The sequence below is a fragment of the Halorubrum sp. FL23 genome, from assembly GCF_052439115.2.
Taxonomy (GTDB): Archaea; Halobacteriota; Halobacteria; order Halobacteriales; family Haloferacaceae; genus Halorubrum; species Halorubrum persicum.
This window is the reverse complement of the sequence record NZ_JBQVRO020000018.1, coordinates 1-47,534: the sequence shown is the minus strand read 5'-3', so window position 1 is coordinate 47,534 and position 47,534 is coordinate 1. Positions and strand designations below refer to the sequence as shown.

The window sequence follows — 47,534 nt, the reverse complement described above, 5'->3', positions numbered from 1 at the left end:
ACACTTGGTTCACCATTGAGAGACCATTCATGAGACTGCTACGAAATCGGTCTGGCAGCAAGCCGCTATCCAACTACGAAAATAGAACAGACAAGTTGATCTTGTCTGTTCTTAACGGTTAGAATCCGTTGTCAGACTGAAGGACTTCCCCGCTTCCGTCTGCGTTGCCACGAAGTTCGATGACTGGGTTGTACGTGTTGTTCGGAACCGTGTGCTCAACTTCACCCTGCACGTATGAATCGAAGTACGAGCTGTACGTGTTGAGGTCACTATCCGACACACCGCGCCATTCCCAGAATGGGACATTCGTCCCGCCCGTTGTGCTTGTACTAATTCCACTCACCGTCGTGTAGGGAGCTACAATCTCCCACTCGATCGTGTGAGTCATGTAGTAGATGACTTGACCGAGTACGATATGTTCGACCGTTTGATTGTAGCTTACGGGGATCGCCTGAACTGAAACTGAATCGCTACTAGTCCGTCTGTTTGTCGAGACAGTCTTTGTTCTCGTTTCTCCATACTTGTGGAGAGCCGCGACTACTGCCTGTTCCTGATCATCTGTGAGTCCAGACCATGTAGCCTCAGCCTCTTCAACTGTTTCGAGTTGAAGGTAGCTCTTGAGGAACTCTTTGACACTCTCTTCATCGTCTGGATTAACCGACGCTGGGTCTGGAACGTCTGTCGATTTTGCGGCTACGCTCGTCGTTGCGAGTGACGCTCCAACGAGCGAAGCTCCTGCCAGCTTTACTGCTTTACGCCGACTAAACTCCGGATCTGGTTGGTCGTTTACCATGATGGGTTATTGTCGTGTGTTATCTTCGAACACCGACATGCTACCATTGGCAGCTTTTATCTTTATCTTATCTACCGAACAAATCTGTGCTTACCGTGGAATTCAACGGAGACTGTGTAAATAAACGGCCCCCTTACAGATGAACGAGGGCCGTACAGCATAGAACTGAGTCTTCACTTAGTTACATCCTACTTGAGAGCAAACTATATAGTGTGTTAACACTAATCACGACAATATCCATGAGCGGTTCAATATCCCCGTCTCTCCTCGAAACCGTTGCCCGCCGTGCATACGTTATCGAACACTTGCTGGAGGACCATGCTGATAAACGAGAGCTTGAAGCGGCCCTCGATGTCTCCCGCACGACTGTCGACAGAGGCGTCAGTAGTCTCAGCGACGCAGAGTGCATTATCTGTCGAGACGGCAAATGGAAAGTCACACTACTTGGCCAACTCGCATATGAGGAGTACGAACAACTCACAGCGAGATACGAGAGCCTCACAGCTGCCCAACCTTTACTATTCCATCTTCCACCGGAGACACCGCTTGATGTGCGACTTCTTGTCGATGCGGAGATCAAACTTGCTGAGCCGCCTGCACCGCGTAAACCGACTGCCCAGCTTGAAGACTTGCTTCAACACAGTGGCCAGATCAAGGGGATCTCGTCAATCGTCCTCCCGGAATACGTTCCCCTATTCTATCGCCACATTGTCGAGCGAGAAACGGATACAGACCTCATTCTCGATGCAGAACTCGTCGAGTATCTGTGGGCAAGCTACCCCGATAAAATGAGTGCTGTCCTCGAAACCGACAACGGGATGATGTGGTGGCTCGAACAGCAGCCGCCATTTGGCTTCGTGCTGATCGACGAGGCAGTTGTGTGGTTCGCCGTTTATGCTGATGATGGTGGACTTAAGGGCACAATCGTCAACGATAGCGATGCTGCGGTCGCATGGGCGACCGACATGTTTCATTCATACCGCCAGCAAGCTGAGCAGGTGCTCGTTCGTGGTGGATCGTCTGTATCGATCTCCGGGACCTCCTCAGTATGAGATATCGAAATTACAGTCTTTGATTCTTCTTCGTGGCCGTTTCTCAAGTACAACACAATCTAGGTGCCTACTATACGTCTTTAGCGTCCTGTTGCGTGATCCATCTATACCCTCGAAACGTCTGTTCGAAATACGTCAACATAGACTCCTTCTCAAGAGCAAGGAACTGAGCCGTATTATCCGCGGTGAATTCTCCTATTAAATACCTATCACTGATCCGGTATATTACAACATAATCTTCACTGATAGTCGAACGACACTTGTCTGAGCCCCAGAGTTTAAATTTTCTTGTCCTTAGTATTGGCATGCTTGATGATACCTTCACATACGGCATCAACAGCAAGATTCCGTTCTACCTGCTCTGACAAGTGAATAACCTATTTGGGATTGCTCATGACGAAGGCTATCACGTTCTCTCCTATAATTATTCTTGTTAATAATATGAGCTATCCGACACCCAACAACTAAGGCGGCCAGAAACATCCTCTCGCAAGCAAATCGTTTGTACCCACGCGTTCCCAACTGGGGGAACATTTATACTGGCAGCAGCCCGTACATAGAGATATGAGTCAGGGCTCGTACGACGATACCATCAAATTCCGCGCGGGCGCGCTGAAAGAGGCGGCTGGCGAGCTCGATGCGATCCATCTCGGTGGGATCAATATCAGCGAACTCGCCCGAGCGGGGCTTGCAGATATGCTCCGTCGGACCATGACTGACGAGGACAAAATCACCCTCTATGAACGCTACAAGGCAGGTGAGATCTCCGAGGAGGCTACTCGCCTGCTGCTTGGCGAGGAGTTCGACCTCCTCCAGGAAGATATCGAGGAGTTCGCCGCGGCAGCCGAGGACGATACCAGCCAATATCTTGTTTGAATGGCGACTGATGAACCGCAATATCCGATTCTCGTCGATACTGACGCCCTGATCGCCGTCGGGAACAGCTCACTGTGGGATCGTATTACTGAGAACATCGGACTCACGACCACGAACGTCTGCCAGCAGGAGCTAAAGCGCCATCACGAGCAGAACCGCTCTCACGCTCCAGAAGGAAGTCGCTCGTATCGCCTTCACCACGGTAGTACGCGTGTTCTTGATGCGCTTGAGGATACAGAGACACCGTTGACACGTGTCGTGAGTGTCCCTCGACCGTATGGGGCTGATGCCGGTGAGCAATCGCTGGAACAACATCTCGTGCAGCATCCAAAGGCGGTCGATTACGTGGTGTTGATGGACGCTCACGGTCGCCGTTCGATCCGTCGAGAGATTCAGAACCGCGACCTCGAGGCGCGTGTAGTGCCACCGACTTTTCTCTTCTACATTCTCTACGATAACGATCTCATCTCGCGAACGGCGTTTTGTGAAACGTGTGCTGAACTTCTCAAAAGTGAAGGGTGGACAGGCTATCACGCCGTCGATGCTGCGTGGGAGGGGATTCCAGTCGACTGCTCAGACGTCATTGACTCGGATCTCCTTCCACCTTCATGATTATAATGGAGATTGGAGCTGCGGTCTCTACAACTCCCACCGAGATCCTGCTGAACCGCTTCGAGTAGGTCAAAGACCCGCTCTACGATTACTCCGCACTCACTTCTTTGACCAGCCGCGAACCGTCGCCGAGATCTCCGACCGAAGCGATAACTATCGGAATACGGTCAACCGTGTCCTCAAGCGATTCCGCGATCGTGGTCTTGTCGGGACGGACGCCGGTCGCGACGACGATATCGAGACATGAACATGCTGGTGTAGGCTGGCCTCGACTACGATGTCGTCGAGGCGGAACTCGAAGCCCAGATCGACCGGCTCGGCGACGATCAGTTCGCAACGTTCGCGAACGAAGCCCTGGTCGAACTCGAGGAGCGGTACGGTGACCACGCCCATCGAGGACCAAGTTCAAGAACTGACGGGGCAGTACTACCGTGGGCTCGAAGTCCTCCAAGCACTCGATGAACCGATGACCGTCGATGAGTTGACTGCCGAATTGGAGCTAGACACTGACGAGGTTCGCAACTATGTCGCGTATCTGGCGGAGTTTGATCGGGTAAGCAGAGATAGTGAGACAGTTCGTTCGGCGAAGTAACAATGTCTGTTAAAATTCTCTCAAGTTGATAAACTAGCGTCAGATCCGCAATCCTTGTACGGTGTATCCGCTTGCCCGGATCGGTTGGGATACGAGTAGAACGTGTACCTCAACTAAAACTCGGGTCAGAAACGATCCGCTGAACTATTTATTCGATATTTGACAGATCCTCCGCGCAGCAGGATCGGGTCTGCGTTCTGTTTCACGCGTTCATACTGCTTTTCAGCCCATGAGAGTGCGTCGTCGGTGTCATTAACGATCAGGCCAGCGATGCCTTGCTCAGTGAAGATGGTGATCCCTGCGCGGTCGTGATCGAAAATCGAGAGCCCGTACGAAAACGGGATGGACGCACGCAAGACATCGACATCCGGGTCGTTCAGTACGTCTGTCGATATCGACGGGTATGTTGAATGAAACCACGCATGGACCTCCGGAGGGATGCCCATCTCGAACGCGGCATTTCGTCCCGAAACTCCGCTTTCGTAGAACCGGTCAGCATACCCGGCAACGACGTTTGGCGTCACAACACGCACCTCGGTCGCTCCTTCAACAAAATCTAGGAGTGTAGTCATCACGGCGTCCTGAATACTCGAATGGGTCTCGTAGGTGTCCGCACCTTCGATGAACGCCCAGCTAATCTCCTCATCAGTGTCCATGGAATCCAGCACTGACGAAACATCCCCAAGGCTGTCGAGTTGGTCAAGGTAGTCGCGGTGTGCGCGACAGGCTAATCGGCCTGACTGTGTTGGATACCAGTCCCCATCTCTGTATTCGACGAGGTCAGCCTGTTCGAGTTCACGAACGACATCATCAAGAGTTGAACGAGGCATATCGAGTGTATCAACGAGTTCGGGTTTGGCTTGAGGTTGGTTGACGAGGGTGTTAAGACACTCGTAGCGCTTGAGAAGGATAGTGGCGATATCTTCGGGAGCGGGGATCGACATGACTCTATAGATATTTAATCATCACTTAACTTAATTCTTTCTTATGGAACATTAAAGCTGTAATATATGCCGGGAGAGTGTACTAGCCTTGGTAACAGACACTTAGAGCCGAGACAGTACTTTGGATAAAAAGCGAGAGTATAGTAGGGGGTAGTTACTTCTCGTAAAGGCTCGAGTAGTTCGTAATTTACCGAGTCAATAGCATGAATACAAGAAACGATAGACATGATGTGTGGTTAACTCAATCAACCGCAGAAAATTCGGTCGAATAGTTGGTGCTACCGCAGGGCTCTCCGGTCTGTCCGGTGTCACAACTGCGTCTGAGCAGGAACCAAGCCAAGATCAGCCCCAAGCTGATGTCGAAGTCCGTGTTGATCGCTCGATTGAGGGTGGCAAGGTGTACTCCATTGCAGTAGCCCGCAACACGGAAACAGGAAATACCGACGCTACGGCATTCGTTCGATCAGCTCAATCATCAGATTCGATCCAGCCCAATTCACAACAGTCTGAAGGTGGTGACGTTCTTGCTGTCTCTGAGGACGTAGTTAGTCAGGTAGAAACCACCATCTTCGACAATCAGAACGAGCAGGAAGCGAGTACGCAGGGCGTGAGCGTAAAGTCGGATGAAAGCGAATACACGGATATCTGGGGCCCTATCCGAGAAGCAACGGACCCATCAGGCATCTCCACCCAGCAGAAATCACTTTTACAAGACATTCTTGAAGAGATCGCGGCTGGGACCAAAGACGCGATCAACAGAGTCGGCGCGTACTTCATCGACAGCCCAGACGGAACAGAGTGTGACACCACAGTCACTGATCAAAACCCACATCGTCAACTTGGTGCCTCTGTTGATTACGAGAAGGTTCTCGGTGATCTAACGACTGAGGTTATTACGTCCGCTCTGGGAGCTATTCTCGGAGGACTAGCTGCTTCCCTCCCGGGTGCAGCACTCGGTTCAGTCCTTGGGGGACTCGTGGGGTTCGCGATTGACCAACTCAAAGACACGACAAATATTACGACGGCTTACCGTGATATCGACAAATGTGCCTTTGGAGTGTGTGAGGCTGCGATCCAGCCACTGGTGAGTGGCATCTGGATGGATGAAGATACAGACATGCTCACGTACGGTTCGGACCCGCCCCTTCTTCATCTTGAAGATGCATCCCCGCCGCCGGTCGGGTATGAGGAGATTGTGACGATCAGCTCATAGAGCGCCGCCAGAAGAATTATTATATTTTGCGAGAAAGTTAACTTAATGATTAGAACACTAGTTGAAGACTACAAAAGAGAGTATCGGGAGTCAGGTGGCGATTTTGACAACCGTATCGTAGGATACAGCCTGATTGGACTCGCTATCCTTGCTGTGAACGCGACAGTTGTGACAGTCGGTAGAGATACTCTTGGACTCTCAGACTCGGTAGTGTTTCTCCTAATCCTCATTGTTGGCGTATCACTCCCGTTTATATTGTGGTATCCGCTCCGAAAGGCTGGACTGTAATGAGATCGTGGTGATAGCTTCGACGAACTCCCGTTATCGGGCGGAGACTGGTCTTTTCAGGGGACGTGCCAGCTGTGGTTGTAGGAAAATTGTCTCTGTTGACTCGATGGAAACGCTGCTACGCCATGAGAGCGTGAAACAAGATATGGGGCGCAAGAGACCGACGGATTTCACGTGCCACAGAGCACGTTCTGTTGACTGGTCCGTGTGCGAAAGAAGTCGAGTCATGGGCGCTACAGCCCGGATGCCGCGCCCCGCGGCATCCGGGAAAGCCCGAATAGGTGAATCTCTGCTTCACGCACTGGCGTCCCGGGTGAACGAACCATGTACCTCGGAATCGACATCCACAAACGGTACGCACAGGTGGCAGTGATGGACGAGGCTGGGACGATCGTCGAAGAGGTTCGCGTCGAAAACGCGAACCTCGACGACCTCGCCCAGCGGTACGCCGGCGCACAAGCCGTGCTTGAGGCGACCTCCAACTACTACCACATCCACCGTTTCGGAGGATAGCCAGAAAGTATGTGTTTAGCCCGAGCTGATTTCGCCACCATCTCATAGGAGGCGCACAAATCGGGCTGTATGAGCTGGCAGCGGAGGTTCGTGATGATCCACAGGGATGGGCTCCGTCGCGGAGCCCATCCCGTTGCCTCCGCTGTCTGTACTGGAAGGTGGGATCTGTGAACGGAGATGATCTCACCAAGGACGAGTTGCTCTCCCGGTTTTTGCAACTTGAACAACGAGTCGAAGAGCTTGAACAAGAGAACACACAGCTCCGAGAGAAGTTGCAAGAGAAAGACGAGCGGGTCGAAGAACTCGAAACACGTCTTCGCAAATACGAGAATCCGCACACTCCACCCAGCAAGCGACGGTCGGGGACCGATGAGTCCCCGACCTCGCAGGACGACGAAGACGACGATGTCCGAACTGATGGCGGTACTCCTGGTCGAAAGGACGGTCACGATCCGGAGTGGCGTTCTACAGCTGATCCCGACGAAGAAATCGAAGTCACCTGTGACTGTTGTCCTGAGTGTGGCGACCACTTCGACGAGTCGGTGGGCGTCAGCCCCCGACTCGTCGAGGAGATTCCTGATCCGCAGCCCCCAGAAATCACCCGGTACAACCGCCACTACTACCAGTGCGATTCCTGTGGAACAGAGACAGTTGCGGCTCACCCCGACTGCCCCGATGAGGGGCAGTTCGGGGTGAACGTCATCGCTCAATCAGCTCTGTCACGGTACGATCATCGCCTTCCCTACCGGAAGATCGCTGACCGCTTCGAGCAACTGCATGGACTCGAACTCTCGGGTGCATCCGCGTGGCACGCGACCGAGCGCGCTGCGCGCGCCGGTCGCTGTGAGTACGACCAGATCCGTCAAGAGATCCAAGATGCCGACGTGGTTCATATCGACGAAACAGGTATCAAACGTGAGGGTGAGCAGGCGTGGATCTGGACGTTCAAGACCGCTCAGCATACGTTATACGCGGTCAGAGAGAGTCGTGGAAGTGATGTTCCCGCGGAAGTCCTCGGTGAGGACTTCGCGGGAACGGTCATCTGTGACGGGTGGACGGCGTACCCAGCTTTCAGCAGCAACCTCCAGCGGTGTTGGGCGCACATTCTTCGAGAGGCTGAAGACGCCGCGGAAAAGCAGGCAGAAGGTGAACCGATCTACCACGCTCTCAGACAGGTGTACGTCGCTCTCCAGGCCCGGCTGGAGAGCGACTTGACAGTCCGTGAGCGAGCAGACCTCCAGCGTGTGGCGCGAAGAGAGCTTGAATCGCTGATTGAACGGTCAGTACCCGACGGACCAGTGGCAACACTGCTCGGGAAGATCGAAGGAGGTCTTGACCACTGGCTCACCTTCGTCGGTGAGCCAGCGGTCTCTCCGACGAACAATGCCGCAGAGAACGCGCTTCGTGAACCAGTGGTTCTCCGGAAAATCATCGGAACGCTCCGTAATGACCGAGGAATGTTCGTTCACGAGACGATCTTGTCCCTGCTGGCGACGTGGCGCCAGCAGGGACGCAATCCATACGAAGAGCTTCGTCGAGTCGTCAGCAGCAATGATATGATCTCACGGGCTCACGCTGTGCCGGCTGTCGAGACCTCGGGGTAAACACATACGCCAGAAATAGACTGTTTTCCAGGATTGAAGGACCTGAAGAAATGGACTCAAAGGAATTCACTTGTAACTGTCTGAGACTCGTGTTGAACCGCAAAAAGGTGTAGATCGAGAACAACCATTTACGGAGCGCAATCTTCGAATGAGCGAAGATCGTGCCAGTCTTATCGTTGAACGTGCGGTCGCAATCCTTACAGAGATACCGTTGAAAGTGCCCGTAGCTGCCGTTTCTGACCGTTCGGTCAGAACGGCAGCGCGGACAGGAAACACTGACGCCAGCCAACCTGCTGGAGCGGGTCCGCTGCGACCGATTCCGACCCAACACATCTAGCGGAATTATTCGTGTCGTACACCGCTGACGCGGTGTCCTTGTCCTCTTCGACTCGACAGCCACAGCTCAGCAGTTTCAACAATCTCCTACAGAAGAGCGATTCCCCCTTTCAGAATCAGAGTATACATAGTACCCGATAGTGGGCCTGTAGAAGCTCAAGGAGTCGGGATTGAAGCGCGGCCTCGGCTGTGAACCCGAGCGGTGTCTGTTGAAGCTCCGTATCCAGTCGAATGATTGCCTCTTGTATCGTCATCCGTTACCCCACAGAGGTGCCGGAAGCGCAGCTGTGGCCGAATAGTGGATACGCGGAACCTCTGGTCGTGGGTTTTCAGGAGATCTCCCTGGAATAATCAATCGTCCGGCCGTTAAGCGCGGGGAAACAGGGCCCCGGATGACTCCGTAGATTGCTCGTCATAGGTCTCACTCACGACTGTTCGTACCTCGTTTATTTTGTGCCATTGTGTTGGGTCGTCGGGAGAAGAATGATATTGTAACACTAATTATTATCCCAGTATATTATATTTAATGTAAATATTGTAAAACCAAATAATAACCAAAATAGAAGATTCGGATCTCCAAAAAGATCAAAAGAAAATTCATTCGGTCCCAAAATTGAATACCAAAGAGGGACAGCGAGAACTATTGATAGTGCCCCTACCAGTATTATTTTGTTTTTTTCATTCATAACCTAAACTAGAACATACAACCATATATGCTTTCCTCACACTTAGAAGTGCCCTGATCTTATTTACATATTTCAATAAGATAGTGGTATGTGAAATTAAGTGGGGTAAAGAGGAGTCATACCACCAGGACATTGGTTAGGATTCTCGTTACAGTAGTCCTGTACACACCCCGCAACATCCGCACAAGAGCCGCTTATCGCAGCAACTACAAGTCTACCTCCGCAGAGAGAGGCACCTGCTGCCAAACACGCGACTAATCCTTTAATGCCGAATCCTGCTGATAATTTACATGCCTCAGAAGCAAGATAACAGTAGTAACTCGAGTCAGTAAAATCCAACACACAGCCAGGAATTCTATCCGGATCGCAGTCGATATCCTCGGTTTTCATGCTACTATTATTAACTCTCTCCACAACGATGTCTCCGGTTCGCACTGTCAAGTTAAGCCAGTTTGAGAAGTGAGCAGTTCGTTGGTTTTGGTGTTCATGCTCAACCAAGAACTGCTCACTGAGACGCTTGAGACGGCGAATCTTGAATGTTGGGAGCGTGAGCGGACGGCGACGCCCGTCAGGGCGTTCGCCGTCCGGCTCCACGCGACCGGTTGTTCTCTCAGAGAAACACAAGAGATTCTTCGTCTCTTCGGCGTTGAACGCTCTCATCAGGCGATCTTTCAGTGGGTACATCGAGTTGCTGACAGCAGTGGCGACCCGCCGACGGCGAAGCCGTCAAGGGTCGCTGTTGACGAAACTGCTATCAAAATCAATGGTGAGCTGTCTTGGTTATATACCGCAATAGACCTCGAGACAAAATTGATCCTCGATGTCCAACTGTTTGGACGACATGGCACCGATCCAGCAGCTGCGTTCCTTGCTGGTCTCCGTGAGAAACACGATCTCTCTGACGCCACGTTTCTCGTCGATCAGTTCGGCTATCGGACTGCCCTCTCTCGATTAGACCTGAACGGTCAAGTTGACTATACCGACCGAAACCTGATCGAAAAATGGTTTCACACCCTCAAGATGCGAATTGACCGTTTTCATCACTCGTGGGTGGGCAGTCGGGCAAGCGTCCGCGAATGGCTTGAACAGTTTGTACACTACTATAACTATCAACGACCCCATCAATCACTCAACGATCGAACGCCAGCTGAGGAGGTGCTTAACTAGACAGTGCCCCGTTCAAAAACGATATATTAGTTCATATTATACTAATCGCCGGAATAGAGTACTGGGATTGTGGATAAATTCTCACACATTCAAAGAGAGTTAGTAAAACGCTCCACAGAATACTGTTCTAACAGGAAGTTCAGCTAAAATTAAACGATCGATTAACTATCTGGTCCTATTGTCTGATATGCTTGACTCCCACGAACAATACCCAATATTGCGATGAGAGTATAGAGAATCGTGAGAGCTACTATACCATGATCTAGATAGTGGAGAATAGTGAATAGAAGAGCAATTATTCCGACTATTATCATAATGATAGAATATATTTTCCTCATTTCTAATAGTAAGAACACACCAGCCCCAGCAATTAATGAAAAAAGAGTTCCCAATACATATTCGTTGAGTCCGACGAAGACAAGAACTGATCCAATAAAACCAAAAATAACGAGTCCGAGTCTTGAGAGGTTCATCCGCAATTCCGGGCTAATCATAGCCGGAATATAATGTCTATATACAAAAATATTTTGGTCTTATTCTACTAGGCTTCAAGCAAATATTATCAACTTTTAATTCTGTTAAAACCTACAGTCTATGATAGAGTTCAACAGAATTAACTATTTACTATCAGGGTCGTGATCGTTGTTATACGGTGGTACCGGTCTATTGTCTTGGTCGGGTTCTGGGGGATATTGCATGATACGCCATAACCAGAAGTCCTTATGATCGATCTGTTCGAGTGGCTCAACTGACTGCTGTCGAAGAGCCTCTTTAACCGGTTCTGGATAGCTTGAAAAAGGTAGTATCATATCCTCTCCTCGCGCCTCGAACTTCCTCAGTAAGTTATCCACGCGAACGTCACTCTCAAGTACCCAATCTAACCACTCAGCTTCGTCACCAACCTGTTGAGCGTATTTGTCTGATAAATTGTTGTAGTTCTCAATCGCGTTAACATATTCCGTATATGCGTCATCTAATCCTAATTCTACCATTCCCCAGTAACAGATCTCTCCAGCTGGTGTGAGTTTGTTAGTGAAGCTCGTTCCAATATCTGAAACAGCTTCTGCCTTGATCAATCCCAGATTGCGAGCCTCTTCGACCCGGTTAGACACTGTATCATGGCTTACTGCTACTTGAGATACTATTTTTTTGAATCGGGCATTCTCAGGACCAATTGCGAGAACCAACCCAATTGCGCCATCTCTCTTGAAAAATTCCGCGATTTGATTGGTCATCAGGTAGGTCGTAGAGGGACATCAACTAAGATTTTGAGTCTACTCAGAATCTGAGTGATATCTGGTTTGGAATTGGCTCACCAGCTGAGGGGTATCAGAGATGGAGTCTACTCAGCGAATTCTACTTATTTGGCAGCCAGACCTCGCGTCATACGTGAATTCGTTTCCGGAAACGACACCCATACACTTTACTCAGAATCTGAGCTACTATTCAACAAAATAATATTTTGTCATGAATCCCCCTGATACCCCCTCCTCCCCGGTCACAGGCCTTGGAAAGCAAGCAGATGAGATCATCGACGAAGGGACAGAATGGATAGATCTCGTTGATGAGTTTGACACCGACCGATTTGAACGACGAGACAGATATCCAGATTGGCACACTGCCACACCGTTTCCACGGATGTTTCTCGCATACGTGTGGGCGAAAGCCGAAGATATCTCCTTGACGACGATCCCGGACCAACTTGAAGCAAATCCAGAGTTGGCCACTGCTATGGGTTTTGACCTCGATGATCTTCCCTCAGAAAGCACGTTCAAGCCAACGCGATTAGATGAAGGACGATTCGAGGAACTTCAGTCACCCGTTGAACGGGGAGTGAAAGAGATTCGAGCACTTGCAGCTGAACGGGGCGCACCGATCGGGAATGATCTTCTCAAAACAGCGGACGGCAAGGACAAACAGTCGCTGTCAAATCGAACCGTCCAACGCTTGCTTCGAAAGAAGGGCCACGAGGTGCTTGATGAGTTGAAATCAGTAGCTATCCCTTCAATCTCACTTCCTCGGCCGGATGACGCGATCTACGACGACGATGAGTTACTCGTCTTAGAAGCAGTCGCGTCGATCAAGCAGCAGGCGGCACACGGTTCGGGCCAGAAGCTGGGCGACATGAAAAATCCAGAGCCCGCCGTTGATGACCCGTTCTACGAGGATGGGCCATCTGGTGAGACGCTGTTGGAAGCGCTCAAGCAGATGTCCATTGAGGAGATCGCGACTGTGCTGAATTTCGCTCTCCGGAAGACCTACACACGCGCGAAGCCCCGAATTAGGGAGCTCGAACACGGGAACGGCTCACGGTTTGGGACTCGTGCGAAAGTCGCGCTAGATATGACGTACGTTGCTTACTATGGCGATCGTGACGAGATGGAATGGGTCCAAGGCGCACCAGAGGGAAAGGAGTACAGCTGGTGTCACAAGTTTGCGACGGTCGTGATCGTCGGCGAGAACACTCATTACGTCGTTGGGGTGTGTCCGCTCGGGAGTACGGATTACGCTGCGACAGATGCCTATCCCGGTAAGGATAGTTCCTACTACGTCGGGGATGTTGCACGGCGACTTCTCTCGATCGCCGAAGACTATGTCGACATCAGAATGGTGTATGCCGATCGTGAATTCCACGCTGTAGATGTCCTTCAGACGCTTATTAACAAGCGGTTGGATTACGTAATCCCTGCCAAGAAAGATCAACATCGGATTGGACCGATGTGTGACCAGTTTGACCAACTCAAGCGGGGATATCACGAATCGAACGACACCCCGCTGTATGTCAAGGAGGATTTCGTCATGCACGGTACAGTGAAGGGTGGCGTCTCAAATCACACGGTACATACGAACGTCGTCGTGTTACCCCCCGCAGAAGATGATGACGTCCATGAAGAGGGATCGCCACAGCCCTTCATTACGAGTCTCGACGCGAGTGACGAGGTCGCATTAGACCGGCGCTGGACGAAACAGCAGATCGAACAGTACAGTGACCGCGGAGCGATCGAGAACTCATACTCGTCGATCAAGAACGCAGCAGCGTGGACTACTTCGAAGGAGTTCGGAGTCCGGTGGTTCCATTTCGCCTTTGGGTGTGTGATCTACAATATGTGGCTGTTAGTCGATTTCCTCACACAGGAGCGCATTGGAGTCATCAAAACCCGGAAGAAGCCACGGATAACGCTCAGCCGGTTTCTTGATTGGCTGGACAGGGAGCTGATCACACTCATTTAGAGCTCGGTCTGGGGTAGCCCGTCGCGAGAGGCATCACTGGTTGCTGAGATATATTTCACCAGATAAGTTTAGATATTGTACTAATTCTGTTTGTTTGATGATTGTTAAAGAGTAATTGCGGCTGTTTCTATCGGGTATTGGCCCGAATAGCGTCGATCCCGTGAACGTTTTCACCGCCATTCGCAACTCCACCCTGGAAAAAATATATATCATTTACCAGTTTATCAGATCGCGTTTTGCCCACTCTGACCGGCATACAACCCCTAGGGTTGGCACCTTGAAGACTACCTTCTATAAGCCGAGACCGCCAGACTGTAGCGGGTTTGGAGTGGATCGGTTGTAGAAATGTTCGATTCTACCAATGGAATCGAACATTTTTAGACCGCTCCCAGAGAGGTACAGTCCACAGATGGGTGATGAGAAGCACTGGGTGAAGCCCGAACAAGTCGAGGCGATGCGCGACGCGGCTCGTGAGGGGCGTCACCCCCGGCGTGATGACGCGACTACCACCCTTCTCTACGATACTGGGCTCCGTCGCGACGAGCTCGCCCACGTGGACCGTGAGATGCTTGACCTCGACGATGGTCTGCTTCGGCTCCCGACGTCAGTCCAGAAGGACTACCCCAACGACAGCACCCCGCCGCCCGTGACCTTCGAGCTCGATCGGGACAATTCCCTGAAGACCATCACGACGCTTCGAGAGTTCCTCGAGGCTCGAGTCGACGACGATCCCGCTCTGGTACCCAGTCAGAAGGCCGGCCGGATGACCGGCAAGGGGATCAACGACGTCGTCCAGCGGTCCGCTCGTCGCGCTGGTGTCCGTCCCTACTGCTTCTCGGGGCGAGGCCGACCCGAGGACGTCTCCGCCCACACGCTCCGCCACAGCGTTGCCTGGCGGATGCTACGGATCGAGAATGGGAATACCTTGTACGATGTCCGGAACCGCCTTCGTCACTCGTCGATCCTCACGACCGAGCGCGAGTACGATCACTTCGAGACAGTGTAACCTGTCGGTTTAGATCTCATTTCACTACTGGTTTAGTTCGCCAGCAAAACGAAGACGAAAACTATTTAAGCTTTCAGACACTAATGTCTGTAAGACACTTGGGAGTCCGCTGGTGGATCAGTTGGATTCCTGGGTGTCGAAGCCCGTAGCGACGCACGAACCGTCGCATGGCTCTACGAGCCCAACGGTTGTAAGCCCAGGTATACGAGTGACAACTTTCTCAATTCTAAATTATGTCGTATGACATAGAGAAAGCCCGGAGAACCGAAAGGTCTGACGACCCAGACGTTCTCCGAACTCTCGGTACCCTGTGTCTACTGATGGCGCTGAGCGTCGGCGTCATCTTGATTTCAGGGATAGCACTGACGCTACTCAATGTGGCGTCAGTGTGCGGTGCCATAGGCCTTGTTCTACATGTCTGTGGCGTTCCGCTGACTCCGTAACCGACGGAGAATACTGAGACACAGGGGGCGTGGAGGCTTATCGGCAATTAGGACGGCACCCACGCTCGGTGTATAGAGAAAATGAAGAAGCGGGAGTCCGCTGGTGGATCAGTACAACACCATGTAACCACCCGCTGTATAAAAATTTAGTGTTTTATGCGGTCGACAAACGGAGAAGTAGCTGATTCTACCAAGTCAGTTCATCTACCGGGAGTGTATTATTGGGGACTGCGATCCACTGGTACACACCGTAGAATTCTCCTAGCTAGGTTGTGGCCGTTACCGCAATAGTGGCACTCCTTACGGAGTCGTAGTCTTCATGCGATAAGTAGCGTCAGAACTCTCGCTCGCTCGAAGACTTTCGGGTGCCGATAGGTAGTTTTTCGAGGTGGTCACGTACCGACTGAGCTAGGTTCACTTCGACCTCATCGGCGTTTTGGTGCTCATGAGAGAACGCATGTGTCTCGGTTCACCACAACTCCGACTGTCTTATTTTTTGGTGCGCTGTTGCTGTTGAGCGCATCGAGATACCGGTCAACGTCGAAGTCGTCACCGATGTCGTTCTCGTACGTCTCGGACTATTCGTCTTCCGCTGCGTCAAATTCGTCGGTATTGGGTTTCACTCATAGTTTTAATCTTAAGCTTAATCTTAGGAGTGCGTCTCGATTGTCTCGTTAATGATCTCGACGCCGGCGCCGGCGGTGAACTGTTGGGCGCTAGCGTGGTAGGTGTGGTAGCACTCCTAGCACACCGCGCGTGGGCCTCTTCGGCGTCATCGAGCGCCGCCGTAAACTGATTGGCCATGACAGGTTCGTAGCTAAGGTTAGGACTAATCTTAAGATTAAGTAGATATGTGTCGTACGCTATGAGTGTAGCTAGATTTAGTCACAGCCTTTCTCACCTTTCATCGTCTCTACTCGTTGACAGTTATAACCAACAGGAGGATGCTACGTACCAGTGTGTAGGTTAAGACTCTATCCGCTGGATCTTGTCTTCTTAGTCGCGAATGTTGGTGTTTGACACCAACAGAAAGTTTTATTTTATGTTGACCCATCACACCAACATAGGTAGCATAGATGGGATCAACGATCATCTACGAAGACGAGGATACGTTTGATGACGGCTCCCGGTACGAGATGATCGCGACCGACGTCCCAAAAAGCGACGACTACCCCGAAGGGATCAAATATCGGTTTCAGTACATGGCCGAAGACGGTCGAACCCTCCTGCGGTTCGACAACTTTCCGGACCACCCCAGAGTCGATCGCCACCACTACCACACGCCTGATGGCGTCTACGACGACATTGAGTACACCGGCCTCAAAGCTCACGTTCAGAAGTTCCACACCGAGATGGACGACCGCCGTAAGAGGTGACCCACCATGCCCGACGAACCCAACACTAACACGCCCGACAACACCGACGATGTCAACAGCACCGACTCCAGCGATGAGGAGATCGTGATGGATGATGTCGAAGCCGAAGCGGGCTTCCTCGAGGATCGCGATCCTGAAGATTACCCCTCGGTACTCCGGATCACGTCCGACTCCGAACAAGCACACCGCCAAGACGCGTTTGACCGGCTGGACCGCTGGGAAGCCGGCGAAGAGGTGCCACACGTCATCAACTTCCAAAATCCGAGCGACCTCCGGGCGCTCCTGACCGATCGTCGTGTCGAGCTCCTCCGGAGCATCATGGCCGAACGCCCGGACAGCATCCGCCAACTGGCCGAGCGTCTCGACCGCGACGTCAAGACCGTCCACGACGACCTCCAGGTGCTCGCCGAGTACGATATCGTCCACTTTGAGCAAGCCGGCCGGGCAAAGCGTGCCTTCGTGCCCTACGACACCATCGAGGTCAATCTCGAAATATCGACACCACACCCGGCCGACGACGCTGCCCCTGCCTGACTACACCACTTTTCACTGCTCCCGACGCACTGACTTGTTCTAGCCAAGTCTCAAGGATATACTTTCACCTACCCATCAGGGTCCACCACTCACTACTATACATCGTGCCGATTCCTTTCTTTGGACGATTTCGGAGATTCAACGCTGGTTCGGAGCCAGAGATCCCGAATAGTCTCCTTCAGAATTCTCGTTCGATCTCGAGCTTCCGCATCGCCCGCTCGAAGACCTTCGGGTGGCGGTGAGCCAGCTTCTCCAAATGATCCCGAATTGACTGGGCTGGGTTCACCTCGACTTCATCGGCGTTCTGAAGTTCGTGGTAGAACGCGTGTGTCTCGGTCGTCACCGCGACTCCGACTGTCTTATCCTTCGGAGCACTATCGCTGTTCAGCGCGTCGAAATACTGTTCGACATCAAAGTTGTTCCCAGTGTCGCCCTCGTTCGTCTCGCTCTGTTCGTCTTCCGCTGCGTCGAATGCGTCCGTCATCGGGTTGTCACTCATGGTTTTAATCTTAAGCTTAAGCTTAGGCGTACGTCTCAATTGTCTCGTCAGTGATCTCAACTCCGTCGCCGGCAGCGAACTGCTGGGCACCAGCACGGTAGGCGTGGTAGCACTCCTGGCGAACCGAGCGCGGCGTCCCATCCGAGCGCTCGACGATCGCCCGGATCGCCGAGGCCGTGTACGGATCAGAGAGATACCCCTCAGTGTACTCCTCGTCGCGGGCCCACGCCAGCCACCGAGCGATCAGCTCCTCAGTCTCGGCGAACTCGAAGCGTTCGAGCGACCGGTCCTTGGCGACCAGCCGCGACGACAACGTCTCCCGCAGCTCGTCGAGTCGGTCCCCTGCCTCGGGTGTCCCGAACAGGAAGAGGATAAACGCAGGTCCAGTTTCGCCGAGATCGCCGATACTCTGGAGCCCGGCGAGCAGCTGCTCGAAGGTACGCGTGTTCCGCGCCGCATCCTCGAGCTGGTCCACCTGGACGATACACGTGAGATCGGCCGCCTCCAACTGCTCGGCGACGTCCTCGACGACCTGTCGGACCTCGTCGGTCGCCCGCGGGTAGGTCTCGGGGATGTCCAACGCATCGTACGCATCGAGTTCATCGAGCAGCCGCGTGTAAAGCCGGCGTGTGGTGATGCTCTCGACCTCGCGGATGCGGGCGATAGCGAACTCGTCGCTACGTGGGCCCTCGCTCAGCGCGTCGTACACGAGCTCTCGGAAGTGGGTCTTCCCAGCGCCGCGCTTGTCGGTCACCGAGACGTGTCCCGCGCGGGTGAGGATGTGCGAGGCAACCTCCTGGAGAAGGTCATCGTTGACTCGTACGGCGACCCGCGTATCGGGGAGTGACTCCGCCGCGAACGGTGTGCGACCCTCGACGAGACCAAGTTGCTCGGCATACCGAGTGTGGGCCTCTTCAGCCTCATCGAGTGCCGCCGTGAATTGATCAGCCATGATACGGTTATGGCTAAGGATATCCCTAACCTTAAGATTAAGTCAGACGCTCATTGAGGGAGGCCCAAATTGTCTTTATGTGGAGTACAATCGATAGACTGTCGAGCGTTCAGTTGAGTGGCCTATCAGCACTGCCGGTCGATCCACTGACACCACTTCTCGAAGTCCTCCGCTCCGGGTCTGTAATCGAGATAGATCTAGACAATTTCTTTCAGCTAGGGGTATTTAGGCCTGTCATGATAGTTTCGTTTGGGTTGGGCGTGAGCCAGTTGATACAGTCGGCGTCGCTCTACCATCCTTCACCAACCGCCGCGATAAGATTATCGTAGACACCGAACTTGTAGATGCCTTCGAGGTACGGCTGGCGTACATCCCGTTCGAAATCCTGATACTTATCTTCGATATATATGCGGTCCTCGGTATCTCCTCCTTTATTCGAGTCACCACGAATTGCCTGCTTGCGAACAGCATCCGGGATGGTGCCATCGTGTAGGTCACTGCTACCTGGGTCATGGGCGCTCGAGAACGTGTGGCGGCCCTGATGCCAGACCATCTTCTGTGACATCTCCAAGCCCTTTGCCCAGTGAATCGATCGCCAGTGGACGGCCGAGCAGTTCCGGCAGCGATACCGACGGCCGGTTTCTTCGCCATCTTCCAAGTTCTGTTCGACGATTTTGTCACTGCCACAGGTGGGGCACTCCGACAGTGACTCCTGATCGGACCAACGCTGAATGCTATCGATATGACTATCCTCGTCCCACAGACGTGCCCTGATCGCGTCCTTCTGGATCCGACTTGGGTCTCTAGAACCCGTTGCGAGCAACGGGTGGACGTCGAGCTGATAGGTTGGTGGCCGGACCAACAGCCACTCGATAAGTGCTGTTTTCAACTCCGAATCGACCGGCAACACGGACCCGGTTTTCTGCTTACGCTTGTTACCACATTCTCGCACTTCTCCATCGCCTTCCCAGCCAGCGATGCTCTCGTTCGGCACCTCGGTGCCTTCGTTGAACTTGCCGTATATGAGGATTGTGTCGGTTCGGTCGCGCACCCGTTCGTCAAGAACAATATTATGATTATCAATAATCTCCCAGAAGATGGGATGATCGATGTGTAGACACCGCAGGTCAATGTTGAGTCCCTCTCCTTTCCGCACACCCTCTTTGAACGCCAGCAGCCATGATACTCGGCCGAACGGTGTATCCAGCCAATTAAGGAACTTCTTGAGGCGGTTGAATGGGATGTAGGGACGGCCTGACTCAAGTTCATCTTCGTACTCATCGCGGTAATACGAGAGCGGGTCTTTGACTGGATTCCCAGCGTAGGCTTTCTCCTTGTCCAGCGTCCGATAGAAAGCACTCAAATGCTGTAGATGGTTCTCGATACTCCCCCAGCCGAGCGACGGGTTGGGGATGAGCTCGTCATCTCGATAGAATTCAAAATCCCGCTCGACGGCATCTCTGACACCGCGAACCGGTACATCTGCCTTGGGGGCCAGCTCTTCAAGCAAGTACTCTTCGAACTCTCGCACCGCTCGCACGCGAAATCTGGCGTCTCTCCCTGTCACGTCGTCGTAGACCTTTTCCTCGTATTGTTCGATTGGTTCGCGCCGCCAATCTCGCTGTGGCTCTTTACGCCGTTCTTCGCAGGAACGCGTCTGGACACGGTCGAGGTCGCGGTCTCTGTCGTCAGTCATCGATGTAGGCCTCCGCGTCGGTGGTAATCGTAATATCACCCCGCTCGTTGAGCACATCAAGAGCGTCCTTGATCCGCGCTATCTGTTCTTCTTCGGTCCCGAATACAGCTTCCTTAACGGCCTCTGGGCTCATAGCACGGCGGGAATCTGCTGCGAGTGCGTCGAGGATCTCATCTTCTATGTCGTCGAGGGATGTCGTCATGCCTTTATCCAAATGCTCAGTCCCATCCTCGGCGACAGTCGCAAGGAAGTCTCGGTCGAGTTGCCCTGACGCCTGCATCACTCGCCGCCCAATATGGATGTTTTTTCGCACGTACTCGGCTCGACTCATCCCGAGCTGGTTAGCCTCTTCATCGACCCTGTCGACCTCCTCATCTGGGAGGGGAGATGTAGATAAATCTCTATCTGACATCATCACCGATAATATGGGAGGAATAATAATAGTATTGGTAAAATCAGTTACTCAGTCCGGTCTAAAAAGTATATTTTATACCATTTATATACCTTGAATGACTTAATCAAACCTTTTTCTACGATCTAAAACAGATTTAGTCAATCGAGATATGGGAGAATATGGGTGAAAAACCCTCAAGAAGGTTTTATTACGTTCTAATTGGTTGAATATCACAAGCAGATGAATGTACCTACCCCCGAACGAGAGGTCAACATTGACAATCCTCGCGAACAGGACCACGTCATTCAGATGGATGCTCGAGGTCGCGTGACTATCCCAGCGTCGGTGCGCCATCGCTACGGCATCGACGAGAAAGAGGGTGACTGGTGGGTCGAGCTAACTATCCACAAGCTAGAGAAACGCCAGGAAGACGACGGAGGTGACAGCTAAGCCTGTAGCTTCGTGTGGTAAGTCAGAAGCAAATAATGGGCTGTCTTGGAACAGTACTTTCGCCCCACCCGCCCGAAGTATAACTCATAGAGTCTCTGATTTTGAGGAGAGGGAGCATAGGTGAGTCGGTTTCAACAACCAGACCAGCTCTAAAGCGGTGTCACACGCTCCCTCCCCCCGAAGTGGCCCGTGAACTCGTGAGAATGACACCAGATGACCCAGAGACGGTTCGTGGCAGCTGCTCATTCTGCGGCGAGACAGTTACCGATCGACACGCAATCATCCACTATGAAACGGCTGACGGAGAACCGGACGTGTGGGCCGAATGTCCAAGCTGTGGCGAGATCGTTGACCCCACCAATGCTCAGTAAACAGTTCATCCAGCAGATCGTCAGACTCAGGCCGCTATCGACAACGCACCACGAGTGCCGCCACTGTGGATACAGCGTGGGGGAAGACGTCGAGGAGTGTCCACAGTGTGGCTCTCACGAGATTGCGGCCTACGACCTGGGGTAATTGCTGAAAGGCTCACAGTTGGTGGAGAAACCCAATACCTTATGTATCATCCAAACGCTAATGCGGCTCTAATTGTTACATAAGGTATGGAGCAGCCGTCACCACCCACCTCGCTCCCAAAATATCTCGCGGAGGGACTCCCGAAACAGGATACAGAGACGCTCCAAGAGGCACACAGCTACGTCGAGGCGCTCATTGAGTATCGCGACCAGTCGGTCGATACCAACGAGCTTCCCGAAACCGCCGAGCCCGTCGACGAACCCGACAATGCGGAGAGCGGAACCGTCGTCAAAGAGAAGGTCACCTGTGGCGATGACAGTTGTAAGTGCGCCAGCGGGGATCCCGCAGATATGCACGGCCCGTATCTCTATCGGTACTATCGTGAGAATGGGACGATGAAATCAGAGTACGTCGGGAAACCAGGAAGTGAGTAAGCGTGAATCGAGCAGGTTAGAATCTCAACGACGCCGGCCCTACAGGCGGTCGGTGATAAATCGACGTTAGAGCGCCCGTGAGTCGTGTGCGACGATGCTGGCAAACGCGACGTTCTCTTGGACTTGGTCGATCTCGACCGTCGGCGCATCACCTGGTTGTCCGCCGGGGACGATCACGACGTAGCCGCGTTCAACCTTCGCGATACCGTCGCCTTGATCACCAGTCGTCTCGATCATCACGTCGCGGACCTCATCTTCATCGACAGGCGGACCGTCCGACGTCGGAGTCGTTTCTTGAGCAGCCGATTGGGGTTGCTCTTGCTGGGCCTTCTGGCCTGTCGAAGATTCTGACGCCAGGAGCGCGACGCGGTACGTTTCGTTGGCAGCGAGCGTGTCATGTTCGATTTCACTCGCCGGAATATCGACGACATATGACCCATCACGTTCTTCGAGTTGAGCACTGAATACAGAGCGAAGCGAATCAGGAATCTCGATCATCAACTATCACGAGCATACGCTACCCAAAGCACCTAAATCTCGCGTTTTACGGTCCTCTGAGATGGTAATCTAGTGTGTGCTGAAGAGAACGCGCGTATCTCGAACAGAAGCTCCTCTGAAAACTAGCAGGTCGGATCGGTCAATACAGGTGAACAACTTAGCGCGGGAGATCGTGACTCATCCGCCAACTGGTATGTGGCCCGTGTAACATACAGAGAATTAATATAGCACAGGAACACGCTACAGTGGTACAATAAGGAGCCAGTATCCCGCGTGAGCCATGATCGGCACAACCAGATTTTTCGTCCGTTCGTAGCTAGCAGCCACAAGAAGGCCAAGGATGGTCGTGAGTAACAGCGAAACAAGCCCCCCTGAAAGGAACGAATGCATTCCACCGAACAGGAGTCCGCCGACCAACACCCGGCCAAGTGACCCCATTGTTCGCCCAAGGGTATCGTGGATTACTCCTCTGTACAGGAGTTCCTCCATCGGGGCCATGATAAGAAACATCACCACCAGCCCCGGAATGATAAGTTCCGGCTGCTCTAGAAATGCGCGCCACTTCACTGTCCCACCACTATGCCCGCCGTGGCTCAGACCGATCATCGACAGTAACGGGCTCACCGCCCGCACTGTCAGTTCGTACGCAACCGGTGTGAGGCCGATCCATGCGAGCCCTTCAGTTGAGGGTGTCTGAACCCGATCTAACGGGTTGTAGTCGTCGCGCCACCAGATGTATCCAGCGGCGACAAGCCCGAACCCCGGCTGGATAAGATATGAATTAAGCAATTCTCCGAAGGCGGGCCATACAGCGCCGATGCCAGCATACAGCGGGTTGATAACGAAGAGCGACGCAAACCCGGCAACAACGCCCAGTCCTGCCAGTATCAACGCACCAGCTACGCTTCGAGATAGCTCCCGTATCCCCGAACGAGGGCGGACGACATCCGTTTGAGTTCCCATGGGAATTTGCTGGTGGGTCTAACGATTAAAACGAAACAGAGCGTCTCAGCACATGAAACATCGACCTACTCCAAGAGGGATAATGCGGCGGACACATCCATGTTAGTCTGTCTTTGCCGCTTAATTCTCGCAGTCATAGCCCGGGATCGTGACCGATTCGCGCCTTACATCTTACACCGTGCGCCGAACATCGTCTCAAACTGGTAGGATTCTCAGCGGTCAATTCGCACGCTCAATCTACTGGCTAGTTCATCGAGAATAAGACGAAATAAACGTGGTAAACGTTGGTGAGCGATTTAGGAGGAACAGCATGTGGCGCAACAATCTCGTGAGGTATATGATAGCGAGGACAAGGTGCCGAGCCTCCACAAATCATCGGTGACAGGCGCTAAAATTCCTCCAGAGTTCAGCTGATAGACTTCCAAGTAGTCGCTTCTTGAAGACTCAGCTGACGCGGGCGTCTCCCCATTATCTCAGTCTCGCGTTCAACCAGAGCGCCACCAGCGACAGTGGCGTCCTCTCGATAGCACGCTCTCGCAGTCACTGCCCACAGCGCTGGCAGCACCTCATCGAGTAACGGCCACGGCTCTGTAAGTTCCAGCAAGACGTCGCCAGCGAAGCCGACTTCCTCTGATGAGACTGGTCCATCTGGGCCATGATGATCCCGAGCTGTCCGTAACGCTCCAGCCGCAGCGTGGACGTCGTTGCTAACAGTCGGATCGCTCACCCAGTGTGGGTAGATATCCCGGTACCGTTCAGGCAGTTTTCCGTCGCCGCGGTCCGTCTCTTCAAACGACAGCTGGAGTCGATAACCAGCATCTGTCATCGCGACGATCCCAGCATCGACGAGGTCGGGAAGGTGGTCACGAAGCGAGCGAGCCGACACACCAGCTCTCTCCGCGAGTGCTGACTGCGTCAGGAATTCTTCAGCGCCGGCGAGTGCCACGAGCGCCTTTCGCGGCGTCGACGACGCATCCCGGAGAACCTGTTCTGGTGACAGGGCTGCGATGATACGCCGGAGCTCGACAGACCGGATGTGTCGCGTCTCGGCTTCCGGCTCCAAGCCTCGGGCGACGCCGTTCGCGATAGCCAGTGGCGACCGACACAACCCGTGAAGCACCGATACTGCCTCTGGAGTCGTGAGGAGATTCTTCGCCTCGAGCGCTTCCTCAAGCAGATCCCGGTACTGGGCTCGGCTCGTCGACGTCTGAACAGGGACACGGACGCCGATCTCGGGGGCGTCATCCCGGATGTCTTTCGGCGAGACGTTGGATCGAAGCTTCTCAGCAAACACTTCTTGGCGGTCGCCGTAATCGGCAAACAGACACCACGAGCCGATGAGTTCACCGAACGGCTCTGCGGCGTTGACATCAACGTCCATCGACCACCGAAGCACCTCGTCACGGTCCTCGAACAGTTGCCGGAACACCGACGCCATCCCGTACTTCGACCCGATCGCCGAGTTGATCCCGACAAACTTCGCGATAGCGGAGAGCTTCTCGTCGGCAAAATCGCTCTTGAACCGGGGCATCTGACCGATGCGGAGGACATCAACACCGGCGAAATCCAGTAATCGGGTCATCACACCGATCACGCCGAGTGACTCGGTGAGAATCTTCGTCCGGAAGGCTGTCCGAGAGTTATACTCGCGGTACTCGCCGTGAGTCATGTCCCGAGTCATTTCGCAGATCTCCTCGAGAACAGCTTGTATCCGGTCGCCGAACTCATTGACATCGTCGACGAGTTCGTCTTCCTCAGCGATCCACCCGAGGCACGCACTATTTTGGAGAACCCCAGGTGCCTCTTGGAGGAGCCGCCGGAACTCACTATTCTCGTCAAGCCGCTCGTCAGTTAGCAGATTGTCCCAAACAAACGCGTCACCCAACGAGCGAGCAGTACAGACTGCCCACTGCATCGGATTGTCGACCTCGGCGGCCACAGCAAGGCGATTCTCGTCCCAGTCCATGTAGCGGCGGGGAGCCGCTCGATCGTCCCACTCAGAGACAGCCGCATCAACAGTTGCAACACCTTTCTCCGGGGTCGCTGCAGCAGCGGCTTGGTACGTAGAGCGAGGAAGCGGCTGGATGGTGTGGAGTGCTGGGAGGCGGTCGCGGCTCCAGCCGGTCCCCCCCTCACGTGTGTGCGCGGGTCTAGACTCCAAATTGTCGGCGGATTTTCCGGTCCGACTCACAAAATTCTGAAGGGCTTGCTGTCGCGTTCCAGATCGGCCGATTTCGTCGAGGAAACGCACGCCAGCCGGTCGAATTGCGACTTTGCTCCCGTCGCTGGTCGCGATGCGATCGGTCACGAGTTCGTGTTTGCGAAGCTGGCGCAGGTGGTACGCGACGTTGTTCCGGGACTGGTCAGGGTCATCGTACGGAGCAGCCTCATAGAGCGCCTCGTAGCTAGCTGTCTGCCCGGCTTCCGCACCAATACGGGCGAGGGTTGCGACAACCTCGCCGTCCGTCTCAAGCGCCTCACACGCGGCCGCAACGTGGTCGTCGACAGTTCCGTGAGCGCGCTGGCCTGTATCGCATTGTGAACTCACATCGAACGCTGCCACGTCCGGGACGTTCCCATCCAGTTCGTCGACGTCGATTTCCGGATCATAACTCCAAGCGAAGCGCCGCATCCAGATGGACGACTCAAACACGACCCGGACATCCACACCGTGGCCAAGCCAACTGAGCAGCTGGACCATCCGCCGGCGTTGGTCAGCATGGCCGATCTCCCGGAATGACTCATCGATCCGCACGGTGAGTGTCGGCGTATGGTCCGCGGCTGCGAGCAACGGCTTCACAACCCGACGAACATCCGCAAGCTCACCAGGGAACCCGATACCAAGCGGGCCGAACTCTGCGCTCCCAAAGCTCTGGAGCAGTTCGAGCGCCTGTTGGTGCTGCTCGGACTCGACCTCCTTACACAAGCTCAACAGCGTCGACGCAACGATCGACCCGTTCAGGCTCTCCGCGTCTGGAAGGGCCTCTCGGTCGACTGTCCCGAGCTGATCGTCGATAATCGATTCAAGCCTCTGCCACGCGGCCCCGTCAGCGACACCACCGACGAGTTCGCGCACGGCGAGCGCAATATCGGCTTCGAGGACCCCAACAAGACGCTGCCAGAGTTCACCCGGCCGACTCTCTTTATCGAGGCGGACTGTCCCAGACGACACAGCTGGGTACTGCTGAACCATCCAGAGACCCGCGTCCTCATCACAGCGGAGATCTCCAAGCTGACGAGAGCTGTGATCGGGTTTGTCGGATGTTTCTCCTTGTTCTGTGTCGAGGTGCTGGTCGTCTGAGAAGGCCCCGGTAAGCACTTGGACGCCGAGGGGGTGGTCGACGAGGTCGCGGTCCCACTCGTCTTCAAGATCGGCGTAGCGGCCCACCTCGTCGAACTCAGCGCTGGCGTTGCGAGTGGTCGCGAGAAGCGCCGACCGTTGCTCAACAGCATTCTCCCACGTGTCTGCTCTCGCTCGACGTCGCAATTGGCTATCTGAATGCTGACTCCCACACCGGGGACACTCACGAGCGGTAGAAGCTTCACTACTGACGGCGTCCTCGATGATCCAGTGTTGGCTACAGTTGGAACAGCCAACGACAGCGAAGCGACTCACGCCGCTGGCACACCTCCATGAGCCGGGTGGTCCTGCATAGTGCGCTCTCCGCGCACGTGCTCGACGCTACGGCCGAAATCGGATAATCGGCCGTCTCAGAGACAGCAGGTGGAATTATCGGCGAAAGCCGGAGATGACTCTCACCACCGCAATAATTAAGACCACTTCGGAAGTAATGAGGAATAGGAACTGATTCCTCGGACAGGTGCCATCCTGTCCCTTCCCAAGCGACCCCTGCTGCCAACAGGGGAACTTCCCCCCTTTCTAAACATCGCCTAGCCGTGCATACTGCGATGTTGCGCCGGCCTCCGTCTTAATACTCACGCCGAGCGTCAGACATACATACAATTATTGTTACTTCGTCTCGGTGTCCGTATTCGGGTGATTTACGCCCCTCTAAAGCGGGTGAATGGCAACTAGGGTGGGTTCCATGTCGGAGCCCTCTACGAATTCATCTGATCAGAGTCCACGCACTCGGATACAGCTGTGGGCTCTGTAAGCAGCCTCAAGCATTTAGCATCCGACTATCTCAGTACGAATATGTCGTTTCGGGTCAGCTGGCACAATCTCCTTGAGAGGTTAGATGACCTTCCGGAAGGAGCCACGTTCCGAACACCACTCTCGAACGATCGGTTTCAGATCACTGGCGTCCAGGAACACCGTGTCATCATCAGATTTGCCGACAGCGGTGAGTCGAGACCTCTCCAGCAAGACCAGTTCGAGACACTGTATCGGCAGGTTACTGACTCTAAGGACGGCTTTGAGCTTGACCGACTCCCACCAGATGCCGACCCGTATCCGACAGTATTGAGTCTTCATCCACGATTCGAGGTGAACGACGATCAGGGCGTGATCATCGAAACAGAGGGGCCAACCACCTCGCTGCTACTCGATGAAAACGCATCTCCTGACTCAGATCCCGACGAGCGAACAGAGCCCGATATTGATGTCTACGCGGATGCGCTCTTGCTCGTCGACGCGCTGGAACGCCACGAGGTTACAACGCTCGAAGATGTGGAGACAGGGGTACTCATCGACCTGTATACCCTGCTCTCGGATGTCCAACGGGATGCCGACGACCTCCGCAAGGAGATTGCTGACACGCTCTTAGACCGGCTTCATCACGATCGGCCCGTCTCGGGCTCGTACGGGTCCGTCCAGCGGACTGCTCGGACGAATCGCTCGCTCAAAGACGACGACAAGGTTCTCGAAACGCTCGAAGCAGCCGGGATTGACCGCGACCGGGTGCTGAGTGTTGATCGCGGGAAGGTTGACGATGCACTTGAGGTGACTGATGTCGCTGAAAGCGACGTCTACGAAACTGAAGAAACCGAGTACGTCCGGAAAGCCGAGGTGGATGAGGATCGCAAGAAAACACGGCTCCAAGGGCTGAAAGACCAGCTTGCGGCGAGTGAGGCTGATAACGCTGACCAGCTTCGTGACGAAGTCGAAGAGCTCGAATCGCGTATCGAGGAGCTAACTGAGTTCAAGTCTGGACAGTCGTATCACACGCGCTCGAGTGCCGACCGGTGAGTCACTCCGGCGACGTGACAAAGAGAATGGACAGGCCACGGCCGGCGTCGACTACGACGCGAGTGCTCCAGAATTATTGATTATCGCTAGCCCGTTGTCTTATGTAACATCTGCCTTCGTCCACCACTGGTTTGATACATAAGGAATTGATACCGAGCCGCAGCGTGGACGAGATCGATAAACGCCTGTTGCGGGTCTGTCGTGCCACCAGGTGGCCGGAATTAGCGCAATAATCACGACCACTCCTGTGAATTTAGTGCGCTAGAATATATTTTGAGAATCAATAGACTGAAACCGTAAATAAGCATTTAGACGCGCTCATACTCTTTCTCTCACAAAATAGAGTCTGTCTCTCACCAGATTGCTACGGTGCCCGACCAAACTCTGTATCGTAATCTTTCAACCACTCGACTTGCTCATCGCTTAACCCAAGCAGCGGCCCGAGCACGTCATCCGCGCGATCCGCCATCGGCTTCAACAACTCTCCTTGCGAGATATTACGTCCATCAAACTGTGCCTCCATTTCCTCCCACATATCCTCCGCAATAGCATCGATTTCCTCCTCATGAGCCTCCAACGCATCGTGCGTCGGGAACGGGAACGCCTCAATCGGCCCCCAATTCAAGTCACGCTGATTGCCGTATGTCATCCAGTAGTGGTAGAACATGGATGATTGTAAGAGGACGAACCCAGCCTTCCGTTCAAGCTCGTTATCATAGTACATCGGCTCAAAATCCTGCGGTGAACTCTCACCATAGGCAGGATAAATGTCTTCCATGAAGGGATTCATCCAATAAAGTGGATGGCGCTGCCTGTACACCACATGGTCTGTTGTGCCACTGTTCCTTGAAATAACATCATCGAAAACGCGCGTTGTTTCATCTCTCAACGTCGATAGAACCTCGCGAGATTTCTCTGAACCGACCTTCGGGTATGCATCGTTGTTTTCCTCATCCCCGATACGATCCCCGAGAACTAGCCCTTCTATCGATTCATATTCAATATCCTCAAACGCCGCTTTCCGGTCCTCAGAGTAGAACAAAATGAATGCGCTCGATTTGAGGCCGTGAGGTTCTGTGCTGTGGCTTTTTTTCCCGGTTGTGATCGCACATCGTGGGTTCGCTCCAGCAAAAATAGTGGACGGTCGGTGACCGAAGCAAGACACTCGCGCATCTACGAGATACTTTCTGATCACCGAACGTGCATCGCTAAAGTTCCCGGTATAGAGTATCCCCATCGCATGAATATTTCCGAAATATCCTCGGTCACGGAGTAATTGAAGTTGCCGTTCAACGAACTGAGCCGAGACTTCGCTACCAACACCACTCGTTTCGTACTCTTCAACCAATATCTTCTCTGAATCGTTGAGTATCGGTCCGTATGGAGGGTTCCCAACGATCACGTCGAAGCCCATCTCATACTCACGATCGTCCTGACCAAGCCGAGCTTCTGGGAACTCCGCAATCCAATGGAACGTGTGTCCCTCGATGTTATCGAGATCCGATGTTACAGGGCGGCGGGACACCTTATTGAAGTAGTACTCAGACCCATCGAGTAACTCCTCAAGCGTCTCGACAATCGCCTCCGCCGCACTCGTTTTGTTGTTAATTTCGTTGTCCAGTTTCGGGTTCTGTAGCTCATCGATACGGTCACCAATCGATAGCTTCGCGCTCTTGTGCTGATGGTGGACACTGAACCCCGAATCGGTCAGTACATCCATTTCCTCGGACGTGAACTCATCATGATCTTCACGTTTTACCGACACCGTCTCGACGTACTGTTGAAACTCGTGAAAATCGATCGCTGACACCACATCTTGTAGCTCCTCCCCCGTCCGAATCTCATCGTTAACGGTGTACGTGAGCCGATCGATGTATTCCTTGTTCAGTTCTTCCCGGAGGTCCTCCCGTTGATCCTCAATATCTTCTTTGTCTCCTTCAGACTCCTCTTTGTAGTCTTCACGGGACTCCAAAATCTCGTCAATCTCATCGCTATACACCGACAACGGCCGAACCCCTGACGAATTCACGGTTGGCAACCCGAACAACGAATTACCTTCCAGTATGTTCACGTCGATATTCGGGAGTTTACCATACTCTTCCTCCCATTCGTTCCCTTCGAGAATCTTCAGCCACGTACGTAACTTCGCGATCTCGGTTGCAACAGGGTCAACGTCCACCCCGTAAATCGAGTGTAGCGCAATATCGCACTTCTGCTCAAACTTCTTTTTTTGCGGGGCATCCGCACCACCATGTCGCCCGCGATAAATCGACTGTACAACTTGGTGTAATTGTTCGATAGCTGCGGTTAGGAAGTGCCCAGACCCACACGCAGGATCGAGAACCGTGATGTCAAACACTGCTTCTTCGGCCTTCTGTAACCCCTCCGTGTTCCCGTACCAACCTTCACCGTCCTCAATACGCGCGAGGATCTGTTGTAGCGTCAGCTCTTCAGCATTCCTACGGAACGTAGACACAACCTCATCATCCAGCGTGTCTGCGAACGACTCTACAATTACATCCTTCGCACGCCCATCGATAGCTTGCGAATTAATCAAGTGCGTAACGTCGTTCGGTGTGTAGTACGCACCGGTCTCCTTCTGCCGATCTTCAGACTCACTAATGTGATTGATCGTCATCTCGAAGACACTGCCGAGAATCGCTGGATCAATCTCGAAATTCAAATCATGGTTACCTTCGATGACCTTGTCAATCACCAGAATCATCGATGGATTGCCAACGTCATATTGTCCCTCGTTATCTAGGTTCTGCCGGAACAACCCACCATTCAGGTATGGTACATCATCGTACCAGCCCCCTGTCAAATCACGCGTGTCGCGTGGTTCATTGAACAACTCGTAGAAGATCGGCTTGATGGTGCTCTCGTACAACGAGACCGGGATGTCCTCATTGTAATCATCAACGCGATCGTGTAGGAACCCATCCGGGAGCGCACCACGCTCTTCCAGAAACCGAATGAACAACAGACGGTTGACGAGCATAGCTGCGAACACGTCTTTGTCTTTCCTCGACGCTCCCTCAGGCACCTCAATATCGTTCCGCAGACACGTCTCGAAGTTGTGATCGTCACTCTCCCCAAACAACACCTCAATATAAACCTCGTAGAAATCATCGACATCTTTCTGACGCCGATCACGGAAATTGGTAGGTGCGGTCTTCGTGAGTAGCGGAACTAGATGTTCTGGTTGGAACGTTAGAGCAAACGCTTCCAGTTCACTCTCAACGTCCGTATCGGAGTCAGGAAGCCCCTGCTGAGTGATGATGTTTTCGTCGCGAGCTAGCTGTCGTAGAGCATCACGGAAGCTATGTCGTCGAACAACTTCATGCTCGAAGAAGTCGCCTCCGCGCTCCGTGCGGTACACCACCCAGTCAAGACCATCGGTTGCAATGCCATCGTTGGCGAACGAGATATTGGAGAGATAGTCGCTTACAAGGTCATTTTCTGCATCCTTTATCTTGTTCAGGGATTTATTTTCTCCGACGACCTCGAGTGACTGCCCGTCTTGTTCCTCTTCAAGTTTGAAGTCTGGAGTTTTACGTTGTGAGGTGGGCCGGCCGGGTGCTTTGTGTAGGCCGACCGCATCAATTATTGGATTGATCAGAATATCTTCCGTCCACGTTTCAGGCTCTGCTCCGATGTCTCGTTGAGTAATTTCTCGGTCTCCGTTTAGGATGCGTTCGATATCGTGTGGATCATCGAATTCATCGTTAAGTTCCTCAAGGAAGTCGTCGAGGACACTCTTTATGGAGGCGACAGTGGTCACGTTATCTACTCGTCGAACGTATGGATAATTAGGCTTTTCATTAGCTGTATTGACCGTAACTGGGACAGAAACCATCACCTGATGGCCATTTATAGAACCTGCTTACCCAATATCCAGCCTTTATACATTATCAGGATCAACAAATCACGTCATGGAAGCCCGATATAAGCAGATTCGTGGTTTATTCGGTGGCAAACGCGGTGTGATATTTCGTGTTCCTCCATATCAGCGAGGCTATGAATGGGATGAGAGACAGTGGGAAGATCTCTGGTTAGATCTTAACCGCATCAATACACACGTTGATCAACATTATCTCGGGAACATTATTCTTCTAGAACGTGAGACGGGTGAACTCTACGAGATCGTTGACGGTCAACAACGGATGGTAACCCTGTCGATAATCATGATGGCTATTCGGGACTCGCCACAACTTGAAGACCCGAATGACATGCGGATTGACGATATCATCAATACGTATCCTGCGAATGAGAGCACACGAAAACTCGAATTAGCGGATGACGCCGCTGATGCTAACTACCAATTAATTTGGGAAGGAAAATCTGGGCAAGCAGAGGGACAGGTCAAGAAAGCATATCAATACTACAAAGACCAAATCGAGAATTTCGATTCTGATGAGCTTCACGTCCTACTCGATAATGTTGCAAAATATCTTCGAGTCGTTGAGACGATGGCAAAAGACACGAGTCTAGCATATACTGTTTTTCAGTCACAGAATGACCGAGGTAAGGAGGTTTCCCCTGAGATTTTAGCGAAAGCACGGATCCATGGTGCGGCTGAGGATCTTGAAGACGAGGTAGCCCAGCGGGAGGTGACGGGTCGATGGGATCATATCTACAGTTTACTCAGAAAGAATCTTGATACTCCTCGATTCCAAGAGGCTCTTCGAGTCCGAAGACCGATGACTCAAATTCTTATTAACTCGCACGTGCCCACCCCCACACAGATCGACAAGGGAGCTCTATATCGCGAATTTGAGAAGGTTCTCGATCAATACGATAGTGTCAGTGACTTTGTTGAATGGTTTCAAAATCAAGTAGATATATATCTCGAAATTAGCAGCAATCGATACGATATTTCTGGGAGAGGTATTCCTGATGATGCAATACGACATCTACAATATCTCAATTCAGCGTCGACTCACTCTGAGGTTCTCTCGCTGTCAATATACAACAGCGTCGACGAGAACATCTCTCTGAGAGAAAATTTCCGTCTCGCATCAGTTCTAGCAATGCGCATGGAAATGGGCGGGAGTTCATCGGCTAGTACTCGTGACGCTATTTACACAACAGCGAGAGATGTGCGACGAGAAGACAACCCAGCCGAGATTCGAAAGGTGATTAGAGATGCAATCCAGTCTAAGACACCGTCTGATGCAGAGATTTTAGAGCATCTGAAGGCGAACCAAATGACAATTCGGGGGCAGTGGAACTTCCGCACTCTCCTCAAGTTAGTGAGCATTGAAGAAGAACGGCGTGGGCCTCTCAGAATGGAGCTTCCAAATCTCGATATCGAGCATATTGCTCCACGCAACACATTCGGCAACACGAAGTACGCTGACTGGCGTCGAAAATTAGATGAAGAAGAGTTTGAGGATCGAAAAGACAAACTTGGGAATCTGACTCTATTGCTTCCGAATGATCACTCGAGTCTCAACGAGACTTCATTTGATAGCAAGAAGCACACATACACGAACTCGGATATAAAAATTGCTGAAGAGGTTGCCAAGTACGACGAATGGAATGATGAGCATATCGAAGAGAGGAATGAGCGTCTAGCGAAGGAGCTCATTGATCGTTGGTCTATCTAGCGGGTATGATAGACTGCCGTTTTATTGTCTCCACTACAGGATAGCTGATCTGAAATCACGTCGAGAATGTACTGTACAAGTCGGAGGCGAGAGCTATCGGGCCAACGCGACACACACTCTGAGAACCTCGTAGCCTATTCCGACTTTCTGTACTGGTCGTGATTTCTCTATTGACGCTGGCGTACTCGCTCTGGCAGTCACATGTCTGGGATGGTCAGACTACATACCGAGATTGGGGCTGTAAGCCCGAAACGTGGTACTAGATTCGATTATCATGGACATCAAATTTGAATACCAGATTTAAATGCTTAGCAAATAGTGACTTGGTATGGCTGGAGTTCAAGCAATCTTTCTCGCTATCGGCTTCCCGGTTCTTGCGATAGGACTCCACGAACTCACCCACCTAGCAGTCGCTCGGATTGCCTGCCCGATTTCAATTGAGCATACCTCATGGGTCCCGCTCCGACTTCGTCTTGATTTTGAGAGAGTGCCGGCAAAAGTCACACTTCGGATGATTGCACTCGCTCCGCTATTTGTCGGCAGCGTGGCTGCTGTCATTGCTATTCAAACCGGTGTTTGGCAGCAGATTAAAATCGCTGACCCATACTATCTTCACCATCTTATGATTGCGTACTGGTTCCTCTATATCACTCCAAGCCCTGCAGACATTCGACTAGCCATCCGGCCGTCAGCAGAAGATACACAGCGTGTTCAGGTGAATCCACAATGAGCGACCAATCAGTTAGCACGTCAGTGATAGACGACAATCGTGCTGTTTCGTCAGTCATCGGGGTCGTTATTCTGTTTGGATTTCTGATCCTTGCGCTCTCACTGTATCAGGTAGAAGTGGTTCCACAGCAGAACGCGGAGACTGAGTTCCAACACTCCGGGGAGGTCCGTAACGATCTGGTTGAGCTCAGAGCGGGTATTCTACAAGCCGGGAGCATCGACCAACCGCAGTACCAGACCGTTCAGCTGGGCACTACCTATTCAACCCGCGTATTCGCGATAAATCCACCTCCACCATCTGGAACTATACGAACAACTGACTCATATCCAATCACAATTTCGAATAATAGTGGCACACCTGAAGGAACTATAACGATTCCAACGCGATTCATCGAGTATCGCCCAGGATACAACGAGCTGGATCGCTCTCCGACGTGGTATGACGCATCCGTGCTTTACCTTGATGCTCGTGACGAGGGGGGTGGAATCGCGGTGATTGAAGATCAGAACCTCGTTGATGATGGAGAGGTACAAATTACGGCACTCCAGAACGAATTTCGCCGGAGTGGGACTGGACGTATTACGCTTGAACTCCGCCCAGCTGAGAATGTCACTGGTAACCTTCCTAAAGGTGATCTCACAGTTACTATTCCGACGCGGTTGAGCGAAGACGACTGGGAAACCAAAACGAATCTCCCGACCAATACCAATGTCTACGGCGGCGTTACGGACACAGGTGACGACATCAACAACAGGAACGTCTACAACCTGACGCTCAATACGACTGCCAGCAACCTGACTGTGGATACGGTCGGCGTACAAGAGGCACCTGAAAGTCCGACTCAAAACGATAAAGCACGTCTCGGTAATGGGCCTAGTGACGGTGGGAGTCCTGGTGATGGGGACGATGGTGATAGCAGTACTTCCGCCGATCAGATTCAATATGTCGTAGATAGTGGATCTGCCACACAATTCGGATCTCGGGTTGATTTTGAAATTCAAAATAATGGAAATTCAAATGTCACAATCACCGGGATTAAAATAGACGCGCAGGGGGGAGGACTAGACTCAATACGGGAGCAGAACGTCTTTAGCGGACCTACTGGACATGAGGTGTTTATAGACTCATCAACAGCAGGCATCTACGAGGATGCAAATGATCCCTCTGGAGCACTTGGATATGAAGTAGGTACTGAACAGTCATTAACACAGAACGGCATCTTGAGTCAGAACGAGAACGCTCAGGTCACGCTAGCCTATTTCCGGAATAATGGTGGAAATCTACAGAGCGCCGCTGGTAAGGAACTTACAGTTACGCTATATTTCCAAGACGGATCCGATCTGACATTCTCTTTCACACCGTGAACTATTCTCTTTTAATTGAGCAGGAATCCATGACAGCGGAGACTTATGTAGGAATCTTTGGGAAAGATGAGAAAATTGAGTTTGTCTACAACTAAGTTTCTTCACAGCGGATTATATTTTTTCTACCCATACTTTCCTTCTGAGTGGCTTTACTGAGATCGGCTCTGGAATGGACGTGAACACAGTATCGTATCTCTAAGAATTGTACAGGTCGATCTATCAATATTCGCATATATACTGCCGCCTTATTTTTCTCAGTGTGTGCCAGTTGGTCTCAAAACACGTCAAGAAGGTACTGGTTCTCGGAAAACCGTGCGAACCCGTGCTAGTATAAACAAAATCGACCTATACGAGAACATGACCAAAAGATGAGCCCCAGGAGGCGTAAGAGGCGGGTTTTGGAGTCTCCTAATAGAATCCAAATCTCACACTTCCATCTTCTGCCGCCCGGTCAAATCTCAAACGACCGACAACTCTTAGTCACGTAACGTGTTTCGGATTGTATGAGCGAGGAAATGGAGGACTCTGTTGAAGCTGCTATTGAGCAACTAAAATCGCTTGAAGAGGGCGACAACTTTCTACTCATTACGAGAACGGGAGATAGACAGTATGGTCTACAGGCGTTTTCCGGTGACACAAAAAGGCATATCTCCCTACTGAATCATACCGCTGTACCGTTACTTTACATGAACCAGAACTATGACGATTACCCCCTGGATCAGGTGGCAAGCGATGTCTTAGACACGGCGCGGGTACAAGCGCAGGGCGGTCGGCTAAGTGAGTAATTGCCTCTATTTCATCGAAGGTCGACCTTCGACGGCGTTTGAGAAGTACTCAGGCCATCGTTATCTGAATAACACCGACAAGCACGATCAGGACGGAAAGGAAGGCTGCCAAGTACTGAGAGTATCTCGGCCAAAGGGAGTTAACGCGATAGTAGTCCCGATCGTAGACCATGAAAGTATAGATCCGATCTCGCCGGTTCCCTGATTTCTTTCTAATCTCATAGTCGGTGTCTTCGCCAGAATCACGAACTGTCGCTTGATCAATCCTGATAGCGGCGTGGCCTTGATACGACATGATGTCCGGATCTAAAGTCCCTGAGGTACTCTCTCCGGGATCTAACTCTACACCGATCTTAGCTGTTTCTGGTCCATAATCTTCATCCGACTCGTCAAATTCTACGCGGGCTAAAACGCGGCCACTGATGGTTCCGTCAGAGATATTTGTTACATGGATTGTGAAACTCGGACTCTGGTCTGTAAAGTAAACAGAGCGACACGGTTCGAGATCTCCCTCTGACTTAATCGATAGCATATCCTCGTCAGCATCGGCACTGTGATGGAATGTGCTCTCTCGACTCGCTGGCATAGCGGTAGTTCACACGGATCGCTAATGAATCCCGGATCAGGCTCACAGCTTCAGTTCCTGAACAGCGTTTGAGAAGTAAGGAATTCGCCGCTGTATTTTGACCCACTGACTTTTTGCGCGGCCGCACTGGTCACCGTGGAGTTCCTTCACCAGCTCACGAACGCAGCCTCAATCAAAGGCTCAGCAGACCCAGTTTAGGAAAACTGAGTCTCCAGCAGTTTCCTGGCAGTCTCCACCTCAAACAGCTCTGACCCTCGGAAGACGGATAATGGGAGTTCTCGATCGTCTTCTGCGTACTCCTCTTTCCAGAGTTCTGCCAGCTCTTTCAGATCACGAGCCCGAACTAACCGAATATCAGTTCCGACTTGCATCTCGAGTTGCATCGCGTTCGACTCCGCATTCTCCGTGAAATCTGGTGCGATGATCAGGAACCACTCGACATCATGCTGCTGGTCCTTTGTATCAATGTAGCTCTTAATTTTACTCCGTGTATCGCTTCCGAGCTTGAACTTATTTCGACGTCGCTTATTGTCCCAAAGGAGCCACTGACCACCCTGTTCAATTTCTCCATCAGCGACCATTCCGGTTGCTTTTTGACCCAACTGATTCACGCCCTCCAGATTGAACGCTTCACGGAAGATCTCCCCTGTCGCGTCTTCAAACAAAATGTCCAGTTTCTCGTTCGCGTTATCGGCGTCGACGAGATCCTGGAGCTGTGGCGGAACTTGATTGACAGTACCATCTGCGATCTCTTCATACGCACCGAGATAGAGGTCGACTTCCGGCTCCCCCTCTTCGACTGACTTCTGGGACTGTTCGAAGTACTCAATAATAGCGGACACCATCTCGTCGGTTCGCCGCTTGTGAGCGTCGAGCCCGTACTGATCGATGAGCTCTTTCAGATCCTCTTTATCGACTACTTCTTTCAGCAGTTCACTCGGATAGATGCCTGCCTTGGCGATGTTCTCGCGACGGTTCTCATTCCGGCCATAGTTTTTCCCCTCTACACCAAACCGCTCGCGAGCCTCGATCAGAACAGACTGACGGTCGAATACATCAAGGGTCTCCAACATCGAGAGGAGGTTTTCCTCCGACATCTCGTAGTATAACCAATCTCGGACGACCTCGAGGTAGTCTTCGGGGATCCCTACAAGCTCATTGGTATGGTCGCCGTTTATCTCATACACTAACGCCTGCTCCTGAAGTGACCACAGCCCTTTTTCGATTGTGTCTAGAGCGTGTTCGGGGCTGTCTGACCGGGACACTTTGGGGAAACGCCCAATTGACGAGAGGCGCTGGAAAAAGTCCATCCACGTGTAATATTCGTGTTTGCTATCTTGGGCCCGATTATGGAGTTCAAAGTAACTGTACACCATATGAAGTTCTGAATCGTCGACCTGGTTCTGGTAGTCGACGGCAGCCTGCGCGAGGTGAAGGAGATCGTCTGTTTCCTCAAAAGAGTCTTCATTGTACCGCTGGATGAACGACCGTTGCCACTCCTGGACTGCGTCTAGTAGATCACCCTTCTCCATGCTATAGTCAGGCTGTTGGATAAGTTGGCGAAGGATCCCATATCGTATAACAAGCGCCTGGTATGGTGAGTCGTTAATCGCAGTCAGCCTTGGCGGAGTGAAGTCGTTTAGCTCAGTCCTGAGACGATCGGGGTCGGCAAGAGCAGGAACGTACGTTTCGAGATACTTATCCCGATCATCAAACCCATCGTGTTTGAACGATTCCGGGTCAAAATCATCTGTTTTAGCCTTCGTGTCGTCTTTCACAAACCGTTTCCGTTCGTAGCTATTCCAGTCCTGATCGATGAGGGCCTCCAGCTTCATAGGTATATGAACTAATCATACAACTAATAATTTAAAATAGATCCCCCCAAGCTACTGGTCTCAGCTATCGAGCAGCACGTCCCGTGCCTGCTTCAACTCCGAGACACCCCGCTCGTCACGGTTGCCCTGATCTCCATATATTGTCGTTTTCTCGCCAACAACGCGAGGGGCGTATTTACTGTCCAGAATACCGGGGTTATCTGAACACCTACATTAGAACTAATTGGCTCTGTTGAAATCCTATTCTTCAGACACATTCTCTTCTGAAACAGCCGGTCGATGAGAGCTGCGAAGACACCGGTACGGATTAGAGACAGGAACATAATTCGCAGATATGGCCTTATTTGACTTAGAAAATCAATGGGTATTCATAACGACTAATGTGGTGGCTTGGGTGGTAATATGGAGTGTTTTCGAATTAATTCTCTTTGACGGAGGTCTACTTGAAGCGGTTATTCCGGCTGTTGTAGGCGGTCTCACTTCTGGGTTCGTTCTTTTCAATCTTCAGCAAAATACTGAGAAGTGATTTTTCGCACCACCCTTGGATAGTCTCAGTATCGAGTGATACGTGAGTTCCCTGTACTGACCACAACCGGGGTCAGAATATATCACTTGTTGAGGATTTCAACAGAGCCAACTAATTCTAGTCCTGTTTTTAGGCCTATACAGAAATGGCAAAAACGCGAGTCAGTCAAGGGGCAAACGGACAGTACAAAGTGACCGTTCCGAAGGGGCTTGCGGAGGCGATGGAACTCGACGGGAAGCGGCTAGAATGGAAGGTTAATTCGGGGAGTTCACTGGAGGTGACAGTCGTCGATGAGTAGGGCACTCGCGTGGATCCGGAAGTCGAAGGGTGACGAGTCAGATGTAGGCCTCGAAGAGCAACGCGACCTCGTGGCAGCGCTTGCCGACGAGGTAGAAACGCTCGACCTTGGTGTTCACACCGGATTTTCAACGATGACACGGGACGACCCGTCGGGGCTCCTCGATCAGAACCAAACTGTGAAAGACCGTGTCGAGGCGCTCCGCGAAGGCAGCTTCGACTACCTCGTCGCCCTTGACGACCGACGCATCTGCCGCGACGAGTACTTCTCTGTAATCCAGTACGCGGCGAGGCAGGGTGACGCCGAGATCGTCTACGTGGGCGACGTCAACGAAGACGACCTCACGTTTGATCTCAAGCGACGGATCGAGCGCGATACCAAAGAGGAGGAAATCGAGAAGTCTCGCCGAGCGGTCCGCCGCCGGATCGAAGACAGGTATGATCATGGCCGCCCGCGATTCGGAATGACATACGACGACGCCGGTCAATATCAGGTGCCGGGGGAAGAGTTTGACACCGTCATGGAGATATTCCAGCTCGACAATGCCGGGAAGAGCCGCCGAGAGATTGCCGACGCAGTTGACATCCCAGTTGCGACTATTCAGAATGTTCTCGATCGGCGTGAATGGTACATTAATCGCGAGCAGATCGCAGAATCGTAGGCACCTAGAATCTCACAACACGATCACAAAGGTAGGCCACTTATCTCTCGAATTCACCGAGCGCTAGATCCACCTCATAAACACCGTATGCGTCTTCATATTTCATCCTCGCCGTCTCGATGAATCTGTTCACTTGGCCGGATCTTGGTCCCCAGTGTGAGATATCAACTCCAAATTCAGTTTCCAACACGTATCCTCCGCCAAGGCTCATTAGAGAGGCAAGAACCAATGCGGGAAACCATCCATCCGGTCCAATTAGAATAACCAGTGCTACCGGGAGCGAAGAGTAGAGCGAGTATGCTGGCAGGTTGTACAGAATACTCGTTTTCCAATTGATTGTGTACGCCACAAATCCCCAGATCCCGAAGACGAGCCCCAAATTGCCGTATGAAACTAAGAGCTGGGAGGTTTGTTCCAGTGATAGTAGGTGGACATTCAGAGCGATCGTGTTTGTAAAGACTGTTACTCGGCTCACGTAGTGTTTTTCGACCGCAAACCCCACAAGGAGCAACGCGAGAACCGATACCCTCGGTCCAAAAAGCTGGATCAACGCCTCAATCAGCATGTACTATGTACAACCATGCTACAATTTTATCATTATGAGGGTTAGCTCTCGTCACACCGCCCACTAGCAAATTGTGTTCGTTACTTGGTTATCCTACAACAGATTGCTGGATTCAGTCTGTAACAGGTTCATACACATCTGAGGAGAGAATTTTGTAGTCGAATACCGGATTTCAATAGAGCCTATCATAACAAAGATTTAACCGATATCGCTGACTCCTCTGGATGTGCCATTTCCCCGCGCGAAATCCTCAGCCCAACTCTACGACGAAGTCCGATCGTACGACCGGGTGATTACCCCAGACGGACCACTTGCAAGTGTCCTCAACAGGCAACTAGACCGGCCACATCTTGGTCCGTTTGCGATCCCACCACGTCGCCTTGCAATCGGCCGACGTCAGGAGTCTGAGGATCGCCTCGCGTTCCTCGGTATGATCGCCAACGAGAATCTTTCGTGGAAACGGTGTGCCTATGCAGTCGGGAATATCCTCCAGTGTTGGGAACACCAAGGCTCTCACGAGGCTATCTTCGAGTACGATGCCTACATCGACGAGGCAACCGAACGGGCGGTTGAGCGAATCGCGGACCTCGAGACCGCTTCGATGAAGCTCACGAACGACACTATTGATTCAGATCTCGACGTGGTGGTCGTCGAACCGGAGATGCTTACGCAACTCGAACGAGCGTATCTGCCTACTGAGTACGATACGGTCAGCCTCTTTACAGACACGAAGTTTGAGCTACCGCCGTTTCGCATCCATGATTCACCGACTGCGATCATCGAGACAGTCGTCGATGCAGTTACCGAAACGAATGCTGAGAACGTTGGGATTGTCCTCGATCAGGAAAGCGAGTACTCACCGCTTATTGAGTCTGCACTCGAAGCAGCCGAGATTCCATTTTTCGGCGGACCGGGCTTTACCGACCGCAGCGAACACCGGCTGTTTCTTCATTTCCTCCGGACTGCCCACCGCGGGGTTGACACCCGGATCAATGAGATCCAATCTCTACTAACGGCTTTTGGATATGATGTGGCTGATCGTGACGCAGACAAGCGCCTCCACGAACTCGGTGATGGAGATCTGTCATGGCTGATCGACTTCTGTCACGACATCCGGGAATACACCTTTTCAGATGCGCTTTCGGCGTTCGAAGGCCGTACCGACGACACGCTTGATGCCTTTCGAACGGAGCTAGATGAGCTTGGGATCGCCGACGAGACTGTCACGGAAGCTCGACTCGATGAGCTATCGTACTATCTACAGACGTATGAGGTACCTGTCGATCGGGATAACGAAGGTGTTCTGCTCGCTGACGCGAAATCGGCATCATACGTCGGTCGTGAGGTTGTCTTCTATCTCGGTCTCGACGATCGGTGGACCCACTCAGCACCACGTCGTCCGTGGGTTGATCAGGATGCTCAGTTCACGCGGAACCTCAAGAGTTTCCAGTTGTTGTTACAGAGTGGAAGTCAGCAACACTACCTCGTTCAGGATGCCACCGGCGGGTCGCCCGTTACCCCGTGTCTGTACTTCGGAGAGCTCCTCGAACAAGAGTACGACCGCTTCTCAGAACTGCCGTCTACCACCCATCAACTCCGATCTGAACCACACGATGGGGCTGTTTTCAACACCGAGCCAGTAGACGTGTCTCCTGAACCAGTCGAGACGATCAGTAAGTCGAGTCTCAACACCTACGTGAATTCACCCCGAGACTACTACTTCAGCCGGATCGTCGACGGCCCAGAGAAAGAGTATCTCACTGAAGGTAACCTACTCCATGACTTTGCGGAGTTCTACGTCACCCATCCTGCGGTCATCGACGACGCGGCGCTGACAGAGGTCGTTGACCTCATGCTTGATGAAGTCCGTCCGCTGATTCGCTCCGTTGATGAACAGACTCGCCGGACTGAGTACCGTCTAAGCCTCGAAACAATCGTCTCGTACCTCGACAACAACCCCCCGAAAGACGGAACGTTCCTCACGCCCTCCAGCAGTAATGAGAACGCCATTGCCGACTACTTCGGGTACGATATCGAGTCGCCGGTGACTGAACGTCGGTTCGTTGATGAGGACCTGGGAATCAACGGAATGATCGACCTTGTCCAGTCACAAACTGAGCTGCTGGATTACAAAAGTGGAAGTGAGAACGACGCCAATTCGATCGTCCAAGACGCCGCAATCGACGACCCATCCGATGAGCCTGACTTCCAGGCGTTGCTGTACCTCACCTACTGGCGCTCACAAACGCCCGCAGAACAGCTCTCATTCACGTTCTTCTACGTTACTGAGCTCGTCGACGACGCTATCGCCGGTGACGTTGATATCGACGACGCGCTGACGACGGTGACGTACTATCCCGGAACTCTCACAGAACACGTCCGTACAGAGGAGTTCTTCGAGTACCTTCGTGAGGAGGGTGCGAAGAAGTGTCAAAAGATCCTTTCGAAGATCGACTATGAGACGTACGCTGCTCTCTTCGATGCTGCACCGCTCGTTGAGACAACTGACAGCGACGAACTCATAGAGTCAGAGTTCGGCCGGACGATGATCGAACGACTCGAGGCAGAGATTGGTGAATTCGTCTACGTAACGAGGGGAAGCAAACAGGTCATGCGGGAAATCGCCCGGCAACAGAAGGGTGCGTTCTTTGAACCTGACCTGGATGCGTTTGAGTCGTTTGTTGACGAGCGGCTGACAGAACTCAACCGACGTCGTATGGGTGACGAGCCGTTTCCCATTAAGGGACTTGCCGGCGAGCCGAATTACCGGCGGGTAGACAATCGGGATTTACTCTTGGAGGGTGAACAATGAGTGACGTCGAACCGAATCCGGAGCAGCGCGAACTCATCAACTCGATCGAAGGCCTGTGTCTCGTCGATGCGGGGGCTGGTACCGGGAAAACCTTCACCGTCACTCGCCGATACGCCAATATCGTCGGGCAGAATGGGGTGTCTCCATCCGATGTCCTGTTGGTCACCTTCACGAACAACGCTGCCGAGGAGATGCGCGACCGAATTGTCCGGAACAGCGAGTACGGAATGCGGGAGCTCTCGAACGCCCCAATCCAGACGTTCCACTCGTTGGCACACGATATCCTCGACGAACACGGCCATGATGCTCCGACACACCTCGGAGTAGAGGAGGCGATCACCGGTTCGACGCGGATCATCGAAGACGACATCATCGAACAGGCGCTGTTTCGTGAGTTCATCGGCCAGTTCATCGACGCGCACCCTGAGTACAGCGAGTTTTTCACAGCGATCTCGGAGACGACGGAACTGCTCGATCTCATTAAAGAGCTGTCTGCGAAGGGTGTGTTTCCCACCACAAACGGCTGGTACCGCGACGGTGAGTCATACCTCGACGGTGACTTCGCAGCGTTCGAGACGCTGTTCACCGATCTAAATGCGTCTCGAAACGACGGGAACAAGCAGTCGAAACTACGCAAGAAGCTCAACAACTACGGGAAAGAGAAAACCTACCTCCCGAAAGCTCCCGAGAAATGGGAGCTTCGCGGAACCGGCAAGCAGATTCCAGCAGACGTTGCCAAGCGTGTTTTCGGCGAGGATCGAACAGCACTCAAGCAGTTCGTCCATGACGTGTATCACGCGTATCTTGAATTTGCGCTCCGGCGGAACTACCTGAACTTCGGGTTCCTACAGCTATTCGCGTTCGTTCTTCTGTGCGAAGATCACGACCTCCGAGAGCGGCTGGGGTACGAGTACGTGATGGTCGACGAGTTCCAGGACTCTAGTGAGATCCAGTTCAAGCTCATGCTTCTTCTGGCCGGCACAGACAACATCTGTGTGGTCGGTGATTGGAAACAGAGTATCTATAGCTTCCAATACGCTGACGTCGACAACATCCGTGAGTTCGACGATCGGCTCCACCAGTTCGTCAATGAGCTCAACCATGACGCAGATCGCGTCGGCTTCTCGCCGATGGCGGCTGCCGGCAAACAACTGACACGAAATTACCGGTCGACACAATCCATCCTGAGGTTCTCCACACATGCGTTGACAGCCCGTGCGACAAAAAGCGAATCACTGGATGTAGAGGCAATCACTGAGACGGTCACCCGGTTGGAGGCCGACACAGACCATGACGAGAGTCGTATCGAGGCGCTCACAAGCGAGGATGAACACGAGGCAATCCTCGCGAAAATCGACGATATCGTCGACAATGATGACTACGCCGTTGAGGGTGACAATGGCGAGTACCGCGTGCCGAAATACGGCGATATAGCCGTGTTGACTCGAACCCGTGATTTCGGACGAGATCTACTCGACACGGCGAACACCTATGATCTGCCGATGGCGTACGAAGGTGGCATTGAGGTGTTTCGAACGGACGCCGCAAAGCTGCTGTTAGCATGGCTTCGGATTCTCGAACGCAACGCCAATCGTGGCTGGGCGCTCGTCTTGGAGGAGGCCGGGTACACGATCGACGAGGTGAAGGCGATCATTGACCGCGACGCGTACCCTGACGCGATGGTTGCCTTCCGCGAAGAGCTCCACGAGATGGAGACGTTCGGCGGTGTCGCCCGTCGCGTGTTTGATCGGTACGACCGGAGCGGTCCAACTGCTGATGTCGTCCTTGACACTATCCAGTCAGTGTATTCGACGACAACGTTCACCCGTGGAGAACTGATTCAGTTCATCGAAGCAGCAATCGAAGATGGCAGTACCCACGAGGTAGACGCTGGTGCGGGGACGAATGCAGTGACTGTTCAGACGATCCATGCGACGAAAGGACTCGAATATCCGATCGTCATCCTCGCGAATATGAACACGAACAAGTTCCCATCGACGGGCGGCAGTGGGAGCGATATTGCGTACACTGACCCGATTGGACTCAGAAAGCGGAAGGTGTACTCTGAGGAGGCTCATGGTGTTCCACACGTCTACGACAACTGGCGGACAGACGTTCTCAACAAGTGTCTCCCCCAGAACTACGATGAGGAACGCCGACTCCTCTACGTGGCTATCACACGCGCTGAGAGCCACGTCATTTTGACCGGCGGTGAGGATCCAAATGTGTTCCTCGACGAACTTCCCGTTAATATCGAGACGGTCGATCCAGATCTGTCTTCCTTCGACCCGGTAGACCAGGAGTATTCACCATTCACGGTTGCCATTCCCGAGCCTGATGGGCCAACGAGCTACTCGCCTCATACGTTTATTGACGACGCTGTTTTCGAAGGGGATACTGGCGGTCGAGGGATGGAATTCGGGTCAGATGTCCACGAGTTCGCGGAGCGATATGTGCTTGGTGAGTCTGTCAATACCGCTGGTAACCCTGATAAGGAGCGTGTGAAGCAATTCTTGGATTCTCTTGATGGCGAGATGATCGCCGAGATTGATGCGTTTCTCCCGTTGACTGTCGACAGCGAAGAGGTGACGATCGGTGGGATCATCGACTTGCTTCATGTCACACCTTCCCAGGTCGACATCATCGACTACAAAACGGACCTCACAACCCACGCCGAAGACGAGTACAAGAAACAGCTCAGTATATACTATCATGTCGTTGCCGACCAATATCCAGATCGGTCGGTCACTGCCTCAATCTTCTATACTGATGATGGTGACCGTCGTGAGATTAAGCCTCTCAGTCGATCGGAACTCAAGGAGCTAGTCCGAACACACAGGGAGTGACTCCTTCGACTTTCAAAATGTGGTCGCGTCTCAGAACCGTTTAGACTTCACCTCCAGTGGCCTCAACTGAGGTAGTGCAGTGAATCTTCTCGTTGAG

Annotated in this window: 38 protein-coding genes and 4 pseudogenes; 24 read left to right on the top strand and 18 right to left on the bottom strand. The window is 52.6% G+C overall.

The window, feature by feature from the left end; translation table 11 throughout:
• Positions 1–118: 118 nt before the first annotated feature.
• Positions 119–793 (bottom strand): hypothetical protein, encoded by a 675-nt coding sequence (locus ACT4MF_RS16365; protein WP_444683352.1) that lies wholly within the window; start codon positions 791–793, stop codon positions 119–121.
• 239 nt (positions 794–1,032) lie between these two features.
• Here ACT4MF_RS16365 and ACT4MF_RS16360 point away from each other — a divergent pair, with 239 nt between their 5' ends.
• From ACT4MF_RS16360 to ACT4MF_RS16340, 5 genes and pseudogenes are all read left to right on the top strand, one after another.
• Positions 1,033–1,845, top strand: a complete 813-nt coding sequence (locus ACT4MF_RS16360) for a helix-turn-helix transcriptional regulator (protein ID WP_444683353.1) — start codon at positions 1,033–1,035, stop codon at positions 1,843–1,845.
• 564 nt (positions 1,846–2,409) lie between these two features.
• On the top strand, positions 2,410–2,721 hold the full coding sequence (locus ACT4MF_RS16355) for a DUF8065 family protein (RefSeq protein WP_006629326.1): 312 nt from the start codon (positions 2,410–2,412) through the stop codon (positions 2,719–2,721).
• On the top strand, positions 2,722–3,333 hold the full coding sequence (locus tag ACT4MF_RS16350) for a hypothetical protein (RefSeq protein ID WP_444683354.1): 612 nt from the start codon (positions 2,722–2,724) through the stop codon (positions 3,331–3,333).
• A 100-nt stretch (positions 3,334–3,433) separates the two neighbouring features.
• Positions 3,434–3,559, top strand: a pseudogene (locus ACT4MF_RS16345) (transcriptional regulator TrmB); the annotation flags it as partial.
• Between the two features lie 153 nt (positions 3,560–3,712).
• Entirely contained in the window at positions 3,713–3,925 is a 213-nt protein-coding gene (locus ACT4MF_RS16340) for a hypothetical protein (RefSeq protein ID WP_444683355.1), read from the top strand.
• Between the two features lie 125 nt (positions 3,926–4,050).
• Here the strand turns inward: ACT4MF_RS16340 and ACT4MF_RS16335 are convergent, their stop codons facing one another.
• Entirely contained in the window at positions 4,051–4,869 is an 819-nt protein-coding gene (locus tag ACT4MF_RS16335; RefSeq protein WP_444683356.1) for a helix-turn-helix transcriptional regulator, read from the bottom strand.
• Positions 4,870–5,101: 232 nt separating this feature from the next.
• Between ACT4MF_RS16335 and ACT4MF_RS16330 the strand changes: the two genes are divergently transcribed.
• From ACT4MF_RS16330 to ACT4MF_RS16320, 3 genes and pseudogenes are all read left to right on the top strand, one after another.
• Positions 5,102–6,082: a hypothetical protein gene (locus tag ACT4MF_RS16330; RefSeq protein ID WP_444683357.1), complete on the top strand. Its 981-nt coding sequence runs from the start codon at positions 5,102–5,104 to the stop codon at positions 6,080–6,082.
• Between the two features lie 612 nt (positions 6,083–6,694).
• Positions 6,695–6,868: pseudogene (locus tag ACT4MF_RS16325) on the top strand (IS110 family transposase); the annotation flags it as partial.
• 182 nt (positions 6,869–7,050) lie between these two features.
• Positions 7,051–8,487 carry an IS66-like element ISNpe24 family transposase gene (locus tag ACT4MF_RS16320; RefSeq protein WP_015298959.1) on the top strand — a complete coding sequence of 479 codons (1,437 nt, stop codon included), beginning with the start codon at positions 7,051–7,053 and terminating at the stop codon, positions 8,485–8,487.
• Positions 8,488–8,557: 70 nt separating this feature from the next.
• Here the strand turns inward: ACT4MF_RS16320 and ACT4MF_RS16315 are convergent.
• Positions 8,558–8,833, bottom strand: a pseudogene (locus tag ACT4MF_RS16315) (transposase); the annotation flags it as partial.
• 487 nt (positions 8,834–9,320) lie between these two features.
• Positions 9,321–9,509 (bottom strand): hypothetical protein, encoded by a 189-nt coding sequence (locus ACT4MF_RS16310; RefSeq protein ID WP_444683358.1) that lies wholly within the window; start codon positions 9,507–9,509, stop codon positions 9,321–9,323.
• Positions 9,510–9,995: 486 nt separating this feature from the next.
• Here ACT4MF_RS16310 and ACT4MF_RS16305 point away from each other — a divergent pair, with 486 nt between their 5' ends.
• Positions 9,996–10,676, top strand: a complete 681-nt coding sequence (locus tag ACT4MF_RS16305; RefSeq protein ID WP_444683386.1) for an IS6 family transposase — start codon at positions 9,996–9,998, stop codon at positions 10,674–10,676.
• A 161-nt stretch (positions 10,677–10,837) separates the two neighbouring features.
• Here ACT4MF_RS16305 and ACT4MF_RS16300 read toward each other — a convergent pair whose 3' ends face one another.
• Together ACT4MF_RS16300 and ACT4MF_RS16295 are read right to left on the bottom strand one after the other, a co-directional pair.
• Positions 10,838–11,170: a hypothetical protein gene (locus ACT4MF_RS16300; protein ID WP_444683359.1), complete on the bottom strand. Its 333-nt coding sequence runs from the start codon at positions 11,168–11,170 to the stop codon at positions 10,838–10,840.
• A 123-nt stretch (positions 11,171–11,293) separates the two neighbouring features.
• Positions 11,294–11,911: a hypothetical protein gene (locus ACT4MF_RS16295; RefSeq protein WP_444683360.1), complete on the bottom strand. Its 618-nt coding sequence runs from the start codon at positions 11,909–11,911 to the stop codon at positions 11,294–11,296.
• 232 nt (positions 11,912–12,143) lie between these two features.
• Between ACT4MF_RS16295 and ACT4MF_RS16290 the strand changes: the two genes are divergently transcribed.
• From ACT4MF_RS16290 to ACT4MF_RS16275, 4 genes are all read left to right on the top strand, one after another.
• On the top strand, positions 12,144–13,907 hold the full coding sequence (locus ACT4MF_RS16290; RefSeq protein ID WP_444683361.1) for a transposase: 1,764 nt from the start codon (positions 12,144–12,146) through the stop codon (positions 13,905–13,907).
• A 409-nt stretch (positions 13,908–14,316) separates the two neighbouring features.
• The gene (locus ACT4MF_RS16285; RefSeq protein ID WP_444683362.1) at positions 14,317–14,913 is read left to right on the top strand and encodes a tyrosine-type recombinase/integrase; all 597 of its coding nucleotides are present in this window, start codon (positions 14,317–14,319) and stop codon (positions 14,911–14,913) included.
• A 1,519-nt stretch (positions 14,914–16,432) separates the two neighbouring features.
• Positions 16,433–16,732, top strand: coding sequence for a toxin-antitoxin system TumE family protein (locus ACT4MF_RS16280; RefSeq protein ID WP_444683363.1), 300 nt, complete (start codon positions 16,433–16,435; stop codon positions 16,730–16,732).
• A gap of 6 nt (positions 16,733–16,738) precedes the next feature.
• A complete protein-coding gene (locus tag ACT4MF_RS16275) occupies positions 16,739–17,266 on the top strand; it encodes an HVO_A0114 family putative DNA-binding protein (protein WP_444683364.1) in 528 nt (175 codons plus the stop codon).
• A 178-nt stretch (positions 17,267–17,444) separates the two neighbouring features.
• On the opposite strand, the gene ACT4MF_RS16270 is transcribed toward ACT4MF_RS16275, so the two are convergent.
• The 4 genes from ACT4MF_RS16270 to ACT4MF_RS16255 all read right to left on the bottom strand — a co-directional run bounded on the left by ACT4MF_RS16270 (position 17,445) and on the right by ACT4MF_RS16255 (position 20,825).
• Positions 17,445–17,750 (bottom strand): hypothetical protein, encoded by a 306-nt coding sequence (locus ACT4MF_RS16270; RefSeq protein ID WP_444683365.1) that lies wholly within the window; start codon positions 17,748–17,750, stop codon positions 17,445–17,447.
• 37 nt (positions 17,751–17,787) lie between these two features.
• Positions 17,788–18,717, bottom strand: a complete 930-nt coding sequence (locus tag ACT4MF_RS16265; protein WP_444683366.1) for a hypothetical protein — start codon at positions 18,715–18,717, stop codon at positions 17,788–17,790.
• Between the two features lie 289 nt (positions 18,718–19,006).
• A complete protein-coding gene (locus tag ACT4MF_RS16260; RefSeq protein ID WP_444683367.1) occupies positions 19,007–20,413 on the bottom strand; it encodes a hypothetical protein in 1,407 nt (468 codons plus the stop codon).
• Positions 20,406–20,825, bottom strand: a complete 420-nt coding sequence (locus ACT4MF_RS16255) for a hypothetical protein (protein ID WP_444683368.1) — start codon at positions 20,823–20,825, stop codon at positions 20,406–20,408. The genes ACT4MF_RS16260 and ACT4MF_RS16255 overlap by 8 nt, the downstream gene beginning before the upstream one ends.
• 635 nt (positions 20,826–21,460) lie before the next feature.
• On the opposite strand from ACT4MF_RS16255, the gene ACT4MF_RS16250 reads away from it, so the two are divergent.
• Positions 21,461–21,628 carry a DUF7837 family putative zinc-binding protein gene (locus tag ACT4MF_RS16250; RefSeq protein WP_444683369.1) on the top strand — a complete coding sequence of 56 codons (168 nt, stop codon included), beginning with the start codon at positions 21,461–21,463 and terminating at the stop codon, positions 21,626–21,628.
• A gap of 231 nt (positions 21,629–21,859) precedes the next feature.
• Positions 21,860–22,207, top strand: a complete 348-nt coding sequence (locus ACT4MF_RS16245) for a DUF6788 family protein (protein WP_444683370.1) — start codon at positions 21,860–21,862, stop codon at positions 22,205–22,207.
• Between the two features lie 66 nt (positions 22,208–22,273).
• Here the strand turns inward: ACT4MF_RS16245 and ACT4MF_RS16240 are convergent, their stop codons facing one another.
• The 4 genes and pseudogenes from ACT4MF_RS16240 to ACT4MF_RS16225 all read right to left on the bottom strand — a co-directional run.
• The gene (locus tag ACT4MF_RS16240; RefSeq protein ID WP_444683371.1) at positions 22,274–22,705 is read right to left on the bottom strand and encodes a TRAM domain-containing protein; all 432 of its coding nucleotides are present in this window, start codon (positions 22,703–22,705) and stop codon (positions 22,274–22,276) included.
• 240 nt (positions 22,706–22,945) lie between these two features.
• Positions 22,946–23,668, bottom strand: a complete 723-nt coding sequence (locus ACT4MF_RS16235) for a CPBP family intramembrane glutamic endopeptidase (protein ID WP_444683372.1) — start codon at positions 23,666–23,668, stop codon at positions 22,946–22,948.
• Positions 23,669–24,074: 406 nt separating this feature from the next.
• The gene (locus ACT4MF_RS16230) at positions 24,075–27,056 is read right to left on the bottom strand and encodes an ArsR family transcriptional regulator (RefSeq protein WP_444683387.1); all 2,982 of its coding nucleotides are present in this window, start codon (positions 27,054–27,056) and stop codon (positions 24,075–24,077) included.
• A 93-nt stretch (positions 27,057–27,149) separates the two neighbouring features.
• A pseudogene (locus tag ACT4MF_RS16225) lies at positions 27,150–27,284 on the bottom strand (DUF5817 domain-containing protein); the annotation flags it as partial.
• 540 nt (positions 27,285–27,824) lie between these two features.
• Between ACT4MF_RS16225 and ACT4MF_RS16220 the strand changes: the two are divergent.
• Complete coding sequence (locus ACT4MF_RS16220; RefSeq protein ID WP_444683373.1) at positions 27,825–28,817, top strand: DUF7983 family protein; 993 nt, start codon at positions 27,825–27,827, stop codon at positions 28,815–28,817.
• Positions 28,818–29,181: 364 nt separating this feature from the next.
• On the opposite strand, the gene ACT4MF_RS16215 is transcribed toward ACT4MF_RS16220, so the two are convergent.
• A complete protein-coding gene (locus tag ACT4MF_RS16215) occupies positions 29,182–32,601 on the bottom strand; it encodes an Eco57I restriction-modification methylase domain-containing protein (RefSeq protein ID WP_444683374.1) in 3,420 nt (1,139 codons plus the stop codon).
• A gap of 151 nt (positions 32,602–32,752) precedes the next feature.
• Here ACT4MF_RS16215 and ACT4MF_RS16210 point away from each other — a divergent pair, with 151 nt between their 5' ends.
• From ACT4MF_RS16210 to ACT4MF_RS16195, 4 genes are all read left to right on the top strand, one after another.
• Positions 32,753–34,429, top strand: coding sequence for a DUF262 domain-containing protein (locus ACT4MF_RS16210; RefSeq protein ID WP_444683375.1), 1,677 nt, complete (start codon positions 32,753–32,755; stop codon positions 34,427–34,429).
• Positions 34,430–34,757: 328 nt separating this feature from the next.
• Positions 34,758–35,159 (top strand): hypothetical protein, encoded by a 402-nt coding sequence (locus tag ACT4MF_RS16205; RefSeq protein WP_444683376.1) that lies wholly within the window; start codon positions 34,758–34,760, stop codon positions 35,157–35,159.
• Positions 35,156–36,523, top strand: a complete 1,368-nt coding sequence (locus ACT4MF_RS16200) for a hypothetical protein (RefSeq protein ID WP_444683377.1) — start codon at positions 35,156–35,158, stop codon at positions 36,521–36,523. Before ACT4MF_RS16205 ends, ACT4MF_RS16200 begins: the two co-directional genes overlap by 4 nt.
• A 503-nt stretch (positions 36,524–37,026) precedes the next feature.
• Complete coding sequence (locus ACT4MF_RS16195; protein ID WP_444683378.1) at positions 37,027–37,308, top strand: hypothetical protein; 282 nt, start codon at positions 37,027–37,029, stop codon at positions 37,306–37,308.
• A 49-nt stretch (positions 37,309–37,357) separates the two neighbouring features.
• Here ACT4MF_RS16195 and ACT4MF_RS16190 read toward each other — a convergent pair whose 3' ends face one another.
• Entirely contained in the window at positions 37,358–37,894 is a 537-nt protein-coding gene (locus ACT4MF_RS16190; protein ID WP_444683379.1) for a hypothetical protein, read from the bottom strand.
• Positions 37,895–38,088: 194 nt separating this feature from the next.
• Positions 38,089–39,729, bottom strand: coding sequence for a restriction endonuclease FokI C-terminal domain-containing protein (locus tag ACT4MF_RS16185; RefSeq protein ID WP_444683380.1), 1,641 nt, complete (start codon positions 39,727–39,729; stop codon positions 38,089–38,091).
• A gap of 334 nt (positions 39,730–40,063) precedes the next feature.
• On the opposite strand from ACT4MF_RS16185, the gene ACT4MF_RS16180 reads away from it, so the two are divergent.
• A complete protein-coding gene (locus ACT4MF_RS16180; protein WP_444683381.1) occupies positions 40,064–40,255 on the top strand; it encodes a hypothetical protein in 192 nt (63 codons plus the stop codon).
• Between the two features lie 290 nt (positions 40,256–40,545).
• The gene (locus ACT4MF_RS16175) at positions 40,546–41,214 is read left to right on the top strand and encodes a serine integrase family protein (protein ID WP_444683382.1); all 669 of its coding nucleotides are present in this window, start codon (positions 40,546–40,548) and stop codon (positions 41,212–41,214) included.
• 40 nt (positions 41,215–41,254) lie between these two features.
• Here the strand turns inward: ACT4MF_RS16175 and ACT4MF_RS16170 are convergent, their stop codons facing one another.
• Positions 41,255–41,779, bottom strand: a complete 525-nt coding sequence (locus ACT4MF_RS16170; RefSeq protein WP_444683383.1) for a hypothetical protein — start codon at positions 41,777–41,779, stop codon at positions 41,255–41,257.
• 226 nt (positions 41,780–42,005) lie between these two features.
• On the opposite strand from ACT4MF_RS16170, the gene ACT4MF_RS16165 reads away from it, so the two are divergent.
• Entirely contained in the window at positions 42,006–44,591 is a 2,586-nt protein-coding gene (locus ACT4MF_RS16165) for a PD-(D/E)XK nuclease family protein (RefSeq protein WP_444683384.1), read from the top strand.
• Positions 44,588–47,437 carry a UvrD-helicase domain-containing protein gene (locus tag ACT4MF_RS16160; RefSeq protein WP_444683385.1) on the top strand — a complete coding sequence of 950 codons (2,850 nt, stop codon included), beginning with the start codon at positions 44,588–44,590 and terminating at the stop codon, positions 47,435–47,437. Before ACT4MF_RS16165 ends, ACT4MF_RS16160 begins: the two co-directional genes overlap by 4 nt.
• The last annotated feature ends 97 nt before the right edge of the window (positions 47,438–47,534 follow it).

Bases quoted from the DNA above. Each gene is read 5' to 3' on its own strand.
- ACT4MF_RS16210 (WP_444683375.1), top strand. From the start codon at position 32,753: ATGGAAGCCCGATATAAGCAGATTCGTGGTTTATTCGGTGGCAAACGC.
- ACT4MF_RS16355 (WP_006629326.1), top strand. From the start codon at position 2,410: ATGAGTCAGGGCTCGTACGACGATACCATCAAATTCCGCGCGGGCGCG.
- ACT4MF_RS16305 (WP_444683386.1), top strand. From the start codon at position 9,996: ATGCTCAACCAAGAACTGCTCACTGAGACGCTTGAGACGGCGAATCTT.
- ACT4MF_RS16180 (WP_444683381.1), top strand. From the start codon at position 40,064: ATGGCCTTATTTGACTTAGAAAATCAATGGGTATTCATAACGACTAAT.
- ACT4MF_RS16275 (WP_444683364.1), top strand. From the start codon at position 16,739: ATGCCCGACGAACCCAACACTAACACGCCCGACAACACCGACGATGTC.
- ACT4MF_RS16290 (WP_444683361.1), top strand. From the start codon at position 12,144: ATGAATCCCCCTGATACCCCCTCCTCCCCGGTCACAGGCCTTGGAAAG.
- ACT4MF_RS16250 (WP_444683369.1), top strand. From the start codon at position 21,461: ATGACACCAGATGACCCAGAGACGGTTCGTGGCAGCTGCTCATTCTGC.
- ACT4MF_RS16240 (WP_444683371.1), bottom strand. From the start codon at position 22,705: ATGATCGAGATTCCTGATTCGCTTCGCTCTGTATTCAGTGCTCAACTC.
- ACT4MF_RS16200 (WP_444683377.1), top strand. From the start codon at position 35,156: ATGAGCGACCAATCAGTTAGCACGTCAGTGATAGACGACAATCGTGCT.
- ACT4MF_RS16295 (WP_444683360.1), bottom strand. From the start codon at position 11,911: ATGACCAATCAAATCGCGGAATTTTTCAAGAGAGATGGCGCAATTGGG.
- ACT4MF_RS16245 (WP_444683370.1), top strand. From the start codon at position 21,860: ATGGAGCAGCCGTCACCACCCACCTCGCTCCCAAAATATCTCGCGGAG.
- ACT4MF_RS16190 (WP_444683379.1), bottom strand. From the start codon at position 37,894: ATGCCAGCGAGTCGAGAGAGCACATTCCATCACAGTGCCGATGCTGAC.
- ACT4MF_RS16185 (WP_444683380.1), bottom strand. From the start codon at position 39,729: ATGAAGCTGGAGGCCCTCATCGATCAGGACTGGAATAGCTACGAACGG.
- ACT4MF_RS16270 (WP_444683365.1), bottom strand. From the start codon at position 17,750: ATGACGGACGCATTCGACGCAGCGGAAGACGAACAGAGCGAGACGAAC.
- ACT4MF_RS16360 (WP_444683353.1), top strand. From the start codon at position 1,033: ATGAGCGGTTCAATATCCCCGTCTCTCCTCGAAACCGTTGCCCGCCGT.
- ACT4MF_RS16255 (WP_444683368.1), bottom strand. From the start codon at position 20,825: ATGTCAGATAGAGATTTATCTACATCTCCCCTCCCAGATGAGGAGGTC.
- ACT4MF_RS16335 (WP_444683356.1), bottom strand. From the start codon at position 4,869: ATGTCGATCCCCGCTCCCGAAGATATCGCCACTATCCTTCTCAAGCGC.
- ACT4MF_RS16195 (WP_444683378.1), top strand. From the start codon at position 37,027: ATGAGCGAGGAAATGGAGGACTCTGTTGAAGCTGCTATTGAGCAACTA.
- ACT4MF_RS16260 (WP_444683367.1), bottom strand. From the start codon at position 20,413: ATGACTGACGACAGAGACCGCGACCTCGACCGTGTCCAGACGCGTTCC.
- ACT4MF_RS16350 (WP_444683354.1), top strand. From the start codon at position 2,722: ATGGCGACTGATGAACCGCAATATCCGATTCTCGTCGATACTGACGCC.
- ACT4MF_RS16220 (WP_444683373.1), top strand. From the start codon at position 27,825: ATGTCGTTTCGGGTCAGCTGGCACAATCTCCTTGAGAGGTTAGATGAC.
- ACT4MF_RS16285 (WP_444683362.1), top strand. From the start codon at position 14,317: ATGGGTGATGAGAAGCACTGGGTGAAGCCCGAACAAGTCGAGGCGATG.
- ACT4MF_RS16365 (WP_444683352.1), bottom strand. From the start codon at position 793: ATGGTAAACGACCAACCAGATCCGGAGTTTAGTCGGCGTAAAGCAGTA.
- ACT4MF_RS16170 (WP_444683383.1), bottom strand. From the start codon at position 41,779: ATGCTGATTGAGGCGTTGATCCAGCTTTTTGGACCGAGGGTATCGGTT.
- ACT4MF_RS16300 (WP_444683359.1), bottom strand. From the start codon at position 11,170: ATGATTAGCCCGGAATTGCGGATGAACCTCTCAAGACTCGGACTCGTT.
- ACT4MF_RS16280 (WP_444683363.1), top strand. From the start codon at position 16,433: ATGGGATCAACGATCATCTACGAAGACGAGGATACGTTTGATGACGGC.
- ACT4MF_RS16160 (WP_444683385.1), top strand. From the start codon at position 44,588: ATGAGTGACGTCGAACCGAATCCGGAGCAGCGCGAACTCATCAACTCG.
- ACT4MF_RS16235 (WP_444683372.1), bottom strand. From the start codon at position 23,668: ATGGGAACTCAAACGGATGTCGTCCGCCCTCGTTCGGGGATACGGGAG.
- ACT4MF_RS16310 (WP_444683358.1), bottom strand. From the start codon at position 9,509: ATGAATGAAAAAAACAAAATAATACTGGTAGGGGCACTATCAATAGTT.
- ACT4MF_RS16175 (WP_444683382.1), top strand. From the start codon at position 40,546: ATGAGTAGGGCACTCGCGTGGATCCGGAAGTCGAAGGGTGACGAGTCA.
- ACT4MF_RS16205 (WP_444683376.1), top strand. From the start codon at position 34,758: ATGGCTGGAGTTCAAGCAATCTTTCTCGCTATCGGCTTCCCGGTTCTT.
- ACT4MF_RS16265 (WP_444683366.1), bottom strand. From the start codon at position 18,717: ATGGCTGATCAATTCACGGCGGCACTCGATGAGGCTGAAGAGGCCCAC.